This window comes from Zobellia uliginosa (genome assembly GCF_018860745.1).
Lineage (GTDB): Bacteria > Bacteroidota > Bacteroidia > Flavobacteriales > Flavobacteriaceae > Zobellia > Zobellia uliginosa_B.
In genome coordinates, this window is the sequence record NZ_JAHKPY010000015.1 from 57,672 (window position 1) to 115,342 (window position 57,671).

Genomic DNA, 57,671 nt, shown 5'->3' on the forward strand with positions numbered 1-57,671 from the left:
CAAAAGCAAATTACTTTGGTACAGATGTACCTCAAGAAGATTTAATTTGGCAAGACCCTATTCCTAAAGGAAAAGCAGATTATGATGTAACAGCCGTAAAAACAAAAATTTACGCATCGGGTTTAACTATTCCTGAAATGGTAAATACAGCTTGGGACAGTGCACGTACCTACCGTGGCTCTGATATGCGTGGCGGTGCTAATGGCGCACGTATTCGCTTAGCTCCGCAAAAAGACTGGGAAGGGAACGAACCAAAACGTTTGGCACATGTACTCTCTGTTTTAGAGCCAATTGCTGCCGATTTTGGTATTAGTATAGCTGATACGATTGTTTTGGCAGGCAATGTTGGTATTGAAAAAGCAATTAAAGCAGCTGGATTAGATATTCCCGTTCCATTTACACCTGGACGCGGAGATGCTACCGACGAAATGACAGATGCGGATTCCTTTGAACCTTTAGAACCATTAGCTGATGGCTACCGGAACTGGAGTAAAAAAGAGTATGTAGTCAGTCCTGAAGAATTAATGCTAGATAGAACTCAACTTATGGGCTTAACAGCTCCCGAAATGACCGCTCTTGTGGGTGGTATGCGAGTTATGGGAACTAACTATGACAATACTAAACATGGAGTATTTACTGATAATATTGGTGCTTTAACCAATGATTTCTTTGTAAACTTAACAGATATGGGCAATACATGGAGGCCTACGGAAAAGGGGCTTTACGAAATCCGTGACCGTAAAACAGGAACTGTAAAATGGACAGCAACCCGTATGGACTTGGTTTTTGGCTCCAACTCCATTTTACGATCATATTCGGAAGTTTATGCACAAGATGATAGCAAAGAAAAATTTGCTAGTGACTTTGTAAAAGCATGGGCCAAAATAATGAACAATGATAGGTTTGATTTGAATTAAAAGCTACAGTACGTAATTATTTATTGAAAGCGGCTTCCACCATAATCGAAGCCGCTTTTTTTTAGTTAACCTCTTCTTTTCGATAGTTATCAGAGCACATAAAACGGTTAAATCTTTACCCTGTAACCTCAATAGAAAAATTACAATAAGCTTTACTATTACAAAAGCACGTATTCGGCGTATTTAAACATTTCAATAGCGTACTTTTATGTTGTTCTGTTTTTTTGGTAGCTTTCACTTCTTACAACTAAGCAGTTTATATTTTTAAAAGGTATAAAACTATTCCTATGACAACTAATCATATCAAACCATTAGCGTTTAGTTTTCTCTTCATGTTAGCATTTGTTGCATGTAAAGAAAATAAATCCAATATAATAACGGATAAGGTTATAATCCCTGTAAAGTCTGAAAATTTTCTTTTCGGAGGGTTGGCTGAGCCTATATCAATTGAAAAAAGAACACTTTCCGATGGCTCAATTGCAAATTGCTATAAAATAACAGTTAACTCAACCCCTACAGATCATGAAATGGGACCTTGGTGCCCTAGTAATATTTCAGATGATGCGTCTGCCGGTGGTATCTGGTTAGATGATGGTAATGTGTATGATGTAGATGGTACTTTTATTAAAAATCTAGCTTCATTTTATGATGATGATACTTGGATGTTGTATAACAGTGAAACTGGAGAAATTACGAAAACCAAAACAAAAGAAGAGTGCCAAGAAGCAGCAAATCCAAATGTAGGTGAAGAATATCAAAATTACTGCGTTGAATGCCTACCCTCTTATATAGCAGCTATAAAACATACGTATTATATTCCGGTAACCCCAAAACAAGCTGTTACTCCATATACCTTTTCTTCTAGACCAGGCGGCGGACCCCCTCCAGGTAGCCGCGACGGACATGAACGTCCAGAAAGACCAGAAGGAGGCCCTGAAGGACATTCGACTATGCCTTCAGATAGAGGATTAGCATTTAATGGCGTGGTATTTAATGCACCAGCCCCTGTAGATAATATTTTAGGTGCATATACTTTAGCTCCTTTTGATGATGCGGGAGGGCATATAAACCTAAATGCCGGTTACCACTACCATGCTGCTACGGGAATGTCAAAAAAAATAGAACAGGATGATGATCACGCTGCTATGATAGGATATGCCTTTGATGGATATGGAATCTTTGAAAATACAGATACCAAAGGAAAAGAATACAAGGATTTGGACAAATCCAGAGGTCATTATGATGAGGTGCGGGGCTATCATTACCACGTAGATAAAGCCGGGAACAATAATTTTATTGATGGCTTACGAGGTGAGTATGCGCTGTAGAACAGGACTAGTAGAAGGTTGCCTCCTTTTTTTATTATTTGTAAGTAGTATGGGTCTTGCCCACAATCCGGATGTATCAAATTGTATCATATCTAAAACCGAAAAAGGGCAAATTATCTTACAGATCAATAGCTCCCTTACAGCTTTTAAACAAGAGGTGGTCTTTAGAAACGGAGAAGGATCTTACAAATCCCCTGAAGAATTTAGGAATCTTGTTTTAAACTATTTCAATTCTAGTTTCTCAATTATAATTAACGACAAGGATACCTTACAGTTTAAGAATCCCAAAGTTTTTTTAGGTCATGAAACTAAATTGGTTGCAGAAATCACCGGCCTACCGAAAGACATACACACCATACACCTTAAAAATGAATTGTTCAAGAATATCTATAAAAACCAATCCATAGTTCTATTTCTACTAGCTAAATTACCAACGGAAAAATATACTTTGAGCAGTGCCAACCATCATCAAATAACCATTCAATTTAATAACGGGAATTGGACAGAATTGGAAAAAGCAGAAAAAAAATCTCTACTAGGATTCATTCCATACCTTATCATTGTTATTTTGGCCAGCTTCTTAATTTACCTTATTAGAAAACGGAAAAAGAATATATAAAAATCCCAAAAAGTTAAAACTGCCAAAACTTGCAACTTCAAGAAATGAAAATTAGAAAAATTACATTGAACGATATTCAAGAACTTAAAAAAATTGGTATATACACTTTTACCGAAACCTTTTCCTCTCAGAACAGTAAAGAAGATATGACCCAGTATTTGGAAAGTCAATTTTCCATCGAAAATTTAAAAACTCAATTAACGGACCCTAACTCTGATTTCTTTTTTGTTGAACATGATGGTAAAACCATTGGGTATTTAAAAATTAATTTGGGTGCTGCGCAAACCGATATTAAAGATGAGAATGCTCTTGAAATTGAGCGTATTTATGTAATTAAAGCATACCAAGGTCAAAAAACAGGTCAAAAATTATTTAATAAAGCTCTTGAAATAGCAGAAAAACTAAATGTAGATTTTGTATGGTTGGGTGTTTGGGAGAAGAATTTTAAAGCAATCCAATTCTACAAAAAAAATGGATTTATCGAATTTAACAGGCATAGTTTTAAATTGGGCAATGATTTACAAACAGATATTATGATGAAACTTAATTTAAGTTAGAAAAACCAACTTCAAAAAAAATTTCAACAGTATCGAATATTAGGTTTATTCTCAAAATTTAATACTAAAAGTGTAATCAATGTTACCCTCAAACTTAGCTTTATAGATTATTTTTGTCCCTATAATTTCATCTTATGGAAGACATGATTTTTTATGATAGACTGCAGTTCGCATTTACTATCACATTCCACTACATATTTCCTCAACTAACCATGGGCCTATCATTAATGATTGTCTATTTTAAATGGAAATACCTAAGAAATAAGATTGAAAAATATAACGATGCCGCAAAGTTCTTCATGAAGATTTTTGCCATCAATTTTACTATGGGAGTGGTAACGGGAATTCCAATGGAATTTCAATTCGGCACCAATTGGGCCAAATTTTCCGAGTTGACCGGTGGTATTATTGGTCAGACCTTGGCCATGGAGGGCATGTTTTCTTTCTTCCTGGAATCATCGTTTTTAGCACTCTTTATTTTTGGGGAAAAACTAATGGGTCAAAAATTACACCTCCTAACCGGATTTCTTGTTTTTTTAGGTTCTTGGGCAAGCGGTTGGTTTATATTGGCTACCAATGCTTGGATGCAGCACCCAGTAGGCTATGAAATATTGGATAATGGCAAATACGTATTAGAAAACTTTTCTGCATTGTTTACCAACCCTTGGTTACTACCTGCTTTTTTACATAATCAATTGGCATCCGTTGTCACCTCTTCTTTTGTGGTAGCAAGTATAGGTGCTTTCTATGTATTGAGAAACAAGCAAACCGAATACGGGCAACTGTTCTTAAAAACAGGTGTTATTTTTGGTCTTATATCCAGTATTCTAGTTGCTTTTCCAACAGGAGATTGGAATGCAAAAAACGTAGCAAAATTTCAACCCGCTTCGTTTGCCGCTATGGAAGGGATTTTTGAAACTGAAAATGCAGGTGCGGAAATTGTCCTTGTAGGACAACCTAATATGATTGAGAAAAAGTTAGACAATAAAATTGCCGTTCCTAATATTTTAAGCTTTTTGACCTATCAGGAATGGGATAGACAAATTCCCGGAATGGATCAATTTAAAAAGGAAGAGCTACCCGATAATATTCCTGCACTGTACTATTCCTATCATATAATGGTTGGTTTGGGTACAATTTTTATGGCATTAATGGCCTTATCGGCATTTTTATTATGGCGCAAAAAACTGTACCAAGCAAGACCACTGCTTTGGGCTATTATGTTTTTAGTTCCCTTTCCTTACATAGCAAATCTCACGGGCTGGTATACGGCAGAATTAGGAAGACAACCGTACTTGGTGTATGGTCTTTTAAGAACCGCGGAAGGTGTTTCCCCTACGGTTTCTTCTGGTAACACCTTGTTTACTTTGCTAGGTTTTGTTGCCTTGTACATGTTGCTAGGGTTACTCTTTTTAGTCCTAGTTGGCAAAACTATAAACGAAGGTCCTAAACCCCAAATACATTAAATTATGGAAACATTTTGGTTCATAGCAATTGCTACCGTATTAGCGATATTTTTTATTCTGGACGGTTATGATTTTGGCGCAGGAATTATTCACTTATTTTTTGCAGAAACGGAAAAAGACAAAGAGGTAATTACAAAATCGGCAGGTTTGTTTTGGGATTCCAATGAAGTCTGGCTTGTAGCCGCGGGAGGTATGTTATTTATGGCATTCCCCACGTTTTACGCATCCGTTTTTAGTGGTTTTTATTTACCATTGATCATTGTATTATGGCTGATTATTTTTAGAGCTATAGGACTAGAACTGAGAGGGCAATTTAAGTTTCAAATGTGGAAAGACATCTGGGACAAATCTTTTGGCGTTTCAAGCTTATTACTCGCCTTGTTTTTTGGGATTGCCCTCGGCAATATTGTCAGAGGCGTAAATTTAGGCGGTGTTGAAAACGGGGTATCTACCTATGAAGGGCATTATTTCTTTCTGCCCTTATGGGACAGTAGTTTTAGTCCGCTAAGCAAAACACCGGGAATCATAGATTGGTTTACCATTATCATTGGTTTGATTGCCGTAGTGACCTTGGCTATTCATGGTGCCAATTGGATTATCCTAAAAACCAATTCGTCCATCAATTCAAAATTGAAAATTATCATTTTCAGGTTGAATATTGCGCTTGCCGTACTCACCGTATTTTCATTAACCGTATGGAATACCGTTAATCCTAATTCATTTGATAATTTTGGCCATAAACCATATTTATTACTATTTCCCATAATTTATTTAACGGGACTTATTGGTCTATTCTTTATTAAAAAACTTAAAAAAGATATTCACGGTTTTGTATTATCAACACTCTTGATACTTGGCGGTATTACATCCTCGCTAGCTTCTTTGTTCCCCGTAATTCTGCCTTCGGTAAATACCACTCACGAACCGTTAACGATATACAATACCTCAGCATCCGAGTATGGTTTGTCCGTGGCTCTTAATTGGGCGTTAATAGGCTTTGTACTATTGGGAGTTTATTTTATTGTTCAAAAAAGATTGATGGCCGGAAAAATAGATAATATGGATTATGGTCACTAAAAAATGATTAAGATGACGGATACGTTAATTTCGCTCATTAGTATTTTAATAGGTATTTTTGGGGCCAATAGCACTGCTTCTATCTTCAAGAAGTATTCCTTTGGCCTTATCGGAAATACTATTGCAGGTGTATTTGGTAGTATCTTATTCATTAAATCGTTTGGAAGGTTAGGTTTCACTCCTCAATCCATAATGAACTTAGGAGATTTCCATCTTAACTTATTCATCATCAATTGTCTTGTCTCATTTGCAGGCGGAAGCCTTGCCGTTATATTGATTTCCAAATTAAAGCGCAAAATGAATCAGAATAATGGTTAATAAAATTAGCGATCAAATGAAAAGCGCACCTGAAAAAAAGTGGAATGACGTATTCAGTAATAGCGAATACGTTTATGGAGAAGCTCCAAACGAATACTTCAAAGAACATATAGAAAATAGTACATCTGGAAAAATTTTATTTGCGGCCGAGGGCGAAGGAAGGAATGCTGTACACGCTGCTAAATTAGGCTGGCAAGTTTCTGCTTTCGATATAAGTGAGAAGGGAAAAGACAAGGCCCTGCATCTAGCAAAAGTAAATAAGGTAGTAATTGATTATAAAGTAGGGGACTTACCTGATCTAAATTACCCTGAAGCCTCTTTTGATATTATAGTTTTAATTTACGCTCACTTTTCACCAGAACTTAAGTCTAGGTATCATAAAAAATTAAACACCTTATTAAAAAAAGGCGGTATAATTATTTTTGAAGCTTTTAGTAAAAAGCACATAGAATACCAAGAAGCGAACCCTAAAGTTGGAGGCCCGCAACACATCGATTTTTTATTTTCGATTAAAGAAATTAAATCCGATTTTAGCAATTATGAAATTATTGAATTAGCAGAGGAAGAAATTATATTACGCGAGGGTATGAAACACAATGGCAAGAGTTCTGTAATACGTTTTATTGGCCGCAAAAAATAAGTTTACATCATAACTTTACCACTATTCTTCTATATGGTTCATTTTGTATACTCCTTTATAAAAAACATGGATGGACTCTATTCCAGTAAAATGTATTGCCCTATTGCTTTTCATCTGATTTAAACGTACAACGTCTCATAATCAACTGGAAGGTAATTATATATCATATATTTGCATTTCTACACAACCTAACCAGTTTAAACTATAAACCTTAACCATGAATCCTGAAAAAGACGTTTTTGAAAACTCAGAAGAAAAATGGAATTTTATAATTGCGTTAATCGTAATTGCCGTTTTCTCGGTATTCATATATCAATACTTCTTTAAATCTGATGAAATCCCGGTAGTTGAAACATCAACTGATACGGATGAATCCCAAACGGAATCCAAGCCCTACTCCAAAACGAAAGATCATGTAAGCGAATATGTCTATGTGGGTTCTAAAACCTATGAACTGAAGAAAATAAAAACTGAAGATTCTTATTTAAAAGAGATAGACAGTGCAGTGATTATTTCTGACATCACAAAAAATAAGTCTATCGTTATCGATACCATTTCAGGAACTAAATCTTCGGATAAGAAAGTTGAAGAATCGATAGATAATCAACAAAAAAATTCTGAAATTGTAACTCCTCCAAAAGAGGAATTGGTTGTACCCAAAGCCAGCACAGTGGCCGAAACTCCCGTAGAAAAAGATATAAAAAAAGAAACGGAAACATTACAAACCAAGACCAAACCCCAAACCAGCAATACAACTTACAACTGTGTTATAGTAGTAGGTGTCTTTAGAGAGCAAAATAACAGGAAAACAATCATTAAAAAACTAAAATCTTTGGGCTACAACCACTCAGAAGGTAGTTTACGAGAAGGCATGAGTTATGTTGGTGTACCAACTGCCTGTAATGATGAGCAAGAAAAACAAAAGCTTTTAAAAGAATTGAACATCGCTTTTGGTATAGATTCATGGATTAAGAAGCTTTAGTTCAAAACGAAAAAAGCCGTAAGTATACTTACGGCTTTCATATTTTATTCAATAAGAAACTTATTTGCCCCCATTTAGTTTATCCTGTAATTTTTTTAACTCATCCCACTTGTCTGCACTCGCCAATTTAGCCTGTTTAGGCCATGAGCCAGGTTTGTGCATGGTGTAACGCGGTCCAGCTTCTTTTAAAATGCCTTCTAAAACTTTCACCGTCGTTTTCCCTAACTTTTCAAAAGTTCCAATACCTTTATCCGTTAGAATAGAGGCAATTTTAGGACCGATGCCCTCAATCTTTTTTAAATCGTCTTTCTTCGCTTTTGAAGCAGGTTTCTTAGCTACTGTTTTTTTAGCTACAGGTTTTTTAGCTACTTTCTTTACTGGCTTCTTTGCTACCTTTTTGACAGTTTTCTTAACCGGCTTTTTAGGCACAGGCATTGAAGTTAAATCGACTACGCTATTGTCTATCCCCTCGTAAGGTGATGGCACATAAGCATCTGCCGCATGATCATTGAACCAACCTTTATCCGTACTTAAATAACGAAACTCGTAACGTTTTCCAATCTCAAGTTTTATAGTCTTGGAATAAGAACCGTTCTTTTTTTCCATTTGATAAGCACTGTCGTTAGTTTGCCAATTATTAAAATCACCCAACAACAGAACATCAGATGGACTTGGAGCTTCGTTTGCTCCAACCGTAAATGTTACCAAAGCATGTGAACTTTTACCTTTTGTCTGTTTTGCTAATGCCATATCTATTGATATTTGTTTGTTATATAAATGTAACGCAGAAATTACTCATTACCATAAGTTTAAGCCAACAAATTTTTTATTTAAAATCATTACAGTTAAATATAGGCTTCCGGCTATGTAACCAAAACCCAACCATTCATTGAGCTACTTAACAACGAAATAGCAACACGAACATTGTTGTCAAAAAGATTTATATCAAAAAGCTATCTTTACCGATTTAAAAGCTGTTAATGTCATATACCTTACTATCCTCCCCTTTACAAGGCTTTACAGATGCTATTTTCCGTAACGCGCAACAGAAATATTTTGGAGGAATAGACACTTACTACGCACCATACATTCGGTTTAATAGGAAGATGATCATTAAAGGATCATACCAGCGGGATTTAAACCCCGTGGTGAATACAAGTTTGGAACTGATACCACAGGTAATGACTGCGGACGTTGAACATTTTCTGTTTGTAATTAAATACATTCAGTCGTTAGGATATAAAGAACTGAATTGGAATTTAGGCTGCCCCTACCCTATGGTCACCAATAGCGGAATGGGTTCTGGACTTATATGCAATACCGAAAAAATAGACCATATCTTAGAACGCGCCCATAGCGAAACCGATGTTACCATTTCTATAAAAATGCGTCTTGGCTATGAAAACAGCCAAGAAATATTAGATGCTTTTCCCATACTAGAAAAGTATCCGCTTAAGAATGTAGCCATACATGCCCGTCTTGGAAAACAACTATATAAAGGAGGTGTAGACCTAGAGGCCTTTCAGAAGTGCGTAGATGTTGCAAAACATACTTTATATTATAACGGTGATATAACTACCGTTGCTCAGTTTAACGCCATGCGTGAACGTTTTCCTTCTATTGAACATTTTATGATCGGCCGTGGTCTAATAGCCGATCCGTTTCTTCCCAGTATGATCAGACTAAACACCACTGAATACCCCAAAAAACGATGGGATATTTTCAGAGAATTTCATGATACTATTTATCAACAATATGACGCTATACTTTCTGGGCCCACACCTATTAAAATGAAGATGCTAGGCTTTTGGGAGTTTTTCTCCCAGTCTACACATAATCCCCAGAAAGTCTATAAAGCCATTAAGAAAGCAGGCAACCCATATAAGTATAAACAGGCGGTAGGAGAAATTATAGCTACTCAAAAGCGTATTCTTTCTCCATAAGCTATTTTTATAAAGGTTGATTACTCCAGTTTCTTTTTTTTAATGTTACTGAATATTTAGAAATAACCCGCTAAAATCAAGCACCTAAACACGCTCCAAAATTCGGACAAATATGAGGTAGGAGAATCCAGACATGAATAAAAAATAGAATAATAAAAAGCAACCCTATTAATAAAGCATGACTAATATAAACCTCATCTCCTGCTGGCTTGATTATTGGCCACAACAGACCAAATACTCCTGATACAAATAGAAAGAAAGGAATACCCGATGAAAAAATTAGAAATTGAGCACTAAACTCATCTTTTAAAGCACCGTAAAAAATAAGCCCTATACCTATAGATAGAATCAATAAGATCCAGTAAACTTTTTTAGCTGTACCATTTTTAACTGTAGCCATGATTTCCAATTTTTCGATTATTACCATCTAAAATTACTCTGAATCAAGACAATACTAAATGACCTACATCAGGACAAGAAATAATTAATCGAAAAAAAGAAAATGGTATTTTATTTAGACTTAAAACCTTTGGAATAATTTACAGTCTATGCTTAATCCAAAACTTTTAATTTTATGTGAATACACATGTAAGGAGGTACTTCTATATAGCCCATATAAGCTTTAAAAAAGCCAAACGAATATGACCAATACAAAGAAATGCAATCACATCTTAAGCCTTTACAGCGGCTATTTAGTCTACAATTTTTCAGTAAATGATATTTAAATAAAAAGAAAAAGCTCCTTAAGTTTACACTTAAAGAGCTTTAAATAAAATTGTGACCCCGGCAGGATTCAAACCTGCAACCCTCAGAGCCGAAATCTGATGCGCTATTCAGTTGCGCCACGAGGCCAATTTTATGCTAATTTTTGTTTTACAATGGCAGAAATGGTTTTACCGTCTGCTTGTCCGGCCAATTCTTTGGATACCATACCCATAACCTTGCCCATATCTTTCATTCCCGATGCTCCAGTAGCATCTATAGTCTGTACGACTACTTTCTCTATTTCTTCCTCAGTAAGCTGTTCTGGCAAGAACTTTTCCAATACTGCTATCTGTGCCAATTCTGGCTCGGCAAGATCTTCTCTTCCTTGATCTTTAAATATTGTAGCACTATCTTTACGTTGCTTTACAAGCTTCTGAACCAGTTGAATTTCATCATCTTCGGTCAACTCTCCGCCCTTTCCGCTAGTCTGTGCCATTAGCAAGGCAGATTTAATGGCGCGAAGCGATTCCAAAGCAACAGTATCCTTTGCTTTCATTGCCGCTTTCATCTGTTCCATTACCTTTTGCTGTAAGCCCATGCCTTTTTATTTAGGACTGCGAAGATAAAAAATAAACCCGAAAAAAAATTAATTTTCTCGGGTTTAAACTTGAGTTAGTTAAGTTTATTATAAAATCTTTAATCTACATTATCGTGTAGAAAAGAATTGTTGGAACGCAACCTAATTTCATCGTTGCTATCCTCACCTAGCGTAGTTCTTGAAACCTTACTTTCTTCTCTTCTAGCATCGCTTAAATCTATTCCCTGACGCTTATATGCAGGCTCTTTTTCAATTTCGTCAATACTACTTACACTGTTCTGAAACTTATAGTTGAAATCTTTTAGCTTTCTTCTTCTCTCGTCCGCTCTTTCCTTTAACAGCTCGTCTATAGGACTGTTCATTGGATCAATCTCTGCAGGAGCCTCGGTTTGTGGAGCTTCAACACGCTTCACTTCCATTTTAGGTTCTTCCCTGGCAATTGGCTGTGGTTTTGGTTGTGGTTTTGGCGCTGGAGTTGGTTTTGGAGCAGGCTTAGCATTTGTTAGCTCATCCTCAACTTCCATATAATCATCAAGACTGTAGCGCTTCTCACCCTCTTCATTGTATTCCATTACAGGAATAACCTCAACAGGACTGGTAACATCAATATCCTTAACATCATCATCAAGGCTAAACGTAATTACATTGTCTTGAGCTTCATCTTCTACTACCTCTTCTTTTTTAGCAAAAGGCATATCAAAACTCATGGTAATCTGTTCTTCTTTTAACTTATCGTAAGAAACGGTCATTGGATCAATAACCTCTATATCGTTAATAGAATCTTGTGCATTTACGATTACGAAATCGTCTTCGGAAGTATTTACTTCCGCTACTTCTTCTAAAACCTCTTCATAAAAAACGTTGAAGTTTTTGATATAGCTTGTTGTTTCTATTAAATCCATTCCCGGCTCTTCCTTTACATCTTCTTCAAGAGTATGTTTAATTACCGTAGGTTCTTCCTTTACTTTTTCGATTGGTAATTGATGGACTACGTTTTTTCTAGCCATTAAATCATGCTGAGCACGTTGCTCATCTTCCAACGTATGGATGATTTTTTTTGTTTCTGTATTTACTATTTCATCTTGTTGATCAACATCAAAACCTGTAGCAATAATAGTAACAGCAATAGCTTCCCCTAAATCCTCATCTTCACCAACACCCATAATGATATTAGCACCATGACCAGCTTCTACTTGGATGTAATCATTAATTTCACCTATCTCATCAATTGTAATCTCTTGTGAACCCGAAACGATTAGCAACAATACATTTTTAGCACCACTAATTTTATTATCGTTCAATAAAGGAGAATCCAAAGCCTTTGTAATAGCTTCGTGTGCTCTTGCCGAACCTGTAGCTTGAGCAGAACCCATTATAGCAGTACCACTATTGGAAAGTACTGTTTTAGCATCTCTAAGGTCAATATTCTGAGTATAGTGATGTGTAATTACTTCCGCAATACCTCTAGCTGCGGTAGATAAAACTTCATCCGCTTTAGAGAAACCAGCTTTAAAGCCTAGGTTACCATATACTTCTCGAAGCTTGTTGTTATTTATAACAATTAATGAATCTACATTGGCACGTAATTTTTCAATACCTATACGTGCTTGTTCGCAACGCATTTTACCTTCAAACTCAAAAGGCATGGTAACGATGCCCACGGTAAGCACGTCCAATTCTTTTGCTTGTTTTGCGATAACAGGAGCAGCACCCGTACCGGTACCCCCACCCATACCAGCGGTAATGAATATCATTTTGGTAGTAGTGGCCAACATTTGTTTGATCTCCTCCATACTTTCCAAAGCGGCCTGTTCACCTACCTCAGGGTTGGCACCAGCTCCCAATCCTTCTGTTAATGAAACCCCTAATTGTATTTTGGTAGGTACTGAACTATTGTTCAATGCTTGTGAATCTGTATTGCATATTACAAAATCCACTCCGTTGATACCGGACTGAAACATGTGGTTAATTGCGTTACTACCACCGCCTCCTACGCCGATTACTTTAATTACATTGCTTTGATTCTTTGGAAGATCGAATGATATTCCATCAAATTCCGTGTTGTTGCTCATAGTGTATTAATTACTGGTTAATGTGTGTGTTGTTTTTACTCGGCATTATCCAAAAAGTCTTTTAACTTCTCGGACCATTTATCAAATACCGATTTTCGTTCTTTTTGAACTTTTGCCGCAGCTTGTTGTTGATGCTCTTCTTCTTCATGACCTGCCATAACAAGTTCCCCCTCGTCTACAAGCTCTTCTTTTTCCTCTACAGGTTTGCCCTTCGTCTCGTTAGCTACCGCGTTCATCAAAAGACCAACTGCCGTAGCATATAATGGACTGGCGATTTCGGCATCTGAATCGCCCGCCAAGTGTTCATTAGGGTAACCGATACGTGTATCCATACCCGTAATGTATTCTACCAACTGCTTTAAATGCTTTAACTGGCTACCGCCACCTGTAAGCACTATTCCTGCAATCAGTTTCTTTTTTTGTTCATCATGACCGTAATTTTTGATTTCCGTATAAACCTGCTCTACGATTTCAACAACACGTGCATGAATAATTTTGGATAGGTTTTTAAGGGTAATCTCTTTTGGCTCTCTACCACGCAAACCTGGTATTGAAACTATTTCATTATCCTTATTCTCTCCCGGCCAAGCTGAACCAAACCTTACCTTTAAAAGTTCTGCTTGTTTTTCTATAATTGAACAGCCTTCTTTGATGTCCTCGGTAATAACACCGCCACCAAAAGGAATTACCGCAGTATGACGAATAATACCATCTTTAAAAATGGCCAAATCCGTTGTGCCACCTCCTATGTCGATTAAGGCAACACCGGCCTCTTTTTCTTCTTTGCTCAAAACAGCGTCTGAAGAAGCCAATGGTTCCAATGTTATGTTACCTAAATCCAGGCCGGCGCTTTTAATACACCTACCTACATTTTTAATTGAAGAAACCTGCCCTACAACCACATGAAAATTAGCTTCTAGACGACCACCGTACATGCCGATAGGCTCTTTAATCTCTGCCTGTCCGTCTACTTTGTACTCCTGTGGAAGCACATGAATGATTTCTTCACCGGGAAGCATAACCAACTTGTATACTTGATTACAGAGCTTATCCAAATCATCATCATTAATAACTTCTTCCGAATCTGCTCTGGTAATATAATCGCTATGGTGCAGACTTCTTATATGCTGCCCGGCAATACCAACAACAACAGAGCCAATTTTTAAACCTGAATTAACTTCAGCTTCTTCTACTGCTTGTTGAATGGATTGTATGGTTTGCGTAATGTTATTCACAACACCACGGTGCACCCCTAAACTCTTAGATTTACCGATGCCTAAAACCTCAATCTTGCCATACTCGTTTTTCTTACCGATTATAGCTACAATTTTAGTTGTTCCAATGTCTAATCCTACCGAATAATTACCTACTTCCATAACTTATATTTTGGTGCACACTACTTGATTGTCAAACTCTAAACTAACAACATCATAGTTCTGCAGAGTTTTGTCTTTATTTGCTTTGGCGTAAAATGCCTTGAAATTGCTAAACTTTTCTTTTAACCGTTCTACATCTCCCAAATTGACAACAAACTCTTCGGTTCGGAAACGAAGTTGGTATTTCTCCTCGTTTACGATCTGTAACCCAATGATGTTTTTCTTAAGAAACTCGTCCGTATTGATATAATTCAAAATTTTATAGACATCCGCTAAGCCTTCATCAGTTACTCTGCCCGTAATTATTGGCACACGTGCGGAGTAACTGTTTGACAACGGCATTTGCTTTCCGTCCTCATCAAGATAAAATTTTGAATCCCCTTCTATACGTCCGATTGGTGTACGTTGAACGATCTTCGACGCTAAATCACCGCTTACTGTAAGATAAACTTGGGCACTTTTCACCATTTTATTGGCCTCAATGGCCTTCTCCATGGTATTCAAAGCTAATTTTTCTTTGGGCATGTTTTCAAGGCTACCGAATTTTTGTATTAACAATTTATTAACCGAGCCTTCGGTGATGAATAAATTTTGATTTTCAATGAATTCTATAGCGATACCTTTTACGTTTCTCTGAGCACTTCTTTGATTTGAAAATGCGTAAAGTCCCGTTATTACAACGATTAAGGCTACTAGCTTTATGTAGTTATAATTAATATGCATCTTGTAATTCTTTTGTAATCTTACTTACTTCCAAACCTATATCTCCTGCACCCATGGTAACAAGTACTTGAGGATTTTGTTTTTTTATCTCGTTTATTAATTTGGATTTGTGAATTGTTCTTACATTGGTATTATCGATTTTCTCCAACAACCATTCCGAAGTTATACCTTTAATTGGTTTTTCCCGTGCGGGGTAAATATCCAGCAACAGAATACTATCAAACTTTGACAGACTTTTCGCAAATTCATCCGCAAAATCTCTTGTTCTAGAAAATAGATGTGGCTGAAAAATTGCCAATGTTTTTTTATTTGGATGCATTTCCGATACCGCATCGTAAACTGCATTTATTTCTGTAGGATGATGTGCATAATCATCAATAAAAACAAAATCTTCCGTCTTTATTTTATATGAAAATCGTCTCTGCACGCCTTTAAAGGTGGCCAACGCATTTGCTAATTTCTCTGCTGGCACACCCGTATGCAACGCCATAGCAAAAGCAACTAGACCATTCAATAAATTATGCCTTCCTGGCTTATTGAATTTTACATCTACCAGCGTAGCATCCGGCGTAACCAAATCAAAAATATAACTCCCATTTTCAATTTTAAGATTTGTAACACAGTAATCCGCATCATCTTCAATACCGTAAGTAATTCCTTCTAAGGGTAAACCCTTTCTAACAAAAAGTGCTCCACCTGGCGACACTTTATCAGCAAACTCTATAAATGATTTCTCCAACTCTTTAGAGTTACCATAAATATCAAGATGGTCTGCATCCATAGAAGTAATACAGGCCACATCAGGAAACAACCTCAAGAAAGACCTATCGAACTCATCGGCTTCCACAACGGAATAGTCTGTTCCCTCAAAAACAAAATTACTATTGAAATCTTCAGATATACCCCCTAAAAATCCAGTAAATCCCACCCCTGTTTGCTTTAGCAAATGCGCCAAAATACTGGTGGTGGTAGTTTTACCATGGGTACCTGCTACCGCCAAGCAAAAACTGTCTTTTGTAATCCATCCCAATACCTCTGAACGTTTCTTAATCGTAAATCCGTTCTCTAAAAAATATTGATACTCCGTATGCTCCACAGGCACTGCTGGGGTATAGACTACAAGTGTATTTTCTCTGTTTTTATAACTGGAAGAAATGAGAGCAGTATCATCTTCGTAATGAATATCTATACTTAAACCAGAAAGTTCTTTTGTAAGAGGTGTGCGAGTTTTATCGTAACCCGCCACATTCTTTTCCACGAACTTGAAATAACGGGCCAGAGCGGACATACCAATGCCTCCAATGCCAATAAAATATACGTTATGTATGCGTTTCAAGTCCATTTATACTCAATCTCATGCCTTTATTTACCAGTGGCATTCCCAATTAATTTTTCTATTTCGTCTACAATATCTTTTGTAGCGTTCGGCAAAGCCAATTTCTTGATATTATCAGCCAAGCTCTTCTGTTTGTTATGATCTGAAAAAAGTTCTGAAAACGTATTTTCAAACTTTTCCTCGAGCTCACTTTCTTTCAATAATATAGCAGCATTCTCATTTGCCAAGGCACGCGCATTTTTTGTCTGATGGTCCTCGGCCACATTTGGCGAAGGCACAAAAATTACAGGTTTACCAACAATACATAACTCAGAAACCGAACCTGCACCTGCACGAGATATAATTATATCCGAAGCTGCATAGGCGTAATCCATGCGGTTCATAAAATCAAGTACTTTTACTGTATCCGAAGTGTATTTTTTATACTCATCTATATACAGTTTTCCACATTGCCATATTAACTGAACTCCCAAATTTTCAAAAAATTCAAGGTTACTCGCTATCAGCTGATTTATTCTTCTTGCCCCAAGACTGCCACCTAAAACCAAAAGCGTAGGCACTCCTGTTTTCAATCCGAAAAAATCTAAAGCTTCATTTTTATCAGCGGACATTTCCACTAAATCACCACGAACAGGATTACCCGTTTTTACGATTTTATCCTTTGGAAAAAACCGTTCCATTTCATCATAAGCAACACAAATTTTTGCCACTCTATCCTTCAGTAATTTGTTTGTAATACCAGCATATGAATTCTGTTCTTGCAGTACGCAAGGCACCCCTTTACCCGAAGCAACCCGTAACATAGGCCCACTAGCAAAGCCCCCTGTGCCTATTACGGCATCAGGCTTGAACTTTCGTACTATTTTACCAGCTTTCATTAAACTACTTATTACCTTAAAAGGAAACATTAGATTTTTAAGGGTCAGTTTCCGCTGTAAACCACTAATCCACAACCCCTGAATCTCATAACCCGCCTGCGGCACTTTTTCCATCTCCATTCTATCTTGGGCACCAACAAACAAAAAATGAGCATCAGGATGCCTTCTTTTCAATTCGTTCGCAATAGCCACAGCTGGGTAAATATGCCCACCTGTTCCACCACCGGATAATATGAATTTATAGTTGCCCACTCAGTACTTCTAAAGGGTTTGTCTCGTCTATATCCGCGGATGATTTTTCCGCACTTGTATTTTTATTACTCACACTTAGAATGATACCGATAGCCAAACAGGTCATCCAACTACTCGTACCACCACTACTTATTAATGGTAAGGTTTGACCCGTTACCGGAAAAAGCTCTACCGCAACCGCCATGTTTATCAACGCCTGAAAAACTATGGGAAGCCCAACACCAAGTGCGACCAATTTTCCAAAAATAGTTCCGCTACCATTGGCAACGACCACAATTCTAAATAGTAGAAACATATAAAAGAACATCAAGGCAAAACCACCTACCAGTCCATATTCCTCTACAATTATGGCATAAATAAAATCTGACGAACTTTGTGGCAAGAAATTCTTCTGCACGCTTTTACCCGCACCTTTACCCACTATACCTCCAGTAGCGATAGCAATCTTGGCACGTTCAATTTGATAATCAGCTTCCGTATCTTCCGAATCCGCAAAATTTTCAACCCTACTGATCCATGTATCTACGCGATTAGGAAACAAACCGGGAATTGCCTTAGCCGTTAATATAAAAAATGCAAGACTTAATATACTAGCCCCAATAATCCCCATTAAATATTTAATAGGATAACCTCCTAAAAAACATAGCAAAAGCACCATTGAAAAAATGATGGCCGCTGTTGAGAAATTGGCTGGCAGAATAAGGGCCACTGTTAGAAAAACAGGTATCCACAAGGGCAAAATACTCTCTTTAAAAGTAATATCCTTATGACGCACTTTACTCAAGTAACGCGCCACATATATCATTAAAACAACAGCTGCAAGGTTAGAGGTCTGAAATGAAATACCTACCAACGGAACACTGATCCACCGGCTGGCATTCGCACCATCTATCGTTGTGCCTTGTGCTAGCGTAAACACTAATAAAACTAATACCAAGGGCATTGCTATGAGCGACAATCCTTTAAAGAAATGTGCCGGAATACGGTGTATTCCGTATATAATACCAAAACCTAAAGACAGCAATAACGCATGTTTTACCAAATACCCAAAAGTGGTACCGTTACCCACCACATATACCAAGTTGCTACTGGCGCTGTAAACAGGTAAAAACGAAAATAAGCCCAACAGGGCCGCAATGGCCCAAATAGCTTTATCTCCTTTTATATTTTGAAAAAATGCATTCACTTATAACCGGTATTATAATGACTTAACTGCCGCTTTGAATTGATCGCCACGGTCTTCATAATTTTTAAATAAATCAAAACTTGCACACGCCGGTGACAATAAAACCGTATCACCACGCTCTGCAATCTTGTAAGCTACTTTTACAGCTTCTTCCATAGCAAAAGTTTCAACCATGAGATCTACCACATTGCCAAAGGCATCTTTAATTTTTTCATTATCCAAGCCCAAACAAACTATGGCCTTTACCTTCTCGCGCACCAATGGCATCAATTCTTTGTAATCGTTTCCTTTGTCCTGTCCACCAACAATCCAAACGATAGGCGTTTTAACGCTATCCAATGCATAGAACACAGAATTTACATTCGTAGCCTTAGAATCGTTTATGTATTGTACATGGTGTATTTTAAGTACGTTCTCCAATCTATGCGGTGCTCCTTGAAAGTTGGCAATACTCTCACGTATAGATGCTTTTCTAATGCCTACTAATTTTGCCGCAGTCATTGCTGCCATGCTATTTTTTAAATTGTGTTTTCCTTCTAGGGCTAATGTCTCTTTTGTCATTTTCAGTGTCTCGTTAGTTAGGTTCAGTATTATGTTGTTGTTCTGTAAACACGCTCCTTCTTCCAGCTCTCGTTTTATAGAAAAAGGAAGCAGTTTTGATTTAACGGGGTGCTTTTTAAGCCATGCAACGATCACTGGATCGTCTGCATCATATATTAAAAAATCGTCTTCGGTTTGGTTCTTCGCTATGCGGAATTTTGAAGCGACATAATTTTCAAATTTATAATCATATCGATCTAAATGATCCGGAGTGATATTCGTTAGAATAGCGATATGCGGTCTAAAATCCACAATACCATCCAATTGAAAACTGCTGATTTCCAAAACGTAGAAATCAAAATCGTTTTCAGCTACCATTTTGGCATAACTATCACCTATGTTCCCTGCCATTCCCACATTTGCACCACCTTCTTTTAAAAGGTGATTTGCCAACATGGTAGTAGTGGTCTTTCCATTGCTTCCTGTAATTCCAATTAAAGTGGCATCTGTATATTTTGATGCGAATTCAATCTCTGAAATAACAGGAATTGTTTTTGCATGCAATGCCTTTACCAATGGAACAGTATCCGGTATACCCGGACTCTTCATTACCAAGTCTGCATTTAGAATCTTTGCTTCCGTATGCTTTTCGGCCTCCCAGTCAATATCAAGATGTTCAAGAACGTTTTTATATTTTTCCTTTATTTTACCACTATCGGACACAAAAACTTCGTATCCTTTTTGTTTTCCCAAGATGGCAGTACCTACGCCACTTTCACCTCCTCCTAAAATCACCAACCTCTTCATCTTATCTTACTTTCAAAGTGACAACGGTAATAACCGCTAAAAGAATGGCCACAATCCAAAACCGCGTTACTATTTTACTCTCGTGATAGCCCTTTACTTGATAATGGTGATGTACAGGTGACATGAGGAAAACACGTTTACCTTCTCCAAATTTTTTCTTGGTATACTTGAAATACCCTACTTGTACTATAACCGATAGCGACTCCGCAAAGAAGATTCCACACAAAACGGGAATCAATAATTCTTTCCTAATGATAATGGCGATTACCGCGATAATTCCCCCTATGGTTAAACTTCCCGTATCTCCCATAAAAACCTGTGCCGGAAAAGCGTTGTACCATAGAAAGCCTACTAGAGCACCCACAAAAGCCGTAATAAATACAACTAGTTCTCCTGAGTTGGGAATAAACATGATATCCAGATAATCCGAAAAAATAACGTTACCGGAAACCCAAGCAAAAATGCCAAGTGTAAATACGATAATTGCAGAAGTACCTGCCGCCAAACCATCTATACCATCTGTAAGGTTAGCTCCGTTAGATACCGCTGTTACAATTAGAATTACAATTGGTATAAATATTAACCAAGCATAATCCCTAGCGCTCTCTCCTGCCCATCCAATAAAATCAGCATAATCCAATTCATTGTTTTTGGTAAAAGGAATGGTGGTACGTACAGATTTAACTTCTTTCCCGACCACTTCTTTTACTTCTAGTTGTTCTGTAATGATACTACCTGTATCTTCTCTCATCGTAACCCCTGGATGAAAATACAGTGTAGCTCCAACCCCAAGACCTAAGACCACTTGTCCTAAAACCTTAAACCTACCTTTTAGCCCTTCTTTATCTTTCTTGAACACTTTAATGTAATCATCGGCAAAACCAATGAAACCCATCCAAAGCGTGGTAACAATCAATAGTATGATGTAAATATTGTCTAGCTTGGCCAATAACAACACTGGAATAAGTGTTGCCATAATAATGATGAGCCCACCCATTGTAGGTGTACCCGCTTTTTGCTTCTGCCCTTCCAAACCAAGGTCACGCACACTTTCGCCAATTTGCTTCTTTTGAAGAAAAAGAATGATACGCTTACCATATACCGTGGCGATCAATAGGGAAAATAAAATAGCCATTGCCGCCCTAAAGGTGGTGAACTGAAATAAGCTCGCCCCTGGCAACTGGTATTGTTTCTCTAAATATTCAAATAGGTAGTATAGCATCTTTTAAGCTTCTAGTCTTTTATTCCTTCGGTCTTTGTTATTTATCCAAACTCTTTAAAACGTCTTGTACCATTTCAAAATCATCAAAATGAATACGTTTTCCGTTGGTCTCTTGATAGGTCTCATGACCTTTACCCGCAATGAGTATAATATCATCGGCATTTGCCAGTTGACATGCTGTTTTTATAGCCTGCTCTCTATTTTCTATGGATAAGATTTTCTTTACATTCTGTGGCTCCACACCTTCTTCCATCTCCGTAATTATGGCTGATGGCGATTCACTCCTAGGATTATCAGAAGTAAAAATGGCCTGATTGCTCATCTCCGAAGCAATATGACCCATTACCGGACGCTTAGATCTGTCTCTATCGCCACCACACCCCACAACGGTGATGACGTTTTCATTTCCAGTTCTCAATGTGCTGATTGTTTCCAGAACATTTTTTAGCGCATCCGGCGTATGGGCATAATCCACTATGGCAGTAATCTTTTTACTTGAAATAAAATATTGAAAACGACCGTCTACATTCTCTAACTCACTCAGCAACCTTAAGGTCTCTAAGGTTTCCATACCCAATAAATCCGCAGTGGCGAAAATGGCCAGCACATTGTAGGCGTTAAAATGCCCTATTAACCTGGACCAAAGTTCATGGTCATTTATTTTTAATAAAGTGCCGTTAAACTGACTTTCCAAAACTTGCGCACGATAGTCCGCATAGGTTCTAAGAGCATATGTATACTTCTTTGCCTTTGTATTTTGAAGCATTACCGCTCCATTCTTATCATCACTATTGGAAATTGCAAAAGCAGTTTTCGGCAATTGATCAAATAATATTTTTTTTGTATCCCTATACTCCGCAAACGTTTTGTGGTAATCTAAATGATCATGGGAAAGGTTAGTGAAAATCGCTCCTTCAAAGACCAACCCTTGTGTTCTTTTCTGATGAATACCATGGGAACTCACTTCCATAAAGCAAAACTCTACACCCGCCTCGTTCATAAGGAACAAATGCTCGTTTATGGTCAAAGCATCTGGAGTAGTATGACTTGTAGCATGCTCCTCTTCATCTACCATTATCTTAATAGTGGACAGTAGACCTACTTTATAGCCAGCTTTTTTAAACAACTGATAAAGCAAACTAGATATGGTAGTCTTACCATTGGTCCCCGTAACACCAACTAGCTTAAGGTTCTTAGAAGGATTACCATAATAGTTAGATGCCATCATAGCCAAAGCCGTATTGCCATCTTTTACTTCCACATACGTAACCCCATCTATAATTTGCTCAGGTAATGTCTCGCAAACAATGGCTTTTGCACCAAGATCAATGGCTTTTGCAATGTATAAATGGCCATCCGTTATTGTGCCTTTGACAGCTACAAAAACATCATCCATCTTCACCTTTCTAGAGTCAAAACAAATGGCATCCACCAATACATTGGTGGAACCGATTACATCGGTCAGGCTTGCACCGAACAATATGTCTTTTAGCAATTTCACGATAACTCTAGTGTAATTTTTTTGGTATCCTTAATGTCCGTTCCCTGAGAAACCGACTGTCTTTTAACTTTTCCATTGCCTCTTACTTCTACTTGTATACCGAGGTTTTCAAGTATAGAGATAGCATCCATACCGCTCATACCTTTCACATTTGGCACTTGCTTATAGTTCTTTTGGGCTTCGGCATAATATCTTTGATACGATTTATCCAATCGCTGATCCTTTACCTTTTCCATATCTATTTCATCTACCAAAGGAGATGTGGCATATACCTTTTGCGCTACAGATTTAAACACGGGCCCCGAAACATCGGCACCGTAATAGCCAACACTTTTATCTGGCTCATGAATCACCACAATACATGAGTACTTAGGATTCTCCGCAGGAAAATAACCTGCAAAAGAAGAAATGTATTTTAACTTGTCCGGATCCTTGGACACATAATTCTTTTGTGCTGTACCCGTTTTACCTGCCATTGAAAAATTAGGCGAATACAAACCATGACCCGTTCCGTATTTTTTCTCTACTACATTCTTCAATAACTGCTGAACCTTGGATGCCGTTTCCTTGGAACACACCGCACTATTGATAACCTCTTTATCGAATTTCTGAATCGTACGATCCCATTCTTTCACCTCCTTTATTAATCTTGGTTTCACCATTTCACCATCATTGGCAATGGCATTATAGAAGGTTAAAACTTGCAAAGGTGTCATTGAAACTTCATAACCGTGAGACATCCAAGCCAATGAGATTCCTGACCAACCCTTATCCCCAGGAAACCTAATAACAGGCTCACCTTCGCCTTTTATGGGCAAATCAAGCTTCTTATTCAAGTTCATGCTCATTAAGCGGTTTACATATTTTTCAGGGTCGTTCTTGTAATTGTTATGTATCATTTTTGCAAAAGCCGTGTTAGAGGAAACCTCAAAAGCATGACCCGCAGAAATTTTACCGTACCCGCCCCATTTGGAATCTTTTACAATTCTGTCATAGATTTTCCATCGTCCTTTTTCCGTATCAAGAACCGAACTGGTATCAATTACTTTATCCTCAAGCGCAGCTACCATTGACATTAACTTAAAAGTAGAACCCGGTTCACTAGATTCTCCAACAGCGTAATTTAAACGTTCATAATATTTACCGGCTTCCGTTCTTCCCAAGTTAGAAATGGCTTTCACTTCTCCGGTTTCAGTCTCCATAACAATAACACAGCCGTGATCCGCCTTATAATGCTCTAACTGCCCTAGCAAAGCGTGGTGGGCGATATCTTGAATATTAATATCGATGGTTGACACCAAATCATATCCATCTTTAGGCTCTACGATATTCTCCCACCCGATTGGCTTCCACTGTCCTTTAGCAATTTTTTGTTTCAATCTTTTTCCTTGAACTCCTCTCAAATACTCTCCATACGCTCTTTCCAAACCCACTCCGGAATAGTACCCTTCATCATCTACATTCTCATACCCTACACTACGTTCCGCAATTTTTCCCAACGGATGTTCTCTAACCGTTTTTTGCTCAATGATCAACCCGCCCTTATACGGACCTTTATTGAACAGCGGAAAATCCTTTACGGTGATATATTCTGAATAATCCAGGTTTCTAGCAATTAGCGCATACCTATTTTTATTCACTTTTGCCTTTCTCAATAGCTTCTGATAGTGAGAAGAAGGCTTACCCAACATTTTTGAAAGTGAATTGGACAATGGAATGATATTTTTACCGAAATCCGCATCACTAACCGTAACCGCATCAAAACGGATGGTATAACGAGACACGGAAGTCGCCAAAAGACTTCCATCATCCGAATACAAATTACCACGATTGGGCGCAATAGTGAACATCTTTTCAGTACGTTCCATAGCCAAAGCCTTGTACTTATCGCCTTGTGCAAACTGTATGTTCACTAATTTGAACAGTACCGCTACGGCGAATAGAAACATGAACGCTGTTACAACGTACAACCGGGTCAATATGCTTTTTTCGGTTACAGCCACTAATCCTCTATCTTCTTTGATTTAACTTTTATTTGCTTAGGTGGTACTTGCGATGGAAACAATCCTTTTTCTGCAACAATATTCATTACCGTAGACTCTAACTTTAACTGCTGAACATCTGACCGCGCATCTACAAACTCATTACGAAGCTCTTTTACCTCTTCGTTCAAAGCTGCTATTTGATGCACCTTTTTATCCGCACTATGCGAGCTCCCGATCATTACGGTAGCAAGAAAAGAAGTGAAAATGATGAACAACCAGTTTTTGGGTGCATCATCGCTCACCAAAAACCTACCTTTAAGTATGTTCAACAATCCTTTTTTCATATTTTTTCTCTCTTTTCCCAATTTTAACTTCAACCTTATATGCGCTCCGCAATTCTTAACTTGGCACTTCGTGCTCTATTGTTCTCTGCTATTTCTTCTCTGGACGGCACGATAAGCGGACCAACCTTTTTAAAAGGAACATCTATATTTCCATAGAAATCCTTTTCGGCTTCACCCTCAAACTGACCTTCTCTGATAAACCGTTTTACCAAGCGGTCTTCTAAGGAATGGTAACTTATAATGCTTAACCTTCCACCAACATCTAATAAATTAGGTGTTTGCAGCAAAAACTCCTCTATTACCGCAATCTCTTGATTAACCTCTATTCTAATGGCCTGATAAATCTGAGCCAGTATCTTATGTTCTTTAGCATTTGGCAAAAAAGACCTTAACACTTCTTTTAATCGATCCGTGGTCTTAATTGCTTCTTCTTCCCGTTTTGATAAAATGGTCTTTGCCATTGCATTTGCATTTCTTAAATCTCCATATTGAAAAAGTACCCGTCTTAAATCATCATAATTGTAAGTGTTGACCACTTCATATGCGGATAAAAGATTTCTTTTGCTCATACGCATATCCAAATCCGCTTCAAAACGTGTAGAAAACCCACGTTCCGCTTTATCAAACTGATGTGACGATACTCCGTAATCCGCCAAAATTCCATCTACTTTTCGAATCCCATGAAATTTTAAGAACTGAGTGATATACCTAAAATTTTCATTGATCAAAGTAAACCGTGGATCACCCAAAGTATTCGCAAGTGCATCTTCATCTTGATCAAAAGCAAACAGTTTTCCTTCGCTACTTAATTGTTTCAATATATGTTTGGAATGTCCGCCACCACCAAAAGTGACATCAACATATACTCCATCTTTCTTTATATTGAGCCCGTCTACCGACTCCTCTAACAAAACCGGATTATGATACATAGCTTTCGTCATCTCCGTCATCTCCCATTACCTCTTCTGCTAATTCGGCAAAATCCTCTGCGGTTTCCTCTAATACTTTTTCATAACTATCCTTGTCCCATATTTCAATAATGTTGATTGCCGAACTTAAAACCACCTCTTTAGCAATATTTGCAATCGCTACTAGGTTTTTAGGAATCAACATTCTTCCAGTGGCATCAATTTCAATAACCTTTACACCAGCAGAAAAACGACGAATAAAATCATTGTTCTTTTTCTTGAAACGGTTTTTCTTGTTCATCTTCTCCATGAGCAGATTCCACTCCTCCATAGGATACAATTCCAAACAAGGCTGAAAAACAGATCTTTTGATAACAAAACTTTGATTCATAATAGGAGCCATCTGATTTTTTAGGGCAACTGGTATCATTACCCTACCTTTGGCATCGGCCTTACAATCGTATGTTCCAATGAAATTTATCACTTAAAAAAGCTGTTTTACAATACTATAACTCAAAACTACAAATTTTATTACCACATTTTACCACTAATTACCACTTTGTTAATAACTAGTGGCTTTTGGGCATAAATTATGGTCGATTTTTGGCCTGAAAAAAGGGTGTTTTTGCAGAGTGATGGAAAAATTATAGCCAATTCTCGCTTTATTGACTTATACTTGTATAACAGTCATAATAGGATTATGCCTATCTTTGACAAACAGACCAAGAAGCATCCTGAATGGAAGAAAATTTAATTAAGGAAGGAAAATTCCGGTATATAGAAATAGGCGAAGGTACCCCTATTATTATATTACACGGTCTTATGGGAGGGCTTAGCAATTTTCAAGGTGTTACCGAATATTTTCCCCCAAAAGGCTACAAAGTACTTATTCCAGAATTACCGATTTACGATATGCCAATGCTTAAAACAAACGTTAAGCAATTTGCAAAATTCCTAGCCAAGTTTATTGAGTTCAAAGGACTTAAAGACGTCATATTGTTAGGGAACTCTTTAGGAGGACACATTGGCCTGCTACATACAAAACTCTATCCAAAACTGGTAAAAGCTTTAATCATAACAGGAAGCTCAGGATTATACGAAAGCGCCATGGGAGACGGCTATCCTAGACGCGGCGACTATGAGTTTATTAAGAAAAAGGCCGAAGATGTTTTCTATGACCCTGCTATTGCTACTAAAGAAATTGTAGACGAGGTTTTTGCCACCGTAAACGATAGGTCCAAAATAATTAAAACACTGGCCATTGCCAAAAGTGCCATTCGCCATAACATGGCAAACGACCTTCCTAAAATGAATACTCCTACATGTATTATTTGGGGCAAGAATGATAGTGTTACACCTCCGGACGTGGCGGACCTATTTCATGAACTTTTACCGGATTCTGATTTGTATTGGATTGAAAAATGCGGTCATGCCCCTATGATGGAGCACCCCAATCAATTCAACGAGATTCTGGACAGCTGGTTGACCAAGCGTAAATTTTAGCATCTGCACTACCCTATTAAATAGTTTCTAAAGGTGAACATTAAAACGGCAAATTTTATAATCAGTAATACTGATGTGGCAAAATGCCCAAAAGAACCACTACCCGAATACGCCTTTATTGGCCGATCAAACGTAGGTAAGTCTTCTTTAATCAATAGCCTTACTGAAAGAAAAAGTCTTGCAAAGACTTCTGGCCGTCCTGGAAAAACTCAGCTGATCAATCATTTTAAGATAAATGAAAACTGGTTCTTAGTAGATTTACCAGGCTACGGCTACGCCCGTGTTTCCAAAAAGAGCAAAAGTACTTTTCAAAAATACATAACCGATTATTTTGTAAAGCGAGAGCAATTGGTTTGTGCCTTTGTTTTAGTTGATATACGACATGAGCCACAAAAAATAGACCTAGAGTTCATGGAGTGGTTGGGTGAGAACAATATTCCTTTCTGCATTATTTTCACGAAAGCAGATAAACTTAAACCAAAGGGTATTGAGAAGAATGTAAACAATTATATTACAGAATTACTGAATGGCGTTTGGGAAGAAGCACCACAGTATTTCATAACCTCATCCTCCAAAGGTTATGGCCGCGATGATGTGTTGGACTTTATAGACAACATTAACACAGATTTCTTTAAAGCCACTCAAAACTAAATTATACCCGCTCTTGAATAAGCTCTACAAGCGCTTCCGAATCCTCAATAGCATTCATTTCTTCAGTACCCACAAAAACTTCTAATCCGTTATTTGTTTGAGCAAGAATAATCGGAAAAGTAAATTTATTTCCAAATTTAGAGGCGTATTGCTTTTTGTATTCATCTTTATGCAGAAACTCCATTTCTAGATTGGTATTCTCCCTAAAACTTTTCCATACTTTATTCTCGGTAAAAACCCCAAAAGTGATATCGCACAAATTACAATCATAAGTACTGGGGCTCAAAATTTTATGAGCGCTATCTAACAATGAGTTTTTTAGGCCCGAGTCTGCATTGTAAATAAAAATGAGTTTTTGTATCTCTAAATCTTCCATAATCGCAAGGTAAAACTATATATTTATGTAATTAAAAAGAATAATGATCATGACCCATAAATCGCTGTTTGCAGTTCTGTTCCTAATTCTTATTCTCTTTGCCTGTAAGTCACAAAAACCAGATGTAACTTACAATAGTGACACCCTAAAAATCATTCCGGTTACCCAGAACAGCTATATTCATATCTCCTATCTACAGACCAATGATTTTGGAAAAGTACCCTGCAACGGCCTTATCTATATGAAGGATGACGAAGCTGTTGTTTTTGACACACCTGTTGACAATAAAACATCTAACGAGCTTATTAAATGGATTACCGAAACCAAAGCACACAGTATAAAAGGGGTTGTTATTAATCACTTTCATGATGATTGCCTTGGCGGTATAGAAGCCTTTCATCAATTGAACATACCATCTTACGCAAACAATAAAACCATAGTTCTAGCTCAAAAGGAAGGCAATCCTATTCCACAAATCGGTTTTGACAACGAAAACGAGATTACTATAGGAAATCAAAAAATCATAAACCGTTATTTTGGTGAGGCACATACCAAAGATAACATCGCTAGCTACATTCCAAGTGAAAACCTTCTTTTTGGGGGATGCTCTGTAAAATCAATAAATGCTACCAAAGGCTACCTAGGCGATGCTAATGTTGACGAATGGAGCAATACGATAGCCAAAATAAAAGCAACCTACCCTAATCTTGAAATTGTTGTTCCAGGACATGGAGATTATGGAAATAACGAGTTGCTGGATTACACGATATCGCTATTTAAAAAAGAATAAATGCAGATTGTATTATTAACTTAACCTGGTTACATTTCATGAAAACAACACTTCACAAAGCAGACACAAGAGGGCACGCCAACCACGGATGGCTAAATAGTTACCACACCTTTAGCTTTGGCAATTATCATAACCCAGAACGTATGAGTTTTGGCGTATTACGAGTTTTAAACGATGACGAAGTTGCTGCAGGAATGGGTTTTGGAACCCACGGACATAGCAATATGGAAATCATCTCTATTCCTTTAGAAGGTGATTTAGAACATAAGGACGATATGGGTAATACTACCATAATTCGTCAAGGAGACATCCAAGCCATGAGCGCGGGATCTGGCATACAACACAGCGAGAAAAACAAGAGCGGAGATGCCCAGGTAAAGTTCCTACAGATTTGGATTCTTCCTAAAACCGCAAATGTTACGCCCCGTTATGACCAAATAACACTTACTCCTAATCGTTTAAAGAATCAATTGCACCAGATCGTATCTCCAAATGCCGATGATGAGGGCATTTGGATACATCAAAATGCATGGTTCCTATTAGGGGAATTTGACAAGGACTTAGTAAAAACCTATATACTTAAAAATAATGCCAATGGAGTTTACATCTTCCTATTAGAAGGTAAGTGCATTGCGAATAATGTTTCCTTAGAAAAAAGAGATGGTCTAGGGATTGAAGATACAGACCATATTGATTTCACTTTTATTGAAAATTCAAAAATACTACTAATGGAAGTACCGATGGCAAACTAAAAAAACTTTATTTCAAATCTAGCTTCTCTGCAAAATACGCACAGAAATCTTTCATTGTTGCCGTCATTTTTTCATCTTGCGTAGCTTTCATGAAAGTATCAGACAAAGAAACCAAAGTTTGGTGAAAGAAAACTTTCATTTCATCAACTGGCATATCTTTCGTCCAAAGGTCAATCTTTAGTGACTCCTGATTCTTACTGTCCCATACGGATAACAGCATTGCTTTGGCTTTTTCATTCTCTATCCCGCCATCTTGTGCGGACCAAGTAAGTTCTTCGGGCACCTGATTTTCATCTAAACCTACCTTTAATGTTATTTCTGAAGTATGAAGCTTTGCCATATTATTTTCTGGGTTTGTAATTTGATTTTTTAAATATTTCCTCTGCAGGTAAGTTCAGCATCTGCTGTATCGTTACCTCATTCTTAGCCATGAACGCCCGTACTATTTGCCGCCCTATGTAGCGCCCAATACGCCCTGGAGATTCATTATCCAGCTCTAATCCAAATTTTGAAAACGGAGCAGGGTCTAAAAACCTCCGTGCCAATGTATTATCGGTGCTGTAGAGATACTCACTCTCTATAAAATTGCGCCATATAGCTTGCTCATTGGCTTCTGACCAGACGAGCTGCTCCTCTGAATAGTTTATTTTTTGGGCATCCGATGCTAATGGCAATAGTTTGTCCTTCAAGTAAAGTTCCTTGCCATAATACACAAGCTGAGCTAAAAATGTGCGTTCTTGAGGCCTGGGCACAACCTTTTTAGCAAAAGCACCAGCAACATCTACATCTATATATTGCCTGTCTAAATCAGCACTTATATATTTTTGTATATCTCTATAAAACCTATGTTTCGGGCCCAAATAATTATCCAAACCAATCAACAACAGACTATCCGTAAGAATCACGCGATTGCTATAATCTACATCTGATATTACAGTTACTACTTTAGGTGATTCAAATTTTGGGAAGTAATACTTAATATGCTGAAAAAGGAGTTTCAGGGATTGTTCTTCTTGAGAAAAATCCGAAAATTCCTTTTCTACCTCAAAAAGTAATTCCACCTGAATAGTATCTTTCATTTTAGCTACCCAAACACTATCTGCATATCTCTCTGGAAAGAGGTAAGGATATTTTCCTTTCAAAACGGAAAGATTCTCCGGTGTTGCAGCCGCAAATTCGGAATCAAACCTATCCACTTTTAAATCAATTTTAATATTCTTGACATCTTCAGACACCTTCGGACTCTGTTTGCATCCAAAAAACATGACCAAAATCGTAAAAATGGCCAAAAAGCCTATTTGTTTGCAAAGTAATTTCCGATACATTTCAATATTTAACTGCAAGGCATTATTTTTAAGGTCACAAAGTTAGTCGATTTAGACATAATGAACATCCTATGCAAACAGAAAAGGTAGTAGATCATATAGTAAACTGGTTAAAGGAATATGCGGCAAACGCAAAAATGAAAGGTTTTGTCATTGGAATATCAGGAGGAATCGACTCCGCAGTAACCTCTACGCTATGTGCTAAAACCGGTCTTAAGCTTATGTGCTTGGAAATGCCCATACACCAAGCGGAGAGTCAGGTATCTCGCGCATCACGACATATAGATTGGCTTCAAAAGAATTTTGACCAGGTAAAAAGACAACCTGTAAACCTTACCCCTGTATTTGATAGCCTTGTTGCTTCGCTTCCGACAGTAGACGACGAAGAAGAACGTTTTATGTCGTTAGCTAACACCAGAGCCCGTTTGCGCATGACAACCCTATATTATTTTGCAGCATTAGAAGGATATCTGGTAGCGGGCACTGGAAATAAGGTAGAAGACTTTGGTGTAGGATTTTACACCAAATATGGCGACGGAGGTGTGGATTTAAGTCCTATTGCCGATTTATTGAAAACACAAGTTTACGAGATTGCCAAGTATTTGAATATCAATACCGATATTCAAAAAGCAGCACCTACAGATGGCCTATGGGGAGACGACAGGACTGATGAAGATCAGATAGGAGCAAGTTATCCAGAATTAGAATGGGCAATGAAAATGCAGGATGAAGGAAAACTTTTGAGCGATTTTACTGGCAGAGAGAAGGAAGTCTTCTTAATTTATACCAAATTCAATTCTGCCAACCAGCACAAGATGAATCCGATACCTGTTTGCGAAATACCGCACGAGCTATTTTAGCAATATATCCATAAATACGGTAATCTAATCGAATAAATTCATAAAACAGGCCGTATTTATGAAAAAAACACCAGTTTTGTTTAAAGAATTAGATATTTAAACCTTACATTGCATGTCAGTATTTTAGACGGGCTAACGAGCGTTTATAATCTAGATTAAAACTATCAACATGATTAAAGTATTAATTGCAGACAACCATCCTATAATTAGAATGGGAGTGACAAATGTTCTTGAATCTGCTAATGGATTTGAAATGGTGGGAGCGGTATCCACCACTTCTGAGCTCTTCGAGAAATTGGAGAGTGTTAATCCTGATGTAGTAATGCTGGAGATGGACATTCCGGAAATTAACGGAATCGCCACGCTGCGAAAAATCAAAAAGGAACACCCTAGTGTAAAAGTATTAATGTATAGCGGTCAATCTGAAGACGTATATGCACTTAGTACAATTCGCGCAGGTGCCTTTGGATACCTTTCAAAAGCCTCAGACATAGACTACATCATAACAGCAGTTAAAAAAGTAAGCGAAGGCAATATGTTCATTACTAATGAACTTGCGCAGCGTTTGGCTTTTGACGAAGGTACCCAGAAACCAAGAAGGTTCTTTAGAAAACTTTCTACCCGTGAGGTTGAAGTACTTAAGTTATTAGCAAGCGGAAAGCGTAACAAAGATGTTGCCATCGGCTTGAACTTAAACGAAAAAACAGTGAGTACCTACAAGGCTCGTTTAATGAAGAAATTAAACGTAGACAATATGGTAGACCTTTTGCAACAAGCAAAAGCACTAGAACTTTATTAGAAAGTTTACATTCGTAACGTGTACCAACCCTGATGATTTCGTTAGGGTTTTTTTATGCCTAAAATTTAAATAGAACCAAACCGAGGTTAAGAAAACACACGGTTCAGTTTTTTGTTCAGTAATTTATTAAGTTGTAGATAGTTCATGATTTCCTCTAAGGTTTCCCTGTGGTCTTCCTGACTTTCCTTGGTATTGTCCTGCAATGCGGTCATACGTTTTTTAATAAGAAAACAACGCAAAGTTAAAATGGTCTCACTTACGAGCTGGGCCACCCCCACTTTCTTTTCTTTTGGGTAGATATCTTTTCTTTCCCAACTATGTAGTGCATATTTTTCTTCCTCCATTAAAATCGAGGATATTTCAGAGACCAATTGCTGGTCTAGACCACTTAAAAATGTACTAATGGAAAAGTCCGTATTCTGGTTCAGTGCTTCTATGAGCTTAGAGTATATCTGGCGGAACTGCTCGTTTGCCAACTCTATTTCATCATCCTGCAAATCCAAATATATTTTTTCGTAGACCTTGGCTTCTATAGATTCCGGTTCCAATACCAAATCTCCGGACTCACTCTCCTTAAGCACCAAATCCTCAAATTCTTCCTTTTCATTACCATATAATAAGAGTAGTTCTATAATTTTTCGCTCTAGTAAATACTGTACATCTACTTTTTGCTGCGGAGCTTCATTCTTAACAACATCAAAAGCCCTTTGATCCGGTTTTTGAGTCTTAGTCATATCCGAAGCGCCCTTTTTACCCATTTGCGCCAAAGTAGTGAACAACACCCCTTCTGACACCTTCATAATGTTAGCACACTCCTGAATATATATCTCCCGTTTTATGGCATCGGGTATTTTTGAGATACTTTGAATGATGTCTCTAACCGTATCCGCTCTCTTTATTGGATCATTGGCCGCTTCTTGCGCCAAAAGCCCCGCTTTGAACTGTATAAAATCTTGAGATTTCTCCTCTAAATAATGCTGTACGTCTTCTAGCGCGTTGTTTTTGGAAAAACTATCCGGATCCTCTCCTTCTGGAAAAGTACAGACCTTTACGTTCATTCCCTGCTCCAGTATCAAATCTATTCCGCGCAGAGATGCACGTAGACCGGCTGCATCCCCATCAAAAAGAACGGTTATGTTCTTTGTTAGCCTATTGATTAAGCGGATCTGTTCTGGCGTTAGAGCCGTACCACTAGAAGACACTACATTGTGAATTCCCCTCTGGTAAAACTGAATAACATCTGTATAGCCTTCTACCAAATAACAATTATCCTCTTTTGCTATGGATTGTTTGGCATGATAAATACCATAAAGCACTTTACTTTTATGGTAGATATCACTTTCTGGAGAGTTAAGGTATTTGGCAGCTTTTTTATCATTACCAAGAATACGTCCGCCAAAACCAAGAACCCTACCGCTCATAGAATGAATGGGAAACATTACCCTTCCTTTAAAACGATCAAATGTTCTGGGATTATTCGGGTTCTGCGTATCTTCCTTAACAATGGTCAGCCCTGTTTGCTCCAGGTACTTTAGCTTGTATCCTTTATCAAAAGCTGCTTTGGTAAAACCGTCCCATTGGTCAAGACAATAACCAAGATTGAATTTTTTAATGGTCTCTTCGGTAAAGCCCCTTTCTTTAAAATAACTAAGCCCTATGGCCTTACCTAATTCTGTATCCCACAGCATATGAGCAAAATGCTTCTGAGCGAATTCAGAAACCAAATACATACTTTCGCGCTCGTTCGCTTCTTGTTTTTGTTCGTCCGTGCGTTCTGTTTCCTCTATTTCAACATTGTACTTTTTGGCCAAATACTTAATGGCCTCTGGATAGGTAAAATGTTCATGCTCCATTAAGAATGCAACCACATTCCCTCCTTTGCCACTGCTAAAATCCTTCCAAATTTGTTTCACAGGAGAAACCATAAAGCTTGGTGATCTCTCATCAGAAAAAGGGCTAAGCCCTTTAAAGTTAGATCCTGATTTTTTCAATTGTACAAAGTCGCCAATAACCTCCTCTAAGCGGGCGCTCTCGTAAACTTTGTCAATGGTATTTTTTGAAATCAATTTTTGAAAATTTTAGATGGAAACAAGTCCAACAAAGATAAACAGAAAAGCGCTACCCCCTATTTTCAGTGATATCATTTTCGCTAGAGGAAGGGAATTTTAGCACAACCCATTTCCGCAACTTTGTCCTATAGATTTTTAACCCTTTTACAAACCTAAAAAACATAATTATGATCTGGGGAATTGCATTAGTTTTATTAAGTATCGTAGCAGTACCATCCTTATTACTTTCAAAAAAACCTAACGCCGCTGAGCTTCTTGAAAAAGTAGAACCCTACCAAGGATGGATTGGGATTATATTCTGCTTCTGGGGAATCTGGGGCATTGTTACAGCCGTTTTAAATTTAGGATGGCTAAGTACATCTCCTGTTTGGTGGACTACCTTTTTGGCAGGGAATCTAGTATCTGCAGGATTAGGTTTTATGCTAGGCTCTGGCCTAATCAACAAGCTATTTCTATCTAATAATGCCGCAGCAAGAGTTAAAGCGGAAGAATTGCGTGCCAAAATAGCACCAAAACAGGGAAAACTAGGCCTTTTGGGCATAGCCGTAGGTGCATGGATGATCGTCGCCTCTTTTTTATTCTCTGTAGTCTAAATGTTTAAAAACAAATCATTTAACATTTTAAGTAATCATTATAAAATAACATCATGAAAAAAGTAATTACAAGCATAACCCTATTAGTATTCTCTTTTATGACTTTTGCACAAAACAATTTCCAGAATAATATTAGTGTGACCGGTTCATATGAATATAACTTATCTCCCGAATACTCCAGCAAAATGATTGTGAGTTTGACTAATGTATATTACGACGCACAGACTATGAGCCTTGAAGAGGTTAAATCTGGTTACCTAGCGAAATTAGAGAAAGCAGGTATAAATAAAGACCTGCTATTAGAGAACGCTCTATACTACTCACTTTTAGGTTATGAAAAAGAAGGTACTGTTTATGAATTCAAAACAAAATCTCTTGAAGAAATGCAAAAATTTTTGAATGTAAAAGCTATGGGCGTAACGCGTTCGGACACCACATTAGAAGCTTTTATAGATAATGACCAATTAGCAAATTATGCCAAATTTGCTTTTGACGATGCAAAAGTTAAAGCCACTGCTATTGCCAACAAAATTGGAAGAAAGATTGGCAAAGCCATATACCTAAGTGATACCAATACACAGAAAATAACTGAGTCCATTTATTATGGGAATACAGACAAAAAAAGAATATACACTATATCCGTTTCCTTCGAGATGCTATAAACTAAGTTTAAGTACCTAAAAATATCCTTCGAAAGATTGCTCTTTAACAGTAATTTTTCGAAGGTTTTTTATATTGATAATCGTTAAGAGCGTACTATCTATAGGTTACTTCTTTCTATCTACCACATAGTTTACCATTAATTCAAGTGAATTTCTATATTCAGATTCAGGGTATGTAGACAATAATTTTAGAGCTTCCTCCTTAAATTGAAGCATTTTTTGAACAGCATAATCCAAGCCTCCATTATCCTTTACAAAAGCAATAACCTCTTTAACGCGCTTCTTATCTTTATTGTGGTTTTTTACGGAGTTGATAAGCCACTTTTTATCTTTTTTTGAACAAATATTAAGCGTATGAATTAAAGGCAGTGTCATTTTTTGCTCTTTAATATCAATTCCCGTGGGCTTACCTATCTTATCTTCACCATAATCAAATAGGTCGTCTTTTATCTGGAACGCCATTCCACAGAGCTCACCAAATTTACGAAAAGTCTCTACATCAGGAGATTTAGGCTGAACTGAACAAGCTCCTAAACTACAGCAAGCTGCTATTAGAGTTGCTGTTTTCTGACGAATTATATTGTAGTATACTTCTTCGGTTATATCTAACCTACGGGCTTTTTCAATCTGTAACAACTCGCCCTCACTCATTTCTCTTACTGCAACAGAAATAATTTTCAAAAGGTCAAAATCTTCATTATCTATGGACAGTAAAAGTCCTTTTGACAATAAATAATCGCCCACCAAAACGGCAATCTTATTTTTCCAGAGTGCATTTATAGAGAAAAAACCCCTGCGCTTATTACTTTCATCAACTACATCATCATGCACCAACGTAGCTGTATGAATGAGCTCTATTACCGATGCACCACGATAGGTACGCTCGTTAACCTTACCATTGTTAAGCATCTTGGCCGTAAGAAATACGAACATAGGCCGCATTTGTTTTCCCTTTCGGTTTACAATATAATACGTTATGCGGTTCAGTAGTGCCACTTTTGAGGACATTGCATCACGGAACTTCTCCTCGAAAAGTTCCATTTCGTGATTTACGGGCTCCTTTATTTGAGATACTATTTTCAAAAAAAATCGAGTTTTATCAGCTAAAAACTTTAGCGCATAAATTTAGGTAAAAAGAAAAGAGTACATCGTATGGTTACACTAGTATTCACAAAAAGGGTGAAAGATTAACCTATTACAATTGCTCGTATGAGAAATTTGCAAAAGTTACAACGAGGATAAAAGGCAAAAACTTTGCTGTTCCTATTGTTTGTTGGCAAGTTGACCACAGGCTGCATCAATATCCTTTCCGCGAGACCTGCGCACGGTTACAACAATACCATTTCTTTCCAACGTGTTTACGTACATATCAATGGCACTATTTGAAGCTTGTTGGAATTCCCCGTCATCTATGGGATTGTATTCAATGAGGTTCACTTTGGAAGGTGCGAATTTGCAAAAGCTTACCAATGCATCTGCATCCTTTTGAGCATCATTTATCCCCTGCCAAACCACATACTCATAAGTAATTCTACTTTTAGTCTTCGCGTACCAATACTCCAATGCCTCCCTAAGGTCCTTTAGGGTAAATGTAGCGTTAAAAGGCATTATAGATGTCCTAATTTCATCAATAGCAGAGTGTAATGAAACTGCGAGTTTAAATTTTACCTCGTCATCTGCCATTTTACGGATCATCTTAGGCACACCAGAAGTAGAAACTGTAATGCGCTTAGCAGACATTCCCAGACCTTCTGGAGAAGTAATCTTATCAATAGCCTTTAAAACGTTGTTGTAGTTCATTAGTGGCTCACCCATACCCATAAAAACAATATTGCTCAAGGGTTTATCAAAATACAAACGACTTTCGTTATCTATAGCAACCACCTGATCATAGATTTCATCAGGATTTAAGTTACGCATACGCTTTAAACGTGAGGTAGCACAAAATCTGCAATCAAGGCTACATCCTACTTGACTTGAAACACAGGCTGTAGTTCTAGTTTTTGTAGGAATAAGCACAGATTCAACCACCAAATCATCATGCAAGCGAACGGCATTCTTTATGGTGCCATCATTACTTCGTTGCATTTGATCTACCTTAATATAATTGATTACAAAGTTAGCTTCTAGCATATCTCTGGTTTCTTTTGAGATATTGGTCATACCCTCAAAAGAATGAGCCGATTTCTGCCATAACCACTCATACACTTGATTACCACGAAAAGCTTTATCCCCATTGGAAACAAAGAAATCACGCAATTGTTCTTTGGTAAGTGCCCGTATGTCCTTTTTTTGTGCCTTCACATTTTAGAAACTAAAAACCCTTCTATACTTTCAATAAAATATAAAGAAGGGTTTAAAAATTTATGATATTACCAGTTCGGTAAACTAGATTATTAGCATTGCATCACCATACGAATAGAACTTGTATTGCTCTAAAATGGCTTCTTTATATGCTTTCTTCATTAAATCATGACCTATAAAAGCAGATACCATCATCAACAATGTAGATTTAGGCAAGTGAAAGTTAGTCACCATACAGTTTGCTATACTAAAATCATAAGGAGGGAAAACAAATTTGTTCGTCCACCCGTCAAAAGTATTTAACGTATGATCTGAAGAAACAGCACTTTCAAGTCCACGCATTACTGTAGTACCCACAGCACAAATACGTTTCTTTCTTAATTTGGCACTGTTCACTACCTCTGTAGCTTTCTCATCTATAACAAGCTCTTCACTATCCATTTTGTGTTTAGACAAATCCTCAACCTCAACAGGATTGAATGTACCTAAACCAACGTGAAGCGTTACCTCAGCAAAATCCACGCCTTTTATTTCAAGACGCTTCAATAAGTGTTTTGAAAAGTGAAGACCTGCAGTTGGTGCTGCAACAGCACCTTCATGCTTTGCATAAATAGTCTGGTAGCGCTCTTCATCTTCCGGCTCTACATCTCTTTTTATGTACTTAGGTAATGGTGTTTGACCTAAATCACGCAATTTTCTTCTAAAGTCTAAATAAGATCCATCATAAAGAAAACGTAATGTTCTACCTCTAGATGTAGTATTATCAATAACTTCAGCTACCAACGTCTCGTCATCACCAAAGTATAATTTATTACCTATACGTATTTTACGGGCAGGATCAACAAGAACGTCCCAAAGGCGTTGCTCTTCATTTAATTCACGTAACAAAAACACTTCGATTCTTGCTCCGGTTTTTTCTTTATTACCGTACAAACGGGCTGGAAAAACCTTAGTGTTGTTCAAAACCATTACATCGCCTTCATCAAAATAATTGATAAGGTCTTTGAACATTTTATGCTCTATTTTTCCGGTTTCACGGTGAATAACCATCAATTTGGACTCATCCCTGTTTTCAGCAGGATATTCAGCCAATAGATTATCCGGTAATTCAAAATTGAAGTGCGATAGTTTCATCTATGAAATTTTGTTAAAAGTTTTGCGGTTGCAAATATACGATGTGCACATAGGGGTTGTCAAGTAAAACACAGATTATATTGATGCTTACCTTCTTACAATAGTAAATTAGCCTATGAAGATGACCTTAAAAAAACAAAAAATCATTTTAATATTCTGATTTAAAGAGGTTTAAACCGTTTTTGAAGAAAGACCCAATTTATCTAAATCTTTCCAAAAATCCGGGTAAGATTTTGATACCACCTCAGCATCGTTCACGTACAATGGCACTTTCATAGCCAAAGGTGCAAACGCCATGGCCATTCTATGATCGTTATAGGTATCAATGGCAACATCTACATTTATTTTATCCGATAATCCTATAGTTAGCTCTTTGTCTGTAACCGTAATATTAGCGCCTAATTTAGATAGTTCCGTATACAAGGCCTCCAATCTATCCGTTTCTTTAATTTTAAGCGTATGCAGACCAATTAAATGACATTCCATTTCCAAACCGAAACAAGTAACAGCAATGGTTTGTGCTATATCAGGAGCATTACTCAAATCAAATTGAACCTTCGTGGATTTTGGACCTTCAATTTTCTTAAGAACTACGTTATTTTCGCTGAACTTTGTTTCTACACCAAATTCAGTATACAATTCTTGAAGTACACTATCTCCTTGCAGACTATTATTTTTATAAGCTGATAAGGTAATTTCACTCCCAACATCACTTAACGCAATGATACTATAGAAATAAGAAGCAGAGCTCCAATCAGACTCTACAACTAAATTTACATTATCAACGGTTGACATAGAAGCCACTTTTATAGTGTTTCCCTCAAATGAATTCTTTACCCCTATTTGTGATAAAAGAGCCAGAGTCATTTTTATATACGGAACAGACGTTATCTTACCTACGAGTTCTAATTCCAATCCGTTTTCTAGACTTGGAGCCGTCAATAAAAGTGAAGAAATATATTGACTACTGATATTTGCAGGAAGACTAACTTTGCTTTTGCTTAGCTTCTTCCCTATTATACGAATGGGCGGGTAGCCATCATTTTTTTCGTAAGTAATATCAGCTCCTAAATCACGTAATGCCTCAACCAAAACCTTTACGGGTCTTTCCGTCATTCGCTGCGATCCCGTAAGTGTTACATCCTTGCCTTCTTGAGAAGCAAAATAACTAGTTAGGAAGCGCATTGCCGTACCTGCATGATGAATATCCACCAATCCTTTTTCTATCTTAAGCCCCTTTTGCATGACCTCTGCATCATCTGAGTTGGAAAGGTTATCAATGCTAATATTGGAGTACAGGGCCTGCAACAACAAAGAGCGGTTAGACTCGCTTTTTGAGCCTGTAATCTGAATATTATTATGCAATAGTTTATTAGATGGAGTGGATAGGTGTAGTTTCAAAAGCTGTTCTCTTTAAAGATTCTTAAACAAGATAGATTTTCTTCTAAATCTATCCATTTACCCAAGGATTAACCGGGCAAAATTTAAGTTGCCAAATATAGCACTATTTCAGCTTTTCATTGTTGTGATGACGGTCATGATCTCGTTTTGTTTTTAAATCGAGTTTCTTATCAAAAGCTTCCTGAAGATCAACTCCCGTCTGATTGGCTAAACAAAGAGTTACAAAAAGAACATCTGCAAGTTCCTCACCAAGGTCCTTGTTCTTATCCGATTCTTTTTCGCTTTGCTCGCCATATCTTCGAGCTATAATACGAGCCACCTCACCAACCTCTTCCGTAAGCTGTGCCATGTTTGTCAGTTCGTTAAAATAACGCACTCCATGTTCCTTGATCCAGTTATCTACCCTTTCCTGAGCTTTCTGTAGTTCCATTAGAAGTAATTTTTGATAAAACTACTTTTTCTGTTTGTTTTTCAACGATATTTTTAAACAATTCTTTCAAGCCATTGTAGTAGTTTGCAGATATCACCGCTTGGTTTATCTTAACATCAACCCTAAGTTGTACTGCTGTTCCATTATCTAAAACTTGATATTGAAACCCTCCTATTTTATCAACCATTGTCATATTTGCACTTGCTGGTAAAGATGTTATTTCATAACCTTCAGGAATCGTTATGTTCACGGTATATTTTTCTCTCCAAGGAAAGCTAAAATCTATTGGATATTCTCTCTCTTCCAGTTTAAAAGGATTTTCTTTCATCGCAAGATGAAACAAAGGCGAAAAGTATATCTTATCACCCACAACGTCTGCTTGATTGTCTAACGAAAAACTATAACTCTCTAAAACAGGTTTCCCTATACTGCCTTTATTTTTAATAGTGTAATCAGATATTTCCATTCCATTGTTTTTGTTCTCCAATTTCTCTAGGTAATCATCTTCTACACTGTTTGTATATTTATTTCTGAACAAATAAGCATTGTAGTCTACATTAGCATGTCTTACTTTTCCGGTAATACTCCCATTTTCTTTTAAGTCAACACTTAACTGCACCCTTTCCTCAGAAAGATTCTTAGGAAAAAGATTAACCGAAACTATAGACCCATCTTTTTGAATCTTCTTCCCAAACCAGTTTAGCGCCCTTGTGGGCAACAAATTAGGCCTAGTATACTTGTTGGTTGCATCTAACAATATTAGATTTCCGTCTATTTCAACCGAAGCTATTACATAGTTAAAACCTTCTCTAGTAGGAGACAATGGCACCCCATGACTTCTTGTACTTACCAATACAGGACTAGCGCATAGGCCTGCTTCTTGTAGCATCGCTGTTAACATAAGATTGATGTCCGCTATATTTCCTGTTTGCTCCTTATACGCAGTTTTAACTCCCTTATCTACATAATATCCGTATATATTATTCCAATTCATGCGCCCCTGTACATGTGAGAAGATAGCTCCCATTAATTCTATAGGAGAAGATGTTGCAATTTGCAAGGTTTCAAGGTCGTCTTTGAAATATTTAGATGATTTTAGCTGAGCGCCAAATGATTCGCTCTCGTAAATTTTCTTAATAACGCTTTCCCATGTAGTGGCATAGTTCTCTTGCAACTGCTGGGGAAACCTAGTATACTGAAGTTCATAATTTATGGAACTCCTATAGTTGTTCATATCATTCACGAACGGCTCTTCTTTTAGAGCAGGCACATCGGTCATATTATATTCTGAGGTATTTACTTTATATTCTATACTTTGATTTGAATATGTTGTACTAGTAACACCCCATCCACCATTGTTTCTAGATTTATTTGTGAAATCTATTTTTCCAGACTTTACCCCATACTTTGGATTTACATTTAAATAACCTTTCATATTAGCTTTAAAGCTGAAGTATTCTGGCGTTGCAATACTAATTTCTTGTTTCTTTATAGGAATATCATATTGGAGTGCAATCTCATCTATTGAATAATAAAAGGGAGATGTTATTTTGTATTCGTACTCTATAACACAACCTTCTTTTATCTTCGGAAGTGTAAACTTCTGTTGATTTCTATATTTGTTCAATTCCAGAGTGAAAACCGCTGATTTTTCCATTTTGTTTTTTTCAACCTTACCGTTTTCCAAAATATAAGTGTAAGCCTTCAAACCAGAAATAGACTCAACATCGTTATTGTTTTTATATAACGATTGAGAAACAGTTGCGTAATCAAATCCTTCCTTATCATATATTTTAATTCGTTCAAATACATAGGTAGATACAGAAAAACCCATACTCTGATTATAATTGAATCGGATACTTTTATTCCTATATAGAACTGTAGCTGCCGCAGATGAATCACTAGGATTATAAGTCTCTTGAAGTTCTTCTTTAGAAACCTTTCCAAATTTAAAATCCTGGGCTTTACCGGAAAATGAAATAGCAAGAAGGACCAACAAAACGGCTGCTCGAAGTTGTATCATACGTATGGTTTTTTTTTAAGGTGGTTTGGTTATTTTTTAAGAAGAACAATCTGTGCGTTATCCACACTTGCAATTTCTTTTCTAAAATTGCGATATTCTTTATATTTTTCCTTTGGATAGTACCCTTTTTTAAGTAAGAAACTTCTTTTGTACTGTATTGAATTATTATCTGGGTTATGCTCAAAACTTACCGTATATAAACCAAATTCATTTTCGATTTTTTTAGCGTTAGGAATAGCTTCTATGGTATAATTTTCTGGTAGTTGTATAGTAAATTCATCTTCATCTAAAAATCCTCTTTGAATTTCAAATGGCAATTTTCTGTTTCGGTATCGATCAGGAACAATACTCTGGTTATTAAATGCATTGGCAGTAAAAAGAATTCTGTCTCCGCTTAGTGAGGCATAGTTTGTCGCATTTAAATCTATATTCTCAGTAAATACAACATCATTTTTATTATTATCAAAGCTGTAGTTGACTATTGTAAGATTATTTATAGAACTCCATCTGCTTTTAAACTGTTTAATAATGTCCTCATCCGTTTTTTCCTTTAACCTAAAATGCGCGTTATACTGGCTTCCTTTTGTCACAAGATGTGTGTCTCCGGAAATACTGCCATCAGGCTTTAATTCATATGACGCCTTAATAGATTGATAATTATCTTCATTAATGTAAGCGGTGGTTGTTACAATTTCACCTCCATCAGGTTTTACTATCATCACTTTTCTATCGTCGGTAAATGTACCAACGTATCCAAACGGAAGAATCTGTGATGTACAATCTACCCAGTAGTAAGTTTCATTATATGGGATGGCTAAAATAATATGATTCCCCTGGGCTAAATCAGCAAAATCATCTTCAAAATCAACTTTATCTCCTCCGGCTTCTACCACAGCGTAGTAGGATACAACCCCCACTTCTTTTAAAAGTGCTTTAGTATAGTTAGAAAGACCTTTGCAATCACCATACTTTACTTTATCTACCTCAATTGCCGAAATGGGCTGTAGGCCGCCAATACCAATTTGGACGCTAATGTATCTTGTATTATCCTGAACGTATTTATAAATGATTTTCGCTTTTTCAAGATCATTATCTACCCCCAAAACCAACGCCTTCGCTTTTGCTACAGTTTGCGGACTAAGTTCATCTCTACCTGATAAAAGGTTATTATCCACCCAAGACCCCATATCCTTCCAGTTACTAATAGATGCATCAAATCCTTTATAATGAAAATTAGGTATCCGAGCCATTAACTTAGGACTGATTTTCTGAAAAGACGGACTCATACCTTCCCTTTTCATAGCCGGTATAGTATGGGCCGTGTAGGTTATAGAATTATTTGTTTCCTTTTTATCAAATTCTAAACTCTCTAGATTTTTTTCATAGATTACGGGTTTTTGACCTGCATCCGCATACACTATAGAATAATGACTTTTTTCAACACTTACTGTAAATCCGCTTAAAAAATACCAAGAGGGAATAGACCCGGTATCAGATGTTTCGTATTCATAATTAAATTCTATAGTGTATGGATAACTTATAGGAGTGTAGTTATAGTACAGTTTGCGATAGTCAATATACAGTGAAAAACCATCTACGGCACTTACGTCTTTAAAATCCTTTTTCTTGATTTTTTCAATCTCGTTGCCAACTGCATCGTAGACCACGATATTCATGCTCTTTATTTTCTTTGAACTATCATATCCCAGACCATTTCGAGCATTACGATTGCCTAGTTTATTCAACACCGTAATAACCTGTTTATTCTTAACGATCATTTTTTGTTGAGAAAGAATTTCAATATCCAATTGATCAAGACGAACAACGGCATTTGCGTTTTCCGTCAAAACTTTATTTATAAAAAGGGAGTTGTATTTTAATTCTTGTGCATTAGAAAGAAAGTTCAAGAATAGTAGAGAGAATACTAAAGATAGTCGCATTGATTGTGTTTGGTTGTGGAAATCTAGCACAAAACAGACATTTTTCTTACAAAGTGAAGAAAAAAATCGACAAACAACACTTATTCCTTGTTTTTCGTATCTATGGCAATGGTTACTGGCCCATCATTTAACAAATCAACTTTCATATCTGCACCAAAAATACCCGTTCCTACTTTTTTGCCTAAATCTAGTTCAATTTTCTCAACGAACTTCTCATAAAGTGGAATGGCAATATCTGGTTTTGAAGCTCTAATATACGATGGTCGATTTCCTTTCTTGGTGGCTGCATGCAGTGTAAACTGACTTACAACAATGGCATCACCATTAGTATCCTTTAGCGAATTGTTCATAACACCATCAGCATCATTAAAAATTCTGAGATTTACAATTTTGCGTGACAACCATTCTATATCTTCATGGCCATCTGCGTCTTCAATGCCCAATAAAATTAATAGCCCGTTTTTTATTTCGGAAATCATTTTACCGTCTACCGTTACGCTGGCTCTAGACACTCTTTGAATAATGGCTCGCATCGTCCTTAATCTATAGTTTAATTCTTAGTCAACGTACGTTATTTTTTAACATCGTGAATATCAACCCTGTAATTTTCTTCTTCTCCCGTTACCATTTGTACATAGCTTCGGTAACGGCTCCAAGCCACTTCTTCATTTTCCAATGCTTCCTTTACTGCACATTTGGGCTCGTCTAGATGTAAGCAATTATTGAATTTACAATTTCCCTTGAGCTCAAAAATTTCAGGAAAATAGTCTCCTATTTCCTCCTTTTCCATATCAACAATTCCAAAACCTTTAATACCAGGAGTGTCAATAATACGGGCTCCAAAATCTAAATCGAACATTTCTGCAAACGTAGTCGTATGCTGTCCTTGCAAATGTTGTCCCGAAATTTCAGTGGTTTTTAAATCTAGCTTAGGCTCCAATGTATTTACCAATGTAGATTTTCCAGCACCTGAATGCCCCGCAAACATGCTAGTTTTACCAAGCATCATCTCCTTAACCTTATCTACGTTTTTACCTGATTTTGCAGAAATACCAATACAAGTATATCCTACTTTTCTATACATTTCAGCTAGAAATTTAATCTCTGCCAATTCCTCAATAGTATAGGTATCCACTTTATTAAAAAGTAAAACAGCTGGAATATCATAGGCTTCGGCGGTAGCCAGAAAACGATCTATAAAAATAGTATATGTTGTTGGGTTGTTTAAAGTAACCAGCAAAAAGACCTGATCAAGATTTGCCGCAATAATATGCGTTTGTTTAGAAAGGTTCACCGATTTTCGAATAATGTAATTCTTACGATCTTCAATACTGTGAATAGTACCCACCGTATCATCTCCTAGTTGCTCAATTTTAAAAGCTACTACGTCTCCCACAGCAATAGGGTTCGTACTCTTTATACCCTGAATTCTAAATTTACCTTTAATACGGCATTCGTAAAATTCGCCGTCTTGCGTTTTTACGGTATACCAACTTCCAGTAGATTTATATACAGTTCCTTTCATTCATTTTCAATTTCAGTACAAAGAAACAACTTTACTTTATACTATCACCTTAAAACAGACGGTCTTAAAGGTTCTTTTCAAAAATATAAATTCTGTTTCTTTCATTATTTTTAATCTATAAATGCAACCCTTTGAAGCATTTAGCTGTCTTTAATAAAAAACTAAAAGTAAAATGATGAAAAAAATTGTATTGATAACCGCTCTTTTAATAGCCGCAACCTTTGAAGTTATGGCACAAGAAATAAAAATAATTACCAGCGTAGAATCTATTGTACCCAGTGGACTAGGAAGGTCTAGAATTATAGATGGCCAAGAGGATAAAGATTTTGAGGAATTCACTTCCGAACAGACAGAAGATGATAATAGCAGAAACAAATCAAAACGAGGTAATATCAGAGTAAAGAACTTTGAGGAAACCAAACTTCTAAACTTTTATAATATTGCCGGAATTCGTTTTCAAAACATAGCGGCCAATGATGCGGTTATCTCATCAAAATTAACAGACATGCTCAAAGACGGCTGGGAACTTATCTTTGTAACCAGCGGTGTTGAGGCAGATGCTGGTGATAGCGACTCCCAAGGTATTTTTATTACACGATACGTTTTCAGAAAAGACTAAATAAAAACACGGCTTGTTAAAAAACAAGCCGTGTTTTATATTCGTACAAATAACTACATTTATCCGTTTACAATCTTCTCTTGATGATTGATAGACTCTTGGTGTATAGCTTTGAACATTTTTAGAATGAATTCTTCGCTCAATCCTTTCGACTCTCCTTCAAGAATCATAGCGCCAAGAATTTGGTTCCATCGGTTAGACTGAAGAACGGCAACGTTCTTTTGTTTTTTCAACTCGCCAATACCATCTGAAACTTTCATACGCTTGCCCATAGCCTCGATCAACTGATTGTCTAGAATATCTATCTGAGCTCTTAAGTTGCTCAACTTAGCATTGTATTCTGCTTCACTATCCGATTCTTTTCTGATTTTTAAATCTCGCATAATTTGTACCAATTTTGCAGGTGTAACTTGCTGGGCAGCGTCACTCCATGCATTATCTGGATCAAAATGAGTTTCGATCATTAAACCATCAAAGTTTAAATCAAGTGCTGTTTGAGAAACATCCAAAATCATATCACGATTACCAGTAATGTGCGAAGGATCACTGATCAATGGCAAATCTGGAAACTTGTTTTGGAATTCAATGGCCAATTGCCATTCAGGAATGTTTCTATATTTAGATTTCTCATACGTAGAGAAACCCCTATGAATAGCTCCTAATTTTCTGATTCCGGCAGTATGCAAACGCTCAATACCACCTAACCATAATGCTAAATCCGGATTTACAGGGTTTTTCACCAATACAATTTTATCGGTACCTTCCAAGGCATCTGCTAATTCTTGCATGATAAACGGACTAACCGTTGAACGTGCGCCGATCCATAACAAATCTACATCATGCTCTAGCGCTAACTCTACGTGCGCGCGGTTCGCTACCTCGGTAGCGGTCTTTAAACCTGTTTCTTCTTTTACTTTTTGCAACCACTTTAACCCAAGTGCGCCAACACCTTCAAAGTTTCCTGGTCGCGTTCTTGGTTTCCAGATACCTGCACGGTAGTAATTTACATCGGTATCTTTTAACTCGTGCGCAATACGCAACACTTGTTCTTCGGTTTCAGCACTACATGGCCCTGCTATTACTAGTGGATGGTCTAAACCCATATCATCCAACCATGTTCTCATTTCTTTTGAATTCTCCATTACTTCTTGTTTAGTGGTATTCCGTTTAAAATTTCCTTTATTTTATTAGTGTCGTTCATTTCGTTAAAAATTCCCGTGTAATCTCCTTTTTCCAACAGTTGTTTAAATTCCTGAAGGTTCTGTATATATTCGGTCAGTGTTTCGACCACATTCTCTTTATTCTGCTCAAAAATTGGTGTCCACATGGCCGGAGAACTCTTTGCTAATCTTACCGTGCTTTCAAAACCACTACCCGCCATGTCAAAAATATCACGTTCATTTTTCTCTTTATCGATTACGGTCTTTCCCAACATAAAAGAGCTGATATGTGACAAATGCGACACGTATGCAATGTGTTTATCATGCGCATCGGGATTCATGTAACGAATGCGCATTCCTATCTCCTGAAACAGCTCCAAAGCTCTCTCTTGAAGTTTAAAAGCTGTCTTTTCAACCTCACAGATAATATTCGTTTTTCCGGCATACAAATTTTCAATCGCCGCAGACGGACCTGAATGCTCCGTACCCGCAATAGGATGTGCCGCTAAATAGTTTCTTCGCTTTGGATGGGTATCCAATGTTTTGCAAATCAAACTCTTGGTTGACCCTCCGTCAAAAACTACACAATCGTCATTAACGGCGTCCAATATTTTTGGAAGCTCCGTAACCATTACATCTACAGGAATGCTCACAATAACCATATCTGCAAGCTCCAAATCCGCATAACTAGATGCTATGTCTATAACACCTAAATTCAAAGCTTCCTTTAAGTGAGATTCATTTGTATCTACGCCGTAAATTGTACTATCCGCACGCAGGCGTTTAATGTCCTTTGCGAAAGAACCTCCTATTAAACCGACACCAATTATAAAAACATTCATTTTATAAACTCTTGTTCGTCTTATTAAAACCGACTTATAGCCTCTTTTATCTTTTCTTCGGTCACACACAAAGAGAACCGAATATAACCTTCGCCATTGCTTCCGAAAATAGTTCCTGGGGTGATAAAAAGATTCTTTTCATATAACACTCCATCAATAAATTCCTCTGCAGATTTGCTTCCTTCAGGCAACTTTGCCCAAACAAACATACCTACTGCTTTTGAATCATAAGTACAATTTAACTTATCTGCTAATTGATACATTAATGCTCTCCTAGAACGGTACACTTCATTCAGTTTATCAAACCATTCCTGACTACTTTTCAATGCCTCAATAGCTCCTTTTTGAATTCCATAGAACATACCCGAATCCATATTACTTTTTACTTTAAGGATAGCATTTATATGATCAGCACTACCTAATACCATACCTACACGCCAACCGGCCATATTGAAAGTCTTACTAAGTGAATTTAATTCCAAAGCCACCTCTTTTGCTCCGTCTACTGACAAAATACTGGCTGGTGAATCATTAAGAACAAAGCTATAGGGGTTATCGTTCACTAAAAGAATATCGTTCTTTTTGGCAAAAGCTATTAACTTTTTAAATTGAGCCTTGGTTGCCGTAGCTCCCGTTGGCATATGCGGATAACTCGTCCACATGATCTTTACTTTTGATAGATCATGCTCTTGTAGTTCTTCTAAATCCGGAAACCATCCGCTTTCAGCAGTTAAATTGTAAAATTTAGCTTCCGCTCCTACCAACTTTGTAACCGAAGTATAGGTGGGATACCCTGGGTTTGGAATTAAAGCAATATCACCTTCATTCAAAAAAGCCATGCTTATATGCATGATACCTTCTTTGGAACCCATTAACGGTAAAATCTCGGTTGCCGCATCTACGGTAACCCCAAATTTTAAACTATAGAAATCCGCTACAGCCTCACGTAACTCAGGCAAACCTTGGTAACTCTGGTATTGATGTGCACCACTATCCAGAACAGCATCTTGAATGCTTTTTATTATAGCTTCTGATGGCGCTAAATCTGGACTGCCAATACCCATATTGATAATTGGTCTTCCTTCGGCCATTAAACCACGCACCTCTCTAAGCTTCTTTGAGAAGTAATATTCTTCAACTGTATGTAAACGATCTGCCGTTCGTATCATAATCTAGCATTTTTATATTCACCCAATACCCTAAAGTCCTCGGCCATGATGTCCAACAGTGATTTTGCCTTATCAAAATTGTTATAATCCGTAAAAGTTACATCAACAAAAAAAGCATATTTCCAAGGAGTTTCAATTATGGGTAGGGATTGTATTTTTGTCAAATTCATTCTACAATCACTCATAACATTAAGCACTGCCGCAAGACTTCCGCGTTTATGGTCCGTAACGAAACGAACTGAAGCCTTGTTGATTTCATCTTTTGGAAGCTCCTTGTTTTTTGTCTTTACAATAATAAAACGGGTAGCATTATTTTGAATGGTCTGTATGTTGTCTGCTACGATGTCCAAATCATACAAACTGGCTGCAACCTCTGGAGCAATTGCCGCAATATGTTTTAATTGCTGGTCCTGAATACGCTTTGCGGTCTCCGCCGTATCTACATCTTCCACCAATTTTATATGCGGATAATCCCCAAAAAATTCCTTACACTGTAACAATGCCATAGGATGTGACCTTACTTCTTCTATATCCGAAATTTTCTGACCTTTCAAGACCATCAAGTGATGGTGAATATTTAAATAATGCTCTCCAACCACATGTAAATCCTTATGGTATACCAATGCATAATTAGGAATTATAGAACCCGCAATGGAATTCTCAATAGCCATTACCCCAACATCTGCCTTTTTTGTCAAAAGTTGATCCACCAAAAAATCAAAAGACATACACTCTACCATTTCAACATTATCGTCAAAATATTCCCGAGCCACTTGATGATGGTTCGAACCCTTGATTCCCTGAATGGCTACTTTTAGTTTCATAAATACTTTCTTACTCGTGCAGACGTTTTTCTCAATTAAATTTCCAATAGGTATTGAACAAAAAAAGTCCCGTTTTTCACGGGACTTTAATTTGTTTATATCATGCAATATTTTACAACAGTCCCATACCTCTCTTAAAAAAGAAGTAAAAATAAAAACCGCTAAAAAAGAATTGCTTTGTCATAACACACTTAAACTTCGGCTAAAGTAACAATTATATTTAAAAATTAACCGATAGAGCACATTTTTTTCAATTTTATATGTAACTGATAGTCAACTCAAGCTCTGATTTTGAATTCCATAACCTAGTCATTTATGTATAAGAAAAACGCAATTATACTTTATTCCCTATTTTTGAAATGGCAATACCATTTACCTTTAACAAGTTTTAAATTTAAAATGCAACTCTATTTAAAGGCTAACATTTCATTTATCGTACCATGTCAATAAGCGCAACTAACATTACCAAAAATTTCGGAAATCAAAAAGCTTTGAACAACGTTAGTTTTGAGCTGAAAAAGGGAGAAATAGTTGGTTTTCTTGGTCCTAATGGAGCCGGTAAATCTACTATGATGAAAATATTGACGACCTATTATACTGCCGATGAAGGTGAGGCAAAGGTTAATTCTTTTGATGTACAGGACGAAAAGAAAAGTGTTCAACAAAGTATTGGCTACCTACCAGAGCACAACCCATTGTATTTAGATATGTATGTCAAGGAATATCTTTCTTTTAATGCCGATGTCTATAAAACCAATAAAGCTAGAATAACTGAAGTTATAGAACAAACGGGATTAACACCGGAAGCCCATAAAAAAATCGGTCAATTATCCAAAGGGTATCGCCAACGTGTAGGATTGGCAGCAGCGCTGTTGCATGATCCGGAAGTACTTATTTTAGATGAGCCTACTACAGGTCTTGACCCCAACCAACTTCTTGAAATAAGAAAATTGATTAAGGAAATAGGGAAAGAAAAGACTATTCTCCTCTCTACCCATATTATGAAAGAGGTAGAAGCCGTCTGTGACCGTGTGCTCATTATAAACAAAGGGGTTCTGGTTGCGGACAAAAAACTTAGTGAGCTTCGCGATGCCGATGAGCAGATTATTGAAGTTGAATTTGATTACCGTGTAGAAGAAGCTTTCTTAAATAAACTACCCAATGTTACCCATGTTAAAAATACGGGAGGATTTGTCTATGAAGTTACATTTAATACCTCCAAAGATATGCGGCCCGTAGTTTTTGACTTTGCACATGACAATGAATTAAAAACGTTACAACTGAGCCGAAAAAATAAAAATCTGGAAAGTTTATTCACAGAACTTACTTCCTGATAAAAACAAAACACCCGAAACTCAACAAATTGAATTCCGGATGTTTTATAAAAGGTTCTTAATTAAAATTTCAAAGCCAACCCTACTCCATTTTCATTAACAGCGGGTACCATACGGAACGAGGTTTCTTTACCAACACTATCATTATAATTTAATATGGCTTCCTTTTTATTTTTCATGGCATGATGAAAGAAAAAAGAGCCAATTAGCCCCGTACCGGCAAAAGCAATTGCAGGCCCCGTGACCGGTTTATCATCATTCTCATTTACTAGAAACCAAATTGCTGTTCCAAAATTGGCAGCGCCGGCTATCATACCGCCCATCATTTGCTTCTTGGATTTTTGCCAGTTCATCTGTGCGACTTGACTTTCTGACATTATTTTATCTATTTCTTTCCAAGTTAGTTTTTGTTTGTCTTGATAAAATTCAGGACCCCACATTCCCGAGAACGATGTAATTTCCTGTGCACTCATAGTCAAAGCAAAAAGACCAAATCCTAGAGTTAGTACAACTGATTTTAAATTTTTCATAACTTTTTTTTATAAAGCTAAATCATTTTACAATATCATGCAACGCCACATGGCACTGAAAATCTTATGCATCAACTATTTAAGTATTTGGATTAAAATTGATTTAAAATACTAAAGAATCAAGTTATCGGAAGAAATAAATTGATCGATAATTACATCCAATTCTAGCTGAATTTTTGGATCTGTACAATTGGTTAAAATCGAAAACACCATATTTTCATTAGGATACACAAAGAAGTTAGAATAGCCACCCACACCATTGCCCACATGTCCGTAATAAGGTCTTCCTTTTACATCTTCACTTACTTGCCATCCTAAGCCGTAATAAGTAGAAGCCCCGTTGATTTTTTGAGCTGTAAGAAAGTCCTTTTGAAGTTTACTGCTTATAACTTTACCCTGTAGATAGGCCTGCCCTAACTTGGCTATATCTTCCGTTGTAGATAGAAATCCTCCGCCTGCTAGTTTATAAAAATTATCTACAGGTATTGCTTCTCTAAATCCCAATCGGTTTTTTGAATAGAACTTGACCACATCGCTTGTTCTCGACTGCGCTCGAACTGACGCTGCTCTAGTTAATGCTCTCTTCTGCTCTTCAAATACCATTGGCGTTTGCCCCACCTCATCAGCTGGGCCAGACTGAGGGCAGTCGAAAGCAGGCCAAAACGTATTGCTCATCTCCAATGGGCCTAATACCTTCTGCTTCACATATTCCTCAAAAGGAATACCACTCACTTCTTGCATAGCAAGTGAAATCAGCACCCAATCAAAACTATTGTATAGATAATCCGTTCCTGGTTTAAAAAGCAGTTCATCGTCTTTAAAAATCTCTATACTTTCTTTTATGGAATATGTTTTATTGAGACCATATTCTACACCCCTATACCCACGAATACCAGCAGTGTGGCTTGCCAATTGACGAATAGTAAAATCATATTTTTTCTTGGGATAATAAGGCACGTAAGTATAAAAAGAAGCATCTAAATCAATTAGCCCTTCACTTACCATATGAGCCAATGCCGTAGCTGATATGGGTTTTGAAATACTGGCTATTCTAAAAACCGAGGATTGCGGATTCACTAAGACCTTCTCCTCCATATCCGCAAAACCATATCCCTTTTGAAAGAATTTTTCACCATCCTTCAAAACGGTAATAGCCAAGCCAGGAACTTTCTTTTCTTTAACTAAACTTGTAAGTTGCATATCAGCAGCTACCAATCCGTTCAAGGCAGGTTCATCACCAAGAATTCGTTTCTTAGTGAATAGTTTCTCCATATATTTTAGAATAGGATTCATATCTGGTATAGGTCATTACAAAGTTACCGATTGCATCAGTACCTCACCGAATATAAAAATATAACTTTAAGAAAAAGAGACGTAATTATTTAAATATTAAACGCCCCTTATACAATTCCTCCACATCAATTGCTGTTGGTTGGTTGGAACTAAAGACATTCCCCACACCACGAATCACCCCTTTTACGGACTGCTGTGGATTAATAAATATATCATTAGATCCTCTGTGATTTAGACTCACATTTTGAGCAATAAGATTTTCTGCTTCTATACGAGAATCTCCGGCCGCTATGGTAATGCTTAAATTTTCTGTAGCACCCTTTAGTTTAAAATAGGCTATACCATTTACTACGGCAACCAACGTTTGCGTATCTAATTCCAAATCAAATTCGCCATCTGTAGTCTCGGCCTCTGGGTCTGCAAAACTTTCGGACAACAGTGTTAATCTTGGATATGCCAAAACGTCGTCACTAGATATAGGCCAACCTGTACTGCTCCGTATTTCGGAGATATTAGGTGCGGTCACATAGATTTTTGTTACGCCATAGTCCCTAAAATAATTACAATCGTTGGTGTCGCGCAAAAGCAAACGTCCATCTACAACCTCAGCAGTTACCTCATTTCTTAACACACTACCGGTTTCAATTTCTACTTTTTGAACATCGCCCTGTTTCAAAATCATGGTAACGTTTTCATAAACGGTAATCTTGGTAAAATCAGATACGGTAACTTCTTCTCTAACCGTATCACCTGTATTCTGGAAGCAATCCGATGCATTTTCTCCATTGCACGAAATCATTATACTTACGCAACATAGCATCACTAAAAAACGAGATACAAGCACAAAACCGCCAACGCCCAATAGCGCTGTTCCGCTTTCTCTATTTTTAAATCCTATACTCATATTTCGTACTTCTTTATAATCGAACACCAATGCCAAACTCAACCGCTTCCGCCGCTGCGCCATGAGATTTAAGACTTACTACTCCAAATAGTTTATCGCCAAAATAACGCTTCAAACTAAAACGATTATACATTCTTCCTTCAAAATCAAAAGGATAATATACATAGTATCCTAACTGGGTTCCAATGGATAGTTTATTGATAAAAAGCTCGTGACCTATAAAAAGGCCCACACGTTTAAAATCGGTATCAGAATCAATATTATTTTCAGGGAAAGCAATGGATTGATATTCTATCAGTTCTTTCAAGAAATTACTAAAGAACACGTCAGCTCCCAATTGTAGTGCGCTTTTGCGGCCTAATCTTTTATCGGCATAACCCGAAACAATATAAAACGGATACTGACCATGACCAATATTATCACTCTCGTTTATTCCCGTTCTAAACGCCAAATTATAACGAATAGGCTCAGTAACCTTCACTTTCTCACGATGAATATATTCAGTATCCTTACCTTCTAAAGTGTAAGTTATACCAGCGTTAAAAGCAAATGTATTTGTTGACGTATTTGGTGCTTTTACATTTGCGTTAGAATAATGCATTATAGAAATACCAGCTTTGAAACCCAAGCCCTTATAAACATTTTCTTTGTGATAATTTATCATCAGATAATTAGAACTCAAAATTCTAGTTCCATAGGCATTGTTTCTAAAGTTGGTCTCCCGGTCATAAGGGTTGGTCATATATGCCAAACCCTGTGCCACTCTAAACTGTAGGTTTCGCTTTAAAAAGTAAAAATTAAAATGCGCATATACAGCATACGCTTCACCCAAAACCGAACTATTGGTATTTTGATAGATAAAGGAGGCTCCCAAATCTGGGTAGTTGTACGATTGCTGCCATTCTTCAAGGCCAAAGGTCTTTCGGTTATATGCAAGAATAACACCTGCTGGGTGGTCTGTAATTAAATGCGAGATGTCAGGATTATGCAATAGTATGGAACCATAGAATTGGTTCGCTTCAAACGTATAACTATGCGTTCTATCGGTTTCTTGCGCACAGCAACACCCAACACACAAAATAAAAAATAAAAACACCCTTGGGCCCATGGTGCGCAAAAATAATACTATAAGTTATTTTAAGCCCAAGGATCGCATTTATTTTCTTACAAAGTTAGTTTTGCTAAAAAATCTGTTCGGCAATGGCCCTGATATTATCGGACTTACCCATTGAGTAATAGTGAAGTACAGGAACACCGGCAGCTTTTAATTCTTTAGATTGTTGAATGGCCCACTCAACACCCACTTTACGAACGTCTTTATTGGACGAGCAATCATCTACGGCATCAATCAAATCTTGTGGTAAATCTATTCTAAAGACCTGTGGTAACAACTGTAAGTGCTTCTTAACGGCTATAGGTTTAATACCTGGTATAATAGGAATAGTTATACCTATTTTCTTAGCCTCTTCTACAAATTCAAAATACTTTTGATTGTCAAAAAACATTTGCGTCACCACGTAATCGGCCCCAGCATCTACTTTTTCTTTCAATCTCTTTAAGTCGGATTTTAATGAAGGAG

The 57,671-nt window shown here is 37.1% G+C and carries 58 protein-coding genes and 1 tRNA gene (2 of these 59 cut by a window edge); 20 read left to right on the forward strand and 39 right to left on the reverse strand.

The features are described 5' to 3' along the window. The 9 genes from katG to KO521_RS19710 all read left to right on the forward strand — a co-directional run. Positions 1 to 917, forward strand: partial view of a catalase/peroxidase HPI gene (gene katG, locus KO521_RS19670; protein WP_215941627.1) — the end only. 1,357 nt of this gene lie to the left of the window's left edge; only the last 917 of its 2,274 coding nucleotides appear in the window; its start codon lies off the left edge, out of view; the stop codon is at positions 915 to 917. Positions 918 to 1,204: 287 nt separating this feature from the next. Beyond that, on the forward strand, positions 1,205 to 2,245 hold the full coding sequence (locus tag KO521_RS19675) for a YHYH protein (protein WP_252730133.1): 1,041 nt from the start codon (positions 1,205 to 1,207) through the stop codon (positions 2,243 to 2,245). Next, on the forward strand, positions 2,235 to 2,864 hold the full coding sequence (locus KO521_RS19680) for a hypothetical protein (protein WP_215941628.1): 630 nt from the start codon (positions 2,235 to 2,237) through the stop codon (positions 2,862 to 2,864). Before KO521_RS19675 ends, KO521_RS19680 begins: the two co-directional genes overlap by 11 nt. 44 nt (positions 2,865 to 2,908) lie before the next feature. Beyond that, positions 2,909 to 3,421 carry a GNAT family N-acetyltransferase gene (locus KO521_RS19685; RefSeq protein WP_215941629.1) on the forward strand — a complete coding sequence of 171 codons (513 nt, stop codon included), beginning with the start codon at positions 2,909 to 2,911 and terminating at the stop codon, positions 3,419 to 3,421. A 134-nt stretch (positions 3,422 to 3,555) separates the two neighbouring features. Next, on the forward strand, positions 3,556 to 4,887 hold the full coding sequence (locus tag KO521_RS19690; protein ID WP_215941630.1) for a cytochrome ubiquinol oxidase subunit I: 1,332 nt from the start codon (positions 3,556 to 3,558) through the stop codon (positions 4,885 to 4,887). Positions 4,888 to 4,890: 3 nt separating this feature from the next. Next, entirely contained in the window at positions 4,891 to 5,964 is a 1,074-nt protein-coding gene (cydB, locus tag KO521_RS19695) for a cytochrome d ubiquinol oxidase subunit II (RefSeq protein WP_215941631.1), read from the forward strand. A 12-nt stretch (positions 5,965 to 5,976) separates the two neighbouring features. Then, positions 5,977 to 6,282, forward strand: a complete 306-nt coding sequence (locus tag KO521_RS19700; RefSeq protein ID WP_215941632.1) for a hypothetical protein — start codon at positions 5,977 to 5,979, stop codon at positions 6,280 to 6,282. 16 nt (positions 6,283 to 6,298) lie between these two features. Beyond that, a complete protein-coding gene (locus KO521_RS19705; protein WP_215941633.1) occupies positions 6,299 to 6,922 on the forward strand; it encodes a class I SAM-dependent methyltransferase in 624 nt (207 codons plus the stop codon). Positions 6,923 to 7,139: 217 nt separating this feature from the next. After that, the gene (locus KO521_RS19710) at positions 7,140 to 7,904 is read left to right on the forward strand and encodes an SPOR domain-containing protein (protein WP_215941634.1); all 765 of its coding nucleotides are present in this window, start codon (positions 7,140 to 7,142) and stop codon (positions 7,902 to 7,904) included. A 60-nt stretch (positions 7,905 to 7,964) separates the two neighbouring features. On the opposite strand, the gene KO521_RS19715 is transcribed toward KO521_RS19710, so the two are convergent. Further along, complete coding sequence (locus tag KO521_RS19715) at positions 7,965 to 8,654, reverse strand: isoamylase early set domain-containing protein (RefSeq protein ID WP_215941635.1); 690 nt, start codon at positions 8,652 to 8,654, stop codon at positions 7,965 to 7,967. Positions 8,655 to 8,884: 230 nt separating this feature from the next. Between KO521_RS19715 and KO521_RS19720 the strand changes: the two genes are divergently transcribed. Then, entirely contained in the window at positions 8,885 to 9,847 is a 963-nt protein-coding gene (locus KO521_RS19720) for a tRNA dihydrouridine synthase (RefSeq protein ID WP_215941636.1), read from the forward strand. A gap of 76 nt (positions 9,848 to 9,923) precedes the next feature. Here the strand turns inward: KO521_RS19720 and KO521_RS19725 are convergent, their stop codons facing one another. The 16 genes from KO521_RS19725 to mraZ all read right to left on the reverse strand — a co-directional run bounded on the left by KO521_RS19725 (position 9,924) and on the right by mraZ (position 26,764). Beyond that, on the reverse strand, positions 9,924 to 10,247 hold the full coding sequence (locus KO521_RS19725; RefSeq protein WP_215941637.1) for a hypothetical protein: 324 nt from the start codon (positions 10,245 to 10,247) through the stop codon (positions 9,924 to 9,926). A 378-nt stretch (positions 10,248 to 10,625) separates the two neighbouring features. Beyond that, positions 10,626 to 10,699 (reverse strand) — tRNA-Arg (locus KO521_RS19730). Positions 10,700 to 10,703: 4 nt separating this feature from the next. After that, positions 10,704 to 11,150 (reverse strand): GatB/YqeY domain-containing protein, encoded by a 447-nt coding sequence (locus KO521_RS19735; RefSeq protein ID WP_215941638.1) that lies wholly within the window; start codon positions 11,148 to 11,150, stop codon positions 10,704 to 10,706. Positions 11,151 to 11,248: 98 nt separating this feature from the next. After that, positions 11,249 to 13,222, reverse strand: coding sequence for a cell division protein FtsZ (ftsZ, locus tag KO521_RS19740; protein WP_215941639.1), 1,974 nt, complete (start codon positions 13,220 to 13,222; stop codon positions 11,249 to 11,251). Positions 13,223 to 13,257: 35 nt separating this feature from the next. Continuing rightward, entirely contained in the window at positions 13,258 to 14,598 is a 1,341-nt protein-coding gene (ftsA, locus tag KO521_RS19745; protein WP_215941640.1) for a cell division protein FtsA, read from the reverse strand. Between the two features lie 3 nt (positions 14,599 to 14,601). Beyond that, entirely contained in the window at positions 14,602 to 15,321 is a 720-nt protein-coding gene (locus KO521_RS19750; protein WP_215941641.1) for a cell division protein FtsQ/DivIB, read from the reverse strand. Next, on the reverse strand, positions 15,311 to 16,663 hold the full coding sequence (gene murC / locus KO521_RS19755) for a UDP-N-acetylmuramate--L-alanine ligase (protein ID WP_215941642.1): 1,353 nt from the start codon (positions 16,661 to 16,663) through the stop codon (positions 15,311 to 15,313). Before murC ends, KO521_RS19750 begins: the two co-directional genes overlap by 11 nt. Before the next feature lie 20 nt (positions 16,664 to 16,683). Then, entirely contained in the window at positions 16,684 to 17,787 is a 1,104-nt protein-coding gene (gene murG, locus KO521_RS19760; RefSeq protein WP_215941643.1) for an undecaprenyldiphospho-muramoylpentapeptide beta-N-acetylglucosaminyltransferase, read from the reverse strand. Beyond that, positions 17,774 to 18,973: an FtsW/RodA/SpoVE family cell cycle protein gene (locus tag KO521_RS19765; RefSeq protein ID WP_215941644.1), complete on the reverse strand. Its 1,200-nt coding sequence runs from the start codon at positions 18,971 to 18,973 to the stop codon at positions 17,774 to 17,776. The genes murG and KO521_RS19765 overlap by 14 nt, the downstream gene beginning before the upstream one ends. Positions 18,974 to 18,985: 12 nt before the next feature. After that, positions 18,986 to 20,320, reverse strand: coding sequence for a UDP-N-acetylmuramoyl-L-alanine--D-glutamate ligase (gene murD / locus KO521_RS19770; protein ID WP_215941645.1), 1,335 nt, complete (start codon positions 20,318 to 20,320; stop codon positions 18,986 to 18,988). Position 20,321: 1 nt separating this feature from the next. Beyond that, positions 20,322 to 21,542 carry a phospho-N-acetylmuramoyl-pentapeptide-transferase gene (gene mraY / locus KO521_RS19775; protein WP_215941646.1) on the reverse strand — a complete coding sequence of 407 codons (1,221 nt, stop codon included), beginning with the start codon at positions 21,540 to 21,542 and terminating at the stop codon, positions 20,322 to 20,324. Positions 21,543 to 21,579: 37 nt separating this feature from the next. Beyond that, complete coding sequence (locus KO521_RS19780) at positions 21,580 to 23,043, reverse strand: UDP-N-acetylmuramoyl-L-alanyl-D-glutamate--2,6-diaminopimelate ligase (RefSeq protein WP_215941647.1); 1,464 nt, start codon at positions 23,041 to 23,043, stop codon at positions 21,580 to 21,582. Beyond that, the gene (locus KO521_RS19785; protein ID WP_215941648.1) at positions 23,040 to 25,046 is read right to left on the reverse strand and encodes a penicillin-binding protein; all 2,007 of its coding nucleotides are present in this window, start codon (positions 25,044 to 25,046) and stop codon (positions 23,040 to 23,042) included. Before KO521_RS19785 ends, KO521_RS19780 begins: the two co-directional genes overlap by 4 nt. Continuing rightward, positions 25,046 to 25,372, reverse strand: coding sequence for an FtsL-like putative cell division protein (locus tag KO521_RS19790; protein WP_215941649.1), 327 nt, complete (start codon positions 25,370 to 25,372; stop codon positions 25,046 to 25,048). Before KO521_RS19790 ends, KO521_RS19785 begins: the two co-directional genes overlap by 1 nt. A 35-nt stretch (positions 25,373 to 25,407) precedes the next feature. Beyond that, complete coding sequence (gene rsmH / locus KO521_RS19795) at positions 25,408 to 26,313, reverse strand: 16S rRNA (cytosine(1402)-N(4))-methyltransferase RsmH (protein WP_215941650.1); 906 nt, start codon at positions 26,311 to 26,313, stop codon at positions 25,408 to 25,410. Continuing rightward, on the reverse strand, positions 26,291 to 26,764 hold the full coding sequence (gene mraZ, locus KO521_RS19800) for a division/cell wall cluster transcriptional repressor MraZ (protein ID WP_215941651.1): 474 nt from the start codon (positions 26,762 to 26,764) through the stop codon (positions 26,291 to 26,293). Before mraZ ends, rsmH begins: the two co-directional genes overlap by 23 nt. A 254-nt stretch (positions 26,765 to 27,018) precedes the next feature. Here mraZ and KO521_RS19805 point away from each other — a divergent pair, with 254 nt between their 5' ends. After that, entirely contained in the window at positions 27,019 to 27,783 is a 765-nt protein-coding gene (locus KO521_RS19805) for an alpha/beta fold hydrolase (RefSeq protein WP_215941652.1), read from the forward strand. 33 nt (positions 27,784 to 27,816) lie between these two features. Beyond that, positions 27,817 to 28,434: a ribosome biogenesis GTP-binding protein YihA/YsxC gene (gene yihA, locus KO521_RS19810; RefSeq protein WP_215941653.1), complete on the forward strand. Its 618-nt coding sequence runs from the start codon at positions 27,817 to 27,819 to the stop codon at positions 28,432 to 28,434. Between the two features lies 1 nt (position 28,435). On the opposite strand, the gene KO521_RS19815 is transcribed toward yihA, so the two are convergent. Continuing rightward, positions 28,436 to 28,810, reverse strand: coding sequence for a GTPase (locus tag KO521_RS19815; RefSeq protein WP_215941654.1), 375 nt, complete (start codon positions 28,808 to 28,810; stop codon positions 28,436 to 28,438). A gap of 43 nt (positions 28,811 to 28,853) precedes the next feature. On the opposite strand from KO521_RS19815, the gene bla reads away from it, so the two are divergent. Both bla and KO521_RS19825 read left to right on the forward strand, forming a co-directional pair. Continuing rightward, a complete protein-coding gene (gene bla, locus KO521_RS19820; protein ID WP_289846501.1) occupies positions 28,854 to 29,600 on the forward strand; it encodes a subclass B1 metallo-beta-lactamase in 747 nt (248 codons plus the stop codon). 38 nt (positions 29,601 to 29,638) lie between these two features. Further along, complete coding sequence (locus KO521_RS19825) at positions 29,639 to 30,352, forward strand: pirin family protein (protein WP_215941656.1); 714 nt, start codon at positions 29,639 to 29,641, stop codon at positions 30,350 to 30,352. A gap of 7 nt (positions 30,353 to 30,359) precedes the next feature. Here KO521_RS19825 and gldC read toward each other — a convergent pair whose 3' ends face one another. Then, positions 30,360 to 30,692 carry a gliding motility protein GldC gene (gene gldC, locus KO521_RS19830; protein WP_215941657.1) on the reverse strand — a complete coding sequence of 111 codons (333 nt, stop codon included), beginning with the start codon at positions 30,690 to 30,692 and terminating at the stop codon, positions 30,360 to 30,362. Between the two features lies 1 nt (position 30,693). Further along, on the reverse strand, positions 30,694 to 31,695 hold the full coding sequence (gene gldB, locus KO521_RS19835) for a gliding motility lipoprotein GldB (protein ID WP_252730135.1): 1,002 nt from the start codon (positions 31,693 to 31,695) through the stop codon (positions 30,694 to 30,696). A gap of 53 nt (positions 31,696 to 31,748) precedes the next feature. Between gldB and nadE the strand changes: the two genes are divergently transcribed. Next, positions 31,749 to 32,537 (forward strand): NAD(+) synthase, encoded by a 789-nt coding sequence (gene nadE / locus KO521_RS19840; RefSeq protein WP_215941658.1) that lies wholly within the window; start codon positions 31,749 to 31,751, stop codon positions 32,535 to 32,537. A 169-nt stretch (positions 32,538 to 32,706) separates the two neighbouring features. Continuing rightward, positions 32,707 to 33,336 carry a response regulator gene (locus tag KO521_RS19845; RefSeq protein ID WP_215941659.1) on the forward strand — a complete coding sequence of 210 codons (630 nt, stop codon included), beginning with the start codon at positions 32,707 to 32,709 and terminating at the stop codon, positions 33,334 to 33,336. Positions 33,337 to 33,422: 86 nt separating this feature from the next. Here KO521_RS19845 and dnaG read toward each other — a convergent pair whose 3' ends face one another. Beyond that, the gene (gene dnaG, locus KO521_RS19850; RefSeq protein ID WP_215941660.1) at positions 33,423 to 35,402 is read right to left on the reverse strand and encodes a DNA primase; all 1,980 of its coding nucleotides are present in this window, start codon (positions 35,400 to 35,402) and stop codon (positions 33,423 to 33,425) included. A 170-nt stretch (positions 35,403 to 35,572) separates the two neighbouring features. Here dnaG and KO521_RS19855 point away from each other — a divergent pair, with 170 nt between their 5' ends. Next, entirely contained in the window at positions 35,573 to 35,998 is a 426-nt protein-coding gene (locus KO521_RS19855; protein WP_215941661.1) for a hypothetical protein, read from the forward strand. A 53-nt stretch (positions 35,999 to 36,051) separates the two neighbouring features. Beyond that, positions 36,052 to 36,660 carry a hypothetical protein gene (locus KO521_RS19860; RefSeq protein WP_215941662.1) on the forward strand — a complete coding sequence of 203 codons (609 nt, stop codon included), beginning with the start codon at positions 36,052 to 36,054 and terminating at the stop codon, positions 36,658 to 36,660. Positions 36,661 to 36,765: 105 nt separating this feature from the next. Here the strand turns inward: KO521_RS19860 and KO521_RS19865 are convergent, their stop codons facing one another. The 9 genes from KO521_RS19865 to rsgA form a co-directional block, all read right to left on the reverse strand. Beyond that, positions 36,766 to 37,743, reverse strand: a complete 978-nt coding sequence (locus KO521_RS19865; RefSeq protein ID WP_215941663.1) for a polyprenyl synthetase family protein — start codon at positions 37,741 to 37,743, stop codon at positions 36,766 to 36,768. Positions 37,744 to 37,923: 180 nt separating this feature from the next. Next, positions 37,924 to 38,964, reverse strand: coding sequence for a 23S rRNA (adenine(2503)-C(2))-methyltransferase RlmN (gene rlmN / locus KO521_RS19870; protein ID WP_215941664.1), 1,041 nt, complete (start codon positions 38,962 to 38,964; stop codon positions 37,924 to 37,926). 84 nt (positions 38,965 to 39,048) lie between these two features. Next, entirely contained in the window at positions 39,049 to 40,098 is a 1,050-nt protein-coding gene (gene queA, locus KO521_RS19875) for a tRNA preQ1(34) S-adenosylmethionine ribosyltransferase-isomerase QueA (RefSeq protein WP_215941665.1), read from the reverse strand. A 171-nt stretch (positions 40,099 to 40,269) separates the two neighbouring features. Beyond that, positions 40,270 to 41,499 (reverse strand): 3-phosphoshikimate 1-carboxyvinyltransferase, encoded by a 1,230-nt coding sequence (locus KO521_RS19880; RefSeq protein WP_215941666.1) that lies wholly within the window; start codon positions 41,497 to 41,499, stop codon positions 40,270 to 40,272. 103 nt (positions 41,500 to 41,602) lie between these two features. Beyond that, positions 41,603 to 41,929, reverse strand: a complete 327-nt coding sequence (locus KO521_RS19885) for a nucleotide pyrophosphohydrolase (RefSeq protein WP_215941667.1) — start codon at positions 41,927 to 41,929, stop codon at positions 41,603 to 41,605. Then, positions 41,895 to 43,952 (reverse strand): DUF3857 domain-containing protein, encoded by a 2,058-nt coding sequence (locus KO521_RS19890; RefSeq protein WP_215941668.1) that lies wholly within the window; start codon positions 43,950 to 43,952, stop codon positions 41,895 to 41,897. Before KO521_RS19890 ends, KO521_RS19885 begins: the two co-directional genes overlap by 35 nt. Positions 43,953 to 43,981: 29 nt before the next feature. Continuing rightward, a complete protein-coding gene (locus tag KO521_RS19895; RefSeq protein WP_215941669.1) occupies positions 43,982 to 45,892 on the reverse strand; it encodes a DUF3857 domain-containing protein in 1,911 nt (636 codons plus the stop codon). An 80-nt stretch (positions 45,893 to 45,972) separates the two neighbouring features. Further along, positions 45,973 to 46,425 (reverse strand): D-aminoacyl-tRNA deacylase, encoded by a 453-nt coding sequence (gene dtd / locus KO521_RS19900; RefSeq protein WP_215941670.1) that lies wholly within the window; start codon positions 46,423 to 46,425, stop codon positions 45,973 to 45,975. A 38-nt stretch (positions 46,426 to 46,463) separates the two neighbouring features. After that, positions 46,464 to 47,417, reverse strand: a complete 954-nt coding sequence (gene rsgA / locus KO521_RS19905; protein ID WP_215941671.1) for a ribosome small subunit-dependent GTPase A — start codon at positions 47,415 to 47,417, stop codon at positions 46,464 to 46,466. A 175-nt stretch (positions 47,418 to 47,592) separates the two neighbouring features. On the opposite strand from rsgA, the gene KO521_RS19910 reads away from it, so the two are divergent. After that, entirely contained in the window at positions 47,593 to 48,036 is a 444-nt protein-coding gene (locus KO521_RS19910) for a hypothetical protein (RefSeq protein WP_215941760.1), read from the forward strand. A 59-nt stretch (positions 48,037 to 48,095) separates the two neighbouring features. Here the strand turns inward: KO521_RS19910 and KO521_RS19915 are convergent, their stop codons facing one another. From KO521_RS19915 to KO521_RS19930, 4 genes are read right to left on the reverse strand one after another with little or no spacing between them, the layout of a single operon-like run. After that, positions 48,096 to 49,178, reverse strand: coding sequence for a bifunctional 3-deoxy-7-phosphoheptulonate synthase/chorismate mutase type II (locus KO521_RS19915; RefSeq protein ID WP_215941672.1), 1,083 nt, complete (start codon positions 49,176 to 49,178; stop codon positions 48,096 to 48,098). Continuing rightward, positions 49,178 to 50,038: a prephenate dehydrogenase gene (locus tag KO521_RS19920; RefSeq protein ID WP_215941673.1), complete on the reverse strand. Its 861-nt coding sequence runs from the start codon at positions 50,036 to 50,038 to the stop codon at positions 49,178 to 49,180. Before KO521_RS19920 ends, KO521_RS19915 begins: the two co-directional genes overlap by 1 nt. A gap of 23 nt (positions 50,039 to 50,061) precedes the next feature. Beyond that, entirely contained in the window at positions 50,062 to 51,207 is a 1,146-nt protein-coding gene (locus KO521_RS19925) for a pyridoxal phosphate-dependent aminotransferase (RefSeq protein ID WP_215941674.1), read from the reverse strand. Beyond that, on the reverse strand, positions 51,204 to 52,031 hold the full coding sequence (locus KO521_RS19930; RefSeq protein ID WP_215941675.1) for a prephenate dehydratase: 828 nt from the start codon (positions 52,029 to 52,031) through the stop codon (positions 51,204 to 51,206). The genes KO521_RS19925 and KO521_RS19930 overlap by 4 nt, the downstream gene beginning before the upstream one ends. Positions 52,032 to 52,471: 440 nt before the next feature. Between KO521_RS19930 and gldA the strand changes: the two genes are divergently transcribed. Continuing rightward, entirely contained in the window at positions 52,472 to 53,365 is an 894-nt protein-coding gene (gene gldA, locus KO521_RS19935; protein ID WP_215941676.1) for a gliding motility-associated ABC transporter ATP-binding subunit GldA, read from the forward strand. A gap of 62 nt (positions 53,366 to 53,427) precedes the next feature. Here gldA and KO521_RS19940 read toward each other — a convergent pair whose 3' ends face one another. From KO521_RS19940 to metF, 5 genes are all read right to left on the reverse strand, one after another. Next, entirely contained in the window at positions 53,428 to 53,895 is a 468-nt protein-coding gene (locus KO521_RS19940; RefSeq protein WP_215941677.1) for a hypothetical protein, read from the reverse strand. Between the two features lie 111 nt (positions 53,896 to 54,006). Then, positions 54,007 to 55,167: a serine hydrolase domain-containing protein gene (locus KO521_RS19945; protein WP_252730136.1), complete on the reverse strand. Its 1,161-nt coding sequence runs from the start codon at positions 55,165 to 55,167 to the stop codon at positions 54,007 to 54,009. Positions 55,168 to 55,273: 106 nt separating this feature from the next. After that, entirely contained in the window at positions 55,274 to 56,155 is an 882-nt protein-coding gene (locus tag KO521_RS19950) for a head GIN domain-containing protein (protein ID WP_252730137.1), read from the reverse strand. Further along, positions 56,106 to 57,200: an acyloxyacyl hydrolase gene (locus KO521_RS19955; RefSeq protein ID WP_215941679.1), complete on the reverse strand. Its 1,095-nt coding sequence runs from the start codon at positions 57,198 to 57,200 to the stop codon at positions 56,106 to 56,108. The genes KO521_RS19950 and KO521_RS19955 overlap by 50 nt, the downstream gene beginning before the upstream one ends. A 73-nt stretch (positions 57,201 to 57,273) precedes the next feature. Then, positions 57,274 to 57,671: the final stretch of a methylenetetrahydrofolate reductase [NAD(P)H] gene (metF, locus tag KO521_RS19960; protein WP_215941680.1), read on the reverse strand. It continues 556 nt past the right edge of the window; only the last 398 of its 954 coding nucleotides appear in the window; the start codon falls outside the window, past its right edge; its stop codon occupies positions 57,274 to 57,276.

Coding starts and splice junctions, on each gene's coding strand:
- KO521_RS19910 (WP_215941760.1), top strand. CDS start 47,593: ATGAAAAAAATTGTATTGATAACCGCTCTTTTAATAGCCGCAACCTTT.
- KO521_RS19805 (WP_215941652.1), top strand. CDS start 27,019: ATGGAAGAAAATTTAATTAAGGAAGGAAAATTCCGGTATATAGAAATA.
- KO521_RS19710 (WP_215941634.1), top strand. CDS start 7,140: ATGAATCCTGAAAAAGACGTTTTTGAAAACTCAGAAGAAAAATGGAAT.
- KO521_RS19705 (WP_215941633.1), top strand. CDS start 6,299: ATGAAAAGCGCACCTGAAAAAAAGTGGAATGACGTATTCAGTAATAGC.
- bla (WP_289846501.1), top strand. CDS start 28,854: ATGATCATGACCCATAAATCGCTGTTTGCAGTTCTGTTCCTAATTCTT.
- murD (WP_215941645.1), bottom strand. CDS start 20,320: ATGAAGAGGTTGGTGATTTTAGGAGGAGGTGAAAGTGGCGTAGGTACT.
- KO521_RS19940 (WP_215941677.1), bottom strand. CDS start 53,895: ATGAAAAATTTAAAATCAGTTGTACTAACTCTAGGATTTGGTCTTTTT.
- KO521_RS19930 (WP_215941675.1), bottom strand. CDS start 52,031: ATGAAACTAAAAGTAGCCATTCAGGGAATCAAGGGTTCGAACCATCAT.
- KO521_RS19915 (WP_215941672.1), bottom strand. CDS start 49,178: ATGGAGAATTCAAAAGAAATGAGAACATGGTTGGATGATATGGGTTTA.
- gldA (WP_215941676.1), top strand. CDS start 52,472: ATGTCAATAAGCGCAACTAACATTACCAAAAATTTCGGAAATCAAAAA.
- KO521_RS19750 (WP_215941641.1), bottom strand. CDS start 15,321: ATGCATATTAATTATAACTACATAAAGCTAGTAGCCTTAATCGTTGTA.
- KO521_RS19675 (WP_252730133.1), top strand. CDS start 1,205: ATGACAACTAATCATATCAAACCATTAGCGTTTAGTTTTCTCTTCATG.
- nadE (WP_215941658.1), top strand. CDS start 31,749: ATGCAAACAGAAAAGGTAGTAGATCATATAGTAAACTGGTTAAAGGAA.
- KO521_RS19685 (WP_215941629.1), top strand. CDS start 2,909: ATGAAAATTAGAAAAATTACATTGAACGATATTCAAGAACTTAAAAAA.
- KO521_RS19945 (WP_252730136.1), bottom strand. CDS start 55,167: ATGGAGAAACTATTCACTAAGAAACGAATTCTTGGTGATGAACCTGCC.
- KO521_RS19690 (WP_215941630.1), top strand. CDS start 3,556: ATGGAAGACATGATTTTTTATGATAGACTGCAGTTCGCATTTACTATC.
- KO521_RS19920 (WP_215941673.1), bottom strand. CDS start 50,038: ATGAATGTTTTTATAATTGGTGTCGGTTTAATAGGAGGTTCTTTCGCA.
- rsmH (WP_215941650.1), bottom strand. CDS start 26,313: ATGACGAAAGCTATGTATCATAATCCGGTTTTGTTAGAGGAGTCGGTA.
- KO521_RS19790 (WP_215941649.1), bottom strand. CDS start 25,372: ATGAAAAAAGGATTGTTGAACATACTTAAAGGTAGGTTTTTGGTGAGC.
- queA (WP_215941665.1), bottom strand. CDS start 40,098: ATGAAACTATCGCACTTCAATTTTGAATTACCGGATAATCTATTGGCT.
- KO521_RS19955 (WP_215941679.1), bottom strand. CDS start 57,200: ATGGGCCCAAGGGTGTTTTTATTTTTTATTTTGTGTGTTGGGTGTTGC.
- KO521_RS19885 (WP_215941667.1), bottom strand. CDS start 41,929: ATGGAACTACAGAAAGCTCAGGAAAGGGTAGATAACTGGATCAAGGAA.
- KO521_RS19725 (WP_215941637.1), bottom strand. CDS start 10,247: ATGGCTACAGTTAAAAATGGTACAGCTAAAAAAGTTTACTGGATCTTA.
- KO521_RS19715 (WP_215941635.1), bottom strand. CDS start 8,654: ATGGCATTAGCAAAACAGACAAAAGGTAAAAGTTCACATGCTTTGGTA.
- ftsA (WP_215941640.1), bottom strand. CDS start 14,598: ATGGAAGTAGGTAATTATTCGGTAGGATTAGACATTGGAACAACTAAA.
- KO521_RS19895 (WP_215941669.1), bottom strand. CDS start 45,892: ATGCGACTATCTTTAGTATTCTCTCTACTATTCTTGAACTTTCTTTCT.
- KO521_RS19825 (WP_215941656.1), top strand. CDS start 29,639: ATGAAAACAACACTTCACAAAGCAGACACAAGAGGGCACGCCAACCAC.
- KO521_RS19735 (WP_215941638.1), bottom strand. CDS start 11,150: ATGGGCTTACAGCAAAAGGTAATGGAACAGATGAAAGCGGCAATGAAA.
- mraY (WP_215941646.1), bottom strand. CDS start 21,542: ATGCTATACTACCTATTTGAATATTTAGAGAAACAATACCAGTTGCCA.
- KO521_RS19815 (WP_215941654.1), bottom strand. CDS start 28,810: ATGGAAGATTTAGAGATACAAAAACTCATTTTTATTTACAATGCAGAC.
- ftsZ (WP_215941639.1), bottom strand. CDS start 13,222: ATGAGCAACAACACGGAATTTGATGGAATATCATTCGATCTTCCAAAG.
- KO521_RS19680 (WP_215941628.1), top strand. CDS start 2,235: ATGCGCTGTAGAACAGGACTAGTAGAAGGTTGCCTCCTTTTTTTATTA.
- KO521_RS19950 (WP_252730137.1), bottom strand. CDS start 56,155: ATGGCGCAGCGGCGGAAGCGGTTGAGTTTGGCATTGGTGTTCGATTAT.
- KO521_RS19925 (WP_215941674.1), bottom strand. CDS start 51,207: ATGATACGAACGGCAGATCGTTTACATACAGTTGAAGAATATTACTTC.
- dtd (WP_215941670.1), bottom strand. CDS start 46,425: ATGCGAGCCATTATTCAAAGAGTGTCTAGAGCCAGCGTAACGGTAGAC.
- KO521_RS19890 (WP_215941668.1), bottom strand. CDS start 43,952: ATGATACAACTTCGAGCAGCCGTTTTGTTGGTCCTTCTTGCTATTTCA.
- KO521_RS19860 (WP_215941662.1), top strand. CDS start 36,052: ATGAAAAAAGTAATTACAAGCATAACCCTATTAGTATTCTCTTTTATG.
- gldC (WP_215941657.1), bottom strand. CDS start 30,692: ATGGCAAAGCTTCATACTTCAGAAATAACATTAAAGGTAGGTTTAGAT.
- rsgA (WP_215941671.1), bottom strand. CDS start 47,417: ATGAAAGGAACTGTATATAAATCTACTGGAAGTTGGTATACCGTAAAA.
- KO521_RS19720 (WP_215941636.1), top strand. CDS start 8,885: ATGTCATATACCTTACTATCCTCCCCTTTACAAGGCTTTACAGATGCT.
- KO521_RS19700 (WP_215941632.1), top strand. CDS start 5,977: ATGACGGATACGTTAATTTCGCTCATTAGTATTTTAATAGGTATTTTT.
- KO521_RS19855 (WP_215941661.1), top strand. CDS start 35,573: ATGATCTGGGGAATTGCATTAGTTTTATTAAGTATCGTAGCAGTACCA.
- murC (WP_215941642.1), bottom strand. CDS start 16,663: ATGGACTTGAAACGCATACATAACGTATATTTTATTGGCATTGGAGGC.
- cydB (WP_215941631.1), top strand. CDS start 4,891: ATGGAAACATTTTGGTTCATAGCAATTGCTACCGTATTAGCGATATTT.
- KO521_RS19845 (WP_215941659.1), top strand. CDS start 32,707: ATGATTAAAGTATTAATTGCAGACAACCATCCTATAATTAGAATGGGA.